At 39.4% G+C, this 57,671-nt stretch carries 54 protein-coding genes, 4 pseudogenes and 1 riboswitch (2 of these 59 running past the window's edge); of the genes and pseudogenes, 20 read left to right on the top strand and 38 right to left on the bottom strand.

Translation table 11 applies throughout. The annotated features are described in order from the left end of the window. Positions 1 to 75, bottom strand: the 5' end (the start) of a protein-coding gene (locus NP781_RS06825) for a TetR/AcrR family transcriptional regulator (protein WP_257521820.1). Its footprint begins 501 nt before the window's first position; 75 of the gene's 576 nt are visible here — the first part of the coding sequence; its start codon is at positions 73 to 75; its stop codon lies beyond the left edge, outside the window. A 155-nt stretch (positions 76 to 230) separates the two neighbouring features. Between NP781_RS06825 and NP781_RS06820 the strand changes: the two genes are divergently transcribed. Further along, complete coding sequence (locus tag NP781_RS06820; protein WP_048390161.1) at positions 231 to 989, top strand: SDR family oxidoreductase; 759 nt, start codon at positions 231 to 233, stop codon at positions 987 to 989. Positions 990 to 1,037: 48 nt separating this feature from the next. On the opposite strand, the gene brnQ is transcribed toward NP781_RS06820, so the two are convergent. Together brnQ and NP781_RS06810 are read right to left on the bottom strand one after the other, a co-directional pair. Further along, the gene (brnQ, locus tag NP781_RS06815) at positions 1,038 to 2,378 is read right to left on the bottom strand and encodes a branched-chain amino acid transport system II carrier protein (protein WP_257521819.1); all 1,341 of its coding nucleotides are present in this window, start codon (positions 2,376 to 2,378) and stop codon (positions 1,038 to 1,040) included. A 166-nt stretch (positions 2,379 to 2,544) separates the two neighbouring features. Continuing rightward, positions 2,545 to 3,297, bottom strand: coding sequence for an alpha/beta hydrolase (locus NP781_RS06810; RefSeq protein ID WP_221680773.1), 753 nt, complete (start codon positions 3,295 to 3,297; stop codon positions 2,545 to 2,547). 285 nt (positions 3,298 to 3,582) lie between these two features. Between NP781_RS06810 and NP781_RS06805 the strand changes: the two genes are divergently transcribed. Together NP781_RS06805 and NP781_RS06800 are read left to right on the top strand one after the other, a co-directional pair. Beyond that, positions 3,583 to 4,464, top strand: a complete 882-nt coding sequence (locus tag NP781_RS06805; protein ID WP_048390154.1) for a LysR family transcriptional regulator — start codon at positions 3,583 to 3,585, stop codon at positions 4,462 to 4,464. Between the two features lie 90 nt (positions 4,465 to 4,554). Beyond that, positions 4,555 to 5,121, top strand: a complete 567-nt coding sequence (locus NP781_RS06800) for a DUF5412 family protein (RefSeq protein WP_221680772.1) — start codon at positions 4,555 to 4,557, stop codon at positions 5,119 to 5,121. Positions 5,122 to 5,263: 142 nt separating this feature from the next. Here NP781_RS06800 and NP781_RS06795 read toward each other — a convergent pair whose 3' ends face one another. Both NP781_RS06795 and NP781_RS06790 read right to left on the bottom strand, forming a co-directional pair. Then, positions 5,264 to 6,052, bottom strand: coding sequence for a DUF1835 domain-containing protein (locus NP781_RS06795; RefSeq protein ID WP_257521818.1), 789 nt, complete (start codon positions 6,050 to 6,052; stop codon positions 5,264 to 5,266). Between the two features lie 12 nt (positions 6,053 to 6,064). Further along, a complete protein-coding gene (locus NP781_RS06790) occupies positions 6,065 to 6,688 on the bottom strand; it encodes a LysE family translocator (protein WP_221680770.1) in 624 nt (207 codons plus the stop codon). 215 nt (positions 6,689 to 6,903) lie between these two features. Between NP781_RS06790 and NP781_RS06785 the strand changes: the two genes are divergently transcribed. The 6 genes from NP781_RS06785 to NP781_RS06760 all read left to right on the top strand — a co-directional run bounded on the left by NP781_RS06785 (position 6,904) and on the right by NP781_RS06760 (position 12,375). Further along, positions 6,904 to 7,287 (top strand): hypothetical protein, encoded by a 384-nt coding sequence (locus NP781_RS06785; RefSeq protein ID WP_004229554.1) that lies wholly within the window; start codon positions 6,904 to 6,906, stop codon positions 7,285 to 7,287. 390 nt (positions 7,288 to 7,677) lie between these two features. Next, on the top strand, positions 7,678 to 8,772 hold the full coding sequence (gene proB, locus NP781_RS06780; protein WP_257521817.1) for a glutamate 5-kinase: 1,095 nt from the start codon (positions 7,678 to 7,680) through the stop codon (positions 8,770 to 8,772). Positions 8,773 to 8,785: 13 nt separating this feature from the next. Continuing rightward, positions 8,786 to 10,036 carry a glutamate-5-semialdehyde dehydrogenase gene (locus NP781_RS06775; RefSeq protein ID WP_221680768.1) on the top strand — a complete coding sequence of 417 codons (1,251 nt, stop codon included), beginning with the start codon at positions 8,786 to 8,788 and terminating at the stop codon, positions 10,034 to 10,036. A 39-nt stretch (positions 10,037 to 10,075) separates the two neighbouring features. Continuing rightward, positions 10,076 to 10,960 (top strand): DMT family transporter, encoded by an 885-nt coding sequence (locus NP781_RS06770; protein WP_004229564.1) that lies wholly within the window; start codon positions 10,076 to 10,078, stop codon positions 10,958 to 10,960. After that, on the top strand, positions 10,960 to 11,922 hold the full coding sequence (locus tag NP781_RS06765) for a carbohydrate kinase family protein (RefSeq protein ID WP_221680766.1): 963 nt from the start codon (positions 10,960 to 10,962) through the stop codon (positions 11,920 to 11,922). The genes NP781_RS06770 and NP781_RS06765 overlap by 1 nt, the downstream gene beginning before the upstream one ends. A 63-nt stretch (positions 11,923 to 11,985) precedes the next feature. Then, positions 11,986 to 12,375 carry an RDD family protein gene (locus NP781_RS06760; protein ID WP_257521816.1) on the top strand — a complete coding sequence of 130 codons (390 nt, stop codon included), beginning with the start codon at positions 11,986 to 11,988 and terminating at the stop codon, positions 12,373 to 12,375. Positions 12,376 to 12,513: 138 nt separating this feature from the next. Here NP781_RS06760 and NP781_RS06755 read toward each other — a convergent pair whose 3' ends face one another. Both NP781_RS06755 and NP781_RS06750 read right to left on the bottom strand, forming a co-directional pair. Beyond that, positions 12,514 to 13,194, bottom strand: coding sequence for a hypothetical protein (locus NP781_RS06755; RefSeq protein ID WP_257521815.1), 681 nt, complete (start codon positions 13,192 to 13,194; stop codon positions 12,514 to 12,516). A gap of 94 nt (positions 13,195 to 13,288) precedes the next feature. Beyond that, positions 13,289 to 13,720 carry a GNAT family N-acetyltransferase gene (locus NP781_RS06750; RefSeq protein ID WP_257521814.1) on the bottom strand — a complete coding sequence of 144 codons (432 nt, stop codon included), beginning with the start codon at positions 13,718 to 13,720 and terminating at the stop codon, positions 13,289 to 13,291. A gap of 125 nt (positions 13,721 to 13,845) precedes the next feature. On the opposite strand from NP781_RS06750, the gene NP781_RS06745 reads away from it, so the two are divergent. Then, the gene (locus NP781_RS06745) at positions 13,846 to 14,298 is read left to right on the top strand and encodes a MarR family winged helix-turn-helix transcriptional regulator (protein ID WP_257521813.1); all 453 of its coding nucleotides are present in this window, start codon (positions 13,846 to 13,848) and stop codon (positions 14,296 to 14,298) included. 43 nt (positions 14,299 to 14,341) lie between these two features. Here the strand turns inward: NP781_RS06745 and NP781_RS06740 are convergent, their stop codons facing one another. Then, on the bottom strand, positions 14,342 to 15,697 hold the full coding sequence (locus NP781_RS06740) for an aspartate aminotransferase family protein (protein WP_257521812.1): 1,356 nt from the start codon (positions 15,695 to 15,697) through the stop codon (positions 14,342 to 14,344). Positions 15,698 to 15,837: 140 nt separating this feature from the next. On the opposite strand from NP781_RS06740, the gene NP781_RS06735 reads away from it, so the two are divergent. Continuing rightward, entirely contained in the window at positions 15,838 to 17,475 is a 1,638-nt protein-coding gene (locus tag NP781_RS06735) for a PucR family transcriptional regulator (RefSeq protein ID WP_257521811.1), read from the top strand. On the opposite strand, the pseudogene NP781_RS06730 reads toward NP781_RS06735, so the two are convergent. The 13 genes and pseudogenes from NP781_RS06730 to NP781_RS06670 all read right to left on the bottom strand — a co-directional run bounded on the left by NP781_RS06730 (position 17,464) and on the right by NP781_RS06670 (position 32,457). After that, positions 17,464 to 18,290: pseudogene (locus NP781_RS06730) on the bottom strand (ABC transporter permease). The gene NP781_RS06735 and the pseudogene NP781_RS06730 sit on opposite strands and share 12 nt — an antisense overlap. Positions 18,291 to 18,302: 12 nt before the next feature. Beyond that, positions 18,303 to 19,244: an ABC transporter permease gene (locus tag NP781_RS06725; RefSeq protein WP_009374228.1), complete on the bottom strand. Its 942-nt coding sequence runs from the start codon at positions 19,242 to 19,244 to the stop codon at positions 18,303 to 18,305. A gap of 16 nt (positions 19,245 to 19,260) precedes the next feature. After that, positions 19,261 to 20,811: an ABC transporter substrate-binding protein gene (locus NP781_RS06720; RefSeq protein WP_257521810.1), complete on the bottom strand. Its 1,551-nt coding sequence runs from the start codon at positions 20,809 to 20,811 to the stop codon at positions 19,261 to 19,263. Between the two features lie 21 nt (positions 20,812 to 20,832). Next, positions 20,833 to 21,804, bottom strand: coding sequence for a P1 family peptidase (locus NP781_RS06715; RefSeq protein WP_221680758.1), 972 nt, complete (start codon positions 21,802 to 21,804; stop codon positions 20,833 to 20,835). 3 nt (positions 21,805 to 21,807) lie between these two features. Further along, positions 21,808 to 22,821, bottom strand: coding sequence for an ABC transporter ATP-binding protein (locus NP781_RS06710; RefSeq protein WP_257521809.1), 1,014 nt, complete (start codon positions 22,819 to 22,821; stop codon positions 21,808 to 21,810). Then, positions 22,790 to 23,824 (bottom strand): ABC transporter ATP-binding protein, encoded by a 1,035-nt coding sequence (locus NP781_RS06705; RefSeq protein ID WP_257521808.1) that lies wholly within the window; start codon positions 23,822 to 23,824, stop codon positions 22,790 to 22,792. Before NP781_RS06705 ends, NP781_RS06710 begins: the two co-directional genes overlap by 32 nt. 15 nt (positions 23,825 to 23,839) lie before the next feature. Next, a pseudogene (locus NP781_RS06700) lies at positions 23,840 to 25,293 on the bottom strand (aldehyde dehydrogenase family protein). 10 nt (positions 25,294 to 25,303) lie between these two features. Continuing rightward, complete coding sequence (locus NP781_RS06695; protein WP_257521807.1) at positions 25,304 to 26,050, bottom strand: SDR family NAD(P)-dependent oxidoreductase; 747 nt, start codon at positions 26,048 to 26,050, stop codon at positions 25,304 to 25,306. Position 26,051: 1 nt separating this feature from the next. Continuing rightward, entirely contained in the window at positions 26,052 to 27,140 is a 1,089-nt protein-coding gene (locus NP781_RS06690; protein WP_257521806.1) for a tartrate dehydrogenase, read from the bottom strand. Beyond that, entirely contained in the window at positions 27,137 to 28,369 is a 1,233-nt protein-coding gene (locus NP781_RS06685) for a M20 family metallopeptidase (RefSeq protein ID WP_257521805.1), read from the bottom strand. Before NP781_RS06685 ends, NP781_RS06690 begins: the two co-directional genes overlap by 4 nt. Positions 28,370 to 28,955: 586 nt before the next feature. Beyond that, positions 28,956 to 30,083 (bottom strand): conserved virulence factor C family protein, encoded by a 1,128-nt coding sequence (locus NP781_RS06680; protein ID WP_257521804.1) that lies wholly within the window; start codon positions 30,081 to 30,083, stop codon positions 28,956 to 28,958. A gap of 12 nt (positions 30,084 to 30,095) precedes the next feature. Next, positions 30,096 to 31,982, bottom strand: coding sequence for an ABC-F family ATP-binding cassette domain-containing protein (locus tag NP781_RS06675; RefSeq protein ID WP_257521803.1), 1,887 nt, complete (start codon positions 31,980 to 31,982; stop codon positions 30,096 to 30,098). A gap of 121 nt (positions 31,983 to 32,103) precedes the next feature. Next, positions 32,104 to 32,457, bottom strand: a complete 354-nt coding sequence (locus NP781_RS06670; protein WP_257521802.1) for an aminotransferase-like domain-containing protein — start codon at positions 32,455 to 32,457, stop codon at positions 32,104 to 32,106. 33 nt (positions 32,458 to 32,490) lie between these two features. On the opposite strand from NP781_RS06670, the gene gmtX reads away from it, so the two are divergent. Then, the gene (gene gmtX, locus NP781_RS06665; protein ID WP_257521801.1) at positions 32,491 to 32,769 is read left to right on the top strand and encodes a gamma-mobile-trio protein GmtX; all 279 of its coding nucleotides are present in this window, start codon (positions 32,491 to 32,493) and stop codon (positions 32,767 to 32,769) included. A 230-nt stretch (positions 32,770 to 32,999) separates the two neighbouring features. On the opposite strand, the gene NP781_RS06660 is transcribed toward gmtX, so the two are convergent. The 9 genes from NP781_RS06660 to NP781_RS06620 form a co-directional block, all read right to left on the bottom strand. After that, complete coding sequence (locus tag NP781_RS06660; protein ID WP_257521800.1) at positions 33,000 to 33,578, bottom strand: GNAT family N-acetyltransferase; 579 nt, start codon at positions 33,576 to 33,578, stop codon at positions 33,000 to 33,002. 278 nt (positions 33,579 to 33,856) lie between these two features. Next, the gene (locus tag NP781_RS06655) at positions 33,857 to 34,699 is read right to left on the bottom strand and encodes a DUF5700 domain-containing putative Zn-dependent protease (protein ID WP_257521799.1); all 843 of its coding nucleotides are present in this window, start codon (positions 34,697 to 34,699) and stop codon (positions 33,857 to 33,859) included. Between the two features lie 392 nt (positions 34,700 to 35,091). Next, positions 35,092 to 35,706 (bottom strand): HD domain-containing protein, encoded by a 615-nt coding sequence (locus tag NP781_RS06650; RefSeq protein ID WP_221680747.1) that lies wholly within the window; start codon positions 35,704 to 35,706, stop codon positions 35,092 to 35,094. 701 nt (positions 35,707 to 36,407) lie between these two features. Next, positions 36,408 to 37,451 (bottom strand): S-methyl thiohydantoin desulfurase domain-containing protein, encoded by a 1,044-nt coding sequence (locus tag NP781_RS06645; RefSeq protein WP_221680746.1) that lies wholly within the window; start codon positions 37,449 to 37,451, stop codon positions 36,408 to 36,410. 16 nt (positions 37,452 to 37,467) lie between these two features. After that, entirely contained in the window at positions 37,468 to 39,042 is a 1,575-nt protein-coding gene (locus tag NP781_RS06640) for an OPT/YSL family transporter (RefSeq protein ID WP_257521798.1), read from the bottom strand. A gap of 22 nt (positions 39,043 to 39,064) precedes the next feature. Then, positions 39,065 to 39,817, bottom strand: a complete 753-nt coding sequence (locus tag NP781_RS06635; RefSeq protein ID WP_257521797.1) for an IclR family transcriptional regulator — start codon at positions 39,815 to 39,817, stop codon at positions 39,065 to 39,067. Between the two features lie 12 nt (positions 39,818 to 39,829). Continuing rightward, on the bottom strand, positions 39,830 to 41,509 hold the full coding sequence (locus NP781_RS06630; protein ID WP_257521796.1) for a hydantoinase B/oxoprolinase family protein: 1,680 nt from the start codon (positions 41,507 to 41,509) through the stop codon (positions 39,830 to 39,832). 3 nt (positions 41,510 to 41,512) lie between these two features. Then, positions 41,513 to 43,549 (bottom strand): hydantoinase/oxoprolinase family protein, encoded by a 2,037-nt coding sequence (locus tag NP781_RS06625; RefSeq protein ID WP_257521795.1) that lies wholly within the window; start codon positions 43,547 to 43,549, stop codon positions 41,513 to 41,515. Positions 43,550 to 43,975: 426 nt separating this feature from the next. Beyond that, positions 43,976 to 45,655 carry a formate--tetrahydrofolate ligase gene (locus NP781_RS06620; protein ID WP_257521794.1) on the bottom strand — a complete coding sequence of 560 codons (1,680 nt, stop codon included), beginning with the start codon at positions 45,653 to 45,655 and terminating at the stop codon, positions 43,976 to 43,978. A gap of 213 nt (positions 45,656 to 45,868) precedes the next feature. On the opposite strand from NP781_RS06620, the gene NP781_RS06615 reads away from it, so the two are divergent. Both NP781_RS06615 and NP781_RS06610 read left to right on the top strand, forming a co-directional pair. Continuing rightward, entirely contained in the window at positions 45,869 to 46,069 is a 201-nt protein-coding gene (locus NP781_RS06615) for a cold-shock protein (protein ID WP_004269397.1), read from the top strand. Positions 46,070 to 46,217: 148 nt separating this feature from the next. After that, on the top strand, positions 46,218 to 46,475 hold the full coding sequence (locus tag NP781_RS06610) for an amphi-Trp domain-containing protein (protein ID WP_257521793.1): 258 nt from the start codon (positions 46,218 to 46,220) through the stop codon (positions 46,473 to 46,475). Between the two features lie 398 nt (positions 46,476 to 46,873). Here NP781_RS06610 and NP781_RS06605 read toward each other — a convergent pair whose 3' ends face one another. After that, a complete protein-coding gene (locus NP781_RS06605; RefSeq protein ID WP_221680739.1) occupies positions 46,874 to 47,659 on the bottom strand; it encodes a VOC family protein in 786 nt (261 codons plus the stop codon). 149 nt (positions 47,660 to 47,808) lie between these two features. Here NP781_RS06605 and NP781_RS06600 point away from each other — a divergent pair, with 149 nt between their 5' ends. Continuing rightward, positions 47,809 to 48,294, top strand: coding sequence for a flavin reductase family protein (locus NP781_RS06600; RefSeq protein ID WP_257521792.1), 486 nt, complete (start codon positions 47,809 to 47,811; stop codon positions 48,292 to 48,294). Positions 48,295 to 48,383: 89 nt separating this feature from the next. Here the strand turns inward: NP781_RS06600 and NP781_RS06595 are convergent, their stop codons facing one another. The 5 genes and pseudogenes from NP781_RS06595 to NP781_RS06575 form a co-directional block, all read right to left on the bottom strand. Further along, a complete protein-coding gene (locus NP781_RS06595) occupies positions 48,384 to 48,539 on the bottom strand; it encodes a YezD family protein (RefSeq protein WP_004269393.1) in 156 nt (51 codons plus the stop codon). A 70-nt stretch (positions 48,540 to 48,609) separates the two neighbouring features. Further along, positions 48,610 to 48,705: riboswitch (SAM riboswitch) on the bottom strand. A gap of 170 nt (positions 48,706 to 48,875) precedes the next feature. Next, positions 48,876 to 49,970 carry a DUF418 domain-containing protein gene (locus NP781_RS06590; RefSeq protein WP_131519770.1) on the bottom strand — a complete coding sequence of 365 codons (1,095 nt, stop codon included), beginning with the start codon at positions 49,968 to 49,970 and terminating at the stop codon, positions 48,876 to 48,878. Beyond that, the gene (locus NP781_RS06585) at positions 49,954 to 50,556 is read right to left on the bottom strand and encodes a TetR/AcrR family transcriptional regulator (RefSeq protein WP_131519769.1); all 603 of its coding nucleotides are present in this window, start codon (positions 50,554 to 50,556) and stop codon (positions 49,954 to 49,956) included. The genes NP781_RS06590 and NP781_RS06585 overlap by 17 nt, the downstream gene beginning before the upstream one ends. Before the next feature lie 102 nt (positions 50,557 to 50,658). Beyond that, positions 50,659 to 51,332 (bottom strand): annotated as a pseudogene (locus tag NP781_RS06580) (phosphopantothenoylcysteine decarboxylase). Between the two features lie 71 nt (positions 51,333 to 51,403). Then, a complete protein-coding gene (locus NP781_RS06575) occupies positions 51,404 to 52,285 on the bottom strand; it encodes a LysR family transcriptional regulator (protein WP_048390089.1) in 882 nt (293 codons plus the stop codon). 133 nt (positions 52,286 to 52,418) lie between these two features. Between NP781_RS06575 and NP781_RS06570 the strand changes: the two genes are divergently transcribed. From NP781_RS06570 to NP781_RS06560, 3 genes are all read left to right on the top strand, one after another. Continuing rightward, on the top strand, positions 52,419 to 52,805 hold the full coding sequence (locus NP781_RS06570) for an EamA family transporter (RefSeq protein WP_257521791.1): 387 nt from the start codon (positions 52,419 to 52,421) through the stop codon (positions 52,803 to 52,805). Beyond that, on the top strand, positions 52,802 to 53,317 hold the full coding sequence (locus NP781_RS06565; RefSeq protein WP_257521790.1) for a DMT family transporter: 516 nt from the start codon (positions 52,802 to 52,804) through the stop codon (positions 53,315 to 53,317). The genes NP781_RS06570 and NP781_RS06565 overlap by 4 nt, the downstream gene beginning before the upstream one ends. A 133-nt stretch (positions 53,318 to 53,450) precedes the next feature. Continuing rightward, entirely contained in the window at positions 53,451 to 53,807 is a 357-nt protein-coding gene (locus NP781_RS06560) for a hypothetical protein (protein WP_257521789.1), read from the top strand. Positions 53,808 to 53,922: 115 nt separating this feature from the next. Here NP781_RS06560 and NP781_RS06555 read toward each other — a convergent pair whose 3' ends face one another. Together NP781_RS06555 and NP781_RS06550 are read right to left on the bottom strand one after the other, a co-directional pair. After that, the gene (locus tag NP781_RS06555) at positions 53,923 to 54,360 is read right to left on the bottom strand and encodes a general stress protein (protein WP_048390084.1); all 438 of its coding nucleotides are present in this window, start codon (positions 54,358 to 54,360) and stop codon (positions 53,923 to 53,925) included. Positions 54,361 to 54,550: 190 nt separating this feature from the next. Beyond that, positions 54,551 to 54,991, bottom strand: a complete 441-nt coding sequence (locus NP781_RS06550; protein WP_054550810.1) for a Dps family protein — start codon at positions 54,989 to 54,991, stop codon at positions 54,551 to 54,553. 217 nt (positions 54,992 to 55,208) lie between these two features. On the opposite strand from NP781_RS06550, the pseudogene pepF reads away from it, so the two are divergent. Next, a pseudogene (gene pepF, locus NP781_RS06545) lies at positions 55,209 to 57,022 on the top strand (oligoendopeptidase F). A gap of 227 nt (positions 57,023 to 57,249) precedes the next feature. After that, on the top strand, positions 57,250 to 57,671 hold the 5' portion of the coding sequence (locus NP781_RS06540) for an SEC-C domain-containing protein (protein WP_221680734.1). Its footprint extends 562 nt past the window's final position; 422 of the gene's 984 nt are visible here — the first part of the coding sequence; it begins with the start codon at positions 57,250 to 57,252; the stop codon falls past the right edge of the window.

The raw sequence follows: 57,671 nt of genomic DNA, 5'->3' as shown, positions 1-57,671 counted from the left end.
TTGGCTAAGCAAGGTCAATAAAGCATCGTGGAGAGCTTGCTTGGTTTTAATAATCCGTAAATCCGTTGTACGCAATTTTTTCAGCTCCTTAATAAACAGTTTGTCCAAATGTGTTGATTACTCAACACATCCCGTTTTTTTGCATATTGAAATCGCTTTCATTTTTATTATATGATTTTAATGAACAGATGTTCAATAAGTAAAGAAATTACTATGAGGAGGTCTTTGAGATGAGATTAGAAGGTAAAGTAGCCATTGTGACAGGTGCAGCTTCAGGTATGGGGAAAGCCATTGCAGAAGGATATGCAAAAGAAGGCGCTAAGGTTGCCGTTTCAGACTTAAATTTAGAGGGTGCCCAAGCGGTTGTGGAAGGTATTCAAGCGGCTGGAGGAACAGCATTTGCCATTCAAACCAATGTCGCATCTACAGAAGACTTACAACGCTTATTTGATGAAACAAAAACGAACTATGGTCAATTAGATATATTAGTCAACAATGCAGGTATTATGGATGGTATGGAGCCAGTTGGAGAAATTTCTGATGAACGATGGGAAAAAGTATTTGCAGTGAACACAACAGCTGTTATGCGCTCTATGCGTATGGCTACCGAAATTTTCCTTGCACAAGGTCACGGTGTCTTTGTCAATAATATTTCTGCAGGTGGCTTATATGGTGCACGGGCTGGGGCTGCTTATACAGCTTCAAAACATGCAGTAGTTGGTTTAACAAAAAATACAGCTTTTATGTATGCTGATAAAAATATTCGCTGTAATGGTATTGCGCCAGGAGCAGTGATGACCAATATCGCCTCTTCTATGACAAATATGAGCCAAACAGGAGCTGCACGACAAGCACTAGGACTATCCATCAATCCGCGGGCTGGTCAGCCAGAAGAAATCGCTCAATTAGCGATCTTCCTAGGCTCGGATGAGGCTAGCTTTGTGAATGGACAAGTTATTGCAGTTGATGGTGGCTGGACAGCTTACTAATTCATAAAGAAACACGCACAGAGACATTTTCTGTGCGTGTTTCTTTCATTATATAACTTTTCGAGACGGAATCATGCTTCCAATTACTGCCCCTATTAACGCTGGCAGTATCCATCCTAAGCCAATATCATAAAAAGGTAGCATCGCAGAATAGTATTTCTCTACTCCATCCAATACACCTAACTTCGCATCTGGCACACTTTCTACCAGGGCTTTATAGCCATCAATCAGGCTAATGAAAAATGTAAAAATCATCGCAATGGCATACACTGTTTGCTTATTCTTAAAGAAGGATGAGCTTAGAGCAAGCAAGATTAAGACGATTGCTAATGGATATAAGAACATTAAAACTGGAATAGCATATTTGATAATATTGTTTAAACCAAAATTCGCAATCGTAAAGGATACAGCACACAACAGGAACACAAACCATTTGTAACTGATTTTTGGAAATACCTCATGGAAAAACTCACTACAAGATGTAATTAAGCCGATACTTGTTTTTAAGCAAGCGAGCACAATGATGACCGCCAATAAAATAGCTCCAAATGAGCCGAAATAATGATCGGCCACTGCCGCAAAGATTAAACCACCATTATCAAAAGTCCCGACAGCATTAATACTAGAAGCGCCCATATAGGTTATGAGACCATAAATCAGCGTCATTAAAGCCATTGCAAAAATACCTGATGTCCATGTAGCCTTGGCAATTTCCTTACGATCTGTAATCCCCGCACTTTTAATTGCATTAATGACAACAATCCCGAAGGCTAGTGAGGCAAGGGCGTCCATCGTATTATAGCCCTCTTTAAAGCCTGTCATAAAGGCAGCATCCATATATTCACCGATTGGCTGCTGGAAATGGCCCATTGGCTTTGTAATGCTTGTAATAATTAAAATAAATAAAACAACTAAAAATGCAGGTGTTAAATATTTACCGATATAATCCATTATTTTTGCTGGGTTTAAAGAAAAATAGTAGACAATGGCAAAAAATATAAAGCTAAATACAGCTAGTAGCAGTGTTGCATGTTGTGCTTGAATATATGGCTCAAACCCTACTACAAAAGGTACAGTTGCTGTACGTGGGATGGCAAAGAATGGGCCGATTGTTAAGTACAGTGCTAATGAAAAAATAATACCAAATATAGGATGAACACGATTGGCTAGATCACGTAAACCATTACTACCTGATAAGCCAATTGCCAAAATTCCGAGGAATGGTAAGCCGATAGCAGTCACTAAAAATCCGATTAATCCAAACCAAAAATTAGTCCCAGCAAATTGACCCATTTGAATAGGAAAAATTAGGTTCCCTGCTCCAAAATACAGTCCAAATAACATGGTTCCAATGACTGCGTAAGTTGAAAAAGGTATTTTTTGTTGCATAATTGATGTGCTCCTTAGAAGTTTTAGACTATAGCAAATTATTTTAATCGAATGATTTTTCACTACAATTTCATCATGTTATCAAGCATTTATTATAATTACAATAGTTTTTTCGTTTATCCAGTGAGATTCAACAAAAAAAGAGCTGTCTGCTGACAGCCCCTTCTTAGTTTGCAACTGACCATTCAATATGATCTAAAAATTTATAAACATCTTCATACACTTTATCGCGTTCTTTATCCAATGTAATAATGTGGCCAGAGTTTTCATACCAAATGATTTCTTTGTCGTCTGTTTCCACAGTATTTAAAATAAAAGGTGCGCTTTCTTGATATAGGTCATCATCTAGTGAGCCTTGTAACACAAGAGTTGGTGCTTTGATCGTTGATAATTCTTCACGCGTTTCTGTTGTTAAACGTGTTACGCCGTCCAATGAATCCTTCGGTGAAATACGTAATTCATGTAATTCTGAAATAATTTGATCTTTTGATTTATTTTCAAAGTGTTTATATAAACGAGCATAGTGGTACAAACGTGTAAATAAGCCTTTTGAATTATCACGTGTAATCGGTGCACACATAGCTACACATGCTTTCACTGGGAATGTCTCTGCCACTTTTAATGAAAAGACGCCTCCAAGTGAAATCCCAACAACAGCGATTTCTTCATAGCCTTTCTCTTGTAGGAAGTTATAACCTTCTACTACATCGTTCCACCAATCTTCTGGTTTTGTTTCTAATAATGCTTCTGGTTCTACACCATGCCCACTATAAATTGGTGCATGCACAGTATAACCTCGTTGAGATAAAAATTCTCCTAGCTTTTTTACATCTTTTGTGCTACCTGTGAATCCATGCAGTAATAGTACGGCTTTTTTGCCTCCCTCGATTGTTAGAGGTTGTGGCTTTGTTAACTTCATTTTATGATATCCCCTTCACGGAAATTAATAATTGTGTATTTTATGTGTCTATCTTACCACCCTTTATTCATAATGTACAATTTATAGTTTTTATCAAATCAATGTGTATTATGCATGAATGATGTCAACTTAATGGCTGTACTATCACACTTTCTGCTACTTAACTTTTCCATTCTGCTAAATAATTGCAACGTCCTTTTAAAAATTTTTTGCTACCTATACTTCCCGTCTGTTTCCCGTTATAATGCAGATAACTCAAAATTCACAAGAAAAGTGGTGAAAAAAATGGAGTGGCAACAATTAGAATATTTTGTAACCGTTGCAAAGTTAGAGCATATGACACGGGCTGCCGAAGCATTAGCGATTTCACAGCCAGCACTTAGTCGTTCAATTTCAAAGCTGGAGGAAGAATTAGGTGTACCGCTTTTCGACAGACAAGGGCGCTCGATTATGCTAAACCGATATGGAGAGCTATTTTTATATCGTGTCCAGCGCATGCGTAAGGAATATGAAAAGGCTGTTTTAGAATTACAGGAACTTAATAATCCAGAACTCGGAGATGTATCACTCGGTTTTTTACATACACTTGGAACGAGTATTGTACCCGACTTGATTCGTGCCTTCCGTCAAAAACATCCCCATATACGTTTTCATTTCACACAAAACTACTCCCATTCACAGTTAAAACAATTACTGGCAGGTGAGTTAGACCTGTGCCTACTAGCTGCGATCGATACAGAGCCGCCAGTTTGTTGGAAGGAATTATGGCGAGATGAGCTCTTTATAATGGTCCCAATTGACCATCCATTAGCCCATCGTAAAAGCATCAAAATGAAAGAATTGGAGCATGAAAGTTTTGTCTTAATGAAAAAGGGCTATGCATTACGTCGCTCAGCTGATCGCTTATTAAATGCTGCGGGCATTAAGCCTAAAATTTCTTATGAAGGTGATGAAGTATCGACAATCGCTGGATTTGTTGGTGCGGGGCTTGGCGTTTCCTTACTACCCGATGATGAGGATTTAAACCCAAAAAAAATCGTTAAAATCCATGTTGAGGATATGGTATGTGAACGAATTATCGGCATGGCTTGGATAGAAAATCGTTATTTATCGCCATCTGCACGTCAGTTTAAACAATTTGTTTTCGATTTTTATGACAATAAATAAAAAGAGCGAGTAACAACATCATCTAGATGTCCTTGTTACTCGCTTTATTTTCTAAAAGGCACTGTTTCACCATACTAGGGAGGTAATAATTTGAATTTATTACTTAATACATTAGGTTTCTTTGTATTTTTATTTACCTTGATCGTATTATTCATTTTTGTAATCAAATTAATAAATTTCTTTTTTAAACAGAAAAACTTCCCTAAAAAAACATTAACAGCACTATTGACAGGTTTAGTCCTGTTTTTGGGAATATTTATATATATTCAATATTTTTTTACGTTTAGTACTTTAGATAAAGAAAATACGCAAAAGGTGGCCGAATCTGTGTTATCTCCTACAGGAGAATATACAGCGCACGCTTATTATGAACCATATGGTGGTGCAGGTCCAAGTGGTGGTGTTCATGTATGGATAGAAATTTTAAATAATAAAGCTCACACAAACAAAATCGTCTATTATGCAGAGGCTAAAAGTCAATTCTCGATGAAATGGCTAGACGAGGAAAAATTATCCATCGTTAATAAAGAGCCTAATTATACCAATTCAAATAGAAGTCTAGTATTAAATATTGATAAAGAAATTTATCATGAAAATGGCTTGGCATGTCAAAGTTTGTTGATGAAAGATGAATATGAAAAGTGTTATCAAAATTAAAAAGGTTAAGTTACTGTGCTGAATCATTATGTTGAAACGACTGACTTTGAGCACTACTCATACAAGCAGCTTCAAGCATTTGGAACAATAAAAAATCAGGCTTTGCTCGCCTGATTTTTTACTGTTCATTCACTTAAATGAATTAAAGTAATTTAACCTGATAGGAAAAAATATCCGTTGTATCGCCTTTCATGGAAAATACGCCCTGTTCGACGAGGGTCAGTAAGCGATACTCTACAAAATCATTTCCTACATAATGGACAAATGTTTCAAATATCTGTGCCAAAATATGCGTAGGCATTAGCCACTCTTCATTTTGCTGTAAATGCAATTTTTTTGCACTGGCGATAATGTATGCATCCATTGCATCTTCCTCTACATGCAATAGTTCACTTTTCCATAACCGTAATGTACTTGGCTGTTCTTTGATGTTCTCCCATTCCTTAGCGAGTTGCTGACATTCTTGCACAGAGAATCGTTTCGCACTAGGGCGAAGCTTCATGAGCATTTCCGAGGAAAGCTCGCCTGTATGGCGAATGTCTAGATTGGGCTGGATACTCTTTAGATTCTCCGTTGCATCAATACCATACACCATACTGCATTTATGAATTAACTCACTCATCACATAGCGCAGTCCTATTTGTTCATGTGTGTTGTGACTATACCAAATCCACACATCCACATCACAAGGTAAATTAGCGATCTTTTTCCTCCAGTTTTCATACATCTCATCATACAATTGCTGGTCATCATCATCTAAAATATGCGTGGTTAACCAAGTTTTACGTTCTTCAAAGTTTTGAAGAGGTCCAATCGAGAGATCATCATGGACACTTAGAACTGATTCATTTCGCTGCAAACGATGTTGACGGATTGCAAGTTTCATAGAACCCTGCGTTGCTAAGCTAAAGGTAATATGTAAAATAGCCATGTCCATTCCTCCCTACTGTTTGCTGATGGCAATTTGTATCCCGATAAATGTGAAGAGAATACCTTGAACCATATTTAGTCGTTTAGCAATCGCAGGTTTACCAATAATGACTTGTCTAACTTTCCCTGCAAATATACTAAACAATGAAAATAATACAAGTGCTTGTATTAAAAATACAATACCCAAAATAAGCATTTGAAACGCCACATGTCCTTGCGATGGATTAACAAACTGTGGTAACAGCGCTAGGAAAAATAACGATACTTTAGGATTTAAAATATTCATTAATATTCCCTTTTTATATAATTTAATATAAGCTTGCGTATTTTGCTGTTGCAACGTAAAAGGGTCTCCTTTAGCACGAAATGATTGCCAAGCTAGATATAATAAATACGCTGCTCCTGCAAATTTGACGATGGAAAAAATAATGGTCGATTGATAAATTATCGCAGAAATACCCAGTACTGCTGCACTAATATGAACAAGTAGTCCTGTACACAATCCAAGTGATGTGGCAATACCCGCTTTTTTATCTTGTGTAATACTTTGGGCAAGCACAAATAAATTATCGGGCCCTGGCATAATGGTTAAAATAATCGCAGCCCCTAAAAACGCAAATAACGTTGAAATGTCCAAAACTTTCCCTTCCTTCAACTTCTTTTAAAAAACTATTTACATTATACTACATGACGTTGTTCTCACTAGATGTAAGTTTATGACTTTATCCAAAACTTTTTTTCAATTTGGGTTTCACAATTTATGCTCGCTCAAGCGATACTTTTCTTCCCTAATCCATTATAATAGTAGAAACTCATGATAAAATAGATAACTTCCATAAGAGGTGATTGATAATGGCAGTAAGTGATATTGTCACGCAATATGAAGATGAGCATGGACAGGTCTACTATAAAATGAAATCCCATGACATTGAGGTAAAGGCCACACAAAACGCAGGCTTAGCACCTGTCATCACGTATTGGATGGCTGACAAAGAGATTACGGATTCCATTCGAAATTTACGCTTCAGTCCACGTGCCCCATCTAGCTATATACAAGATTACGAAGAATTTCAAGCAATGCTTTATGCAAAAGAGCAACGAGCCATTAACCAGCTGTATGAACAAATGAGTATTAAACCCAAAAATATGTCTTCAGGGAAACAAGTCATTTGGAGTTTCTTTGTCATTGTGCTGGCTATGCTTCCCCTTTTCATAGCTATTTGGTGGTTTAAATAAATGAATAAGCAGCCTCTTTATCATTTTAACGCATTCCTTTCTTAATTTATCAAAACTTTCAACTAATTTATCCGTTCAGCTTGACAGACTTATAGAAGTAGTGCATCCTTTAGTCAATAGATAAGAAAACGAACGAAGACCAGTAGTTAGCCACTGCTTGAAAAGAGAGCGATGCCCATCGGCTGGAAGGCATTGTACAAGAAAGACTAATGAAACCTACTTCGTGAAACGTCCTAGCCAAACTAGGCGCAGTCTCGAGCGTTATGAGAAAAGTGGAATGTCGCATGATATTCAATGTAGGTGGTACCACGGAAGGCAAGTCTTTTCGTCCTAATTTTTAGGATGAAAAGGCTTTTTTTATCTTGATTTAGCAATGATGGAGGTCGTGAGATGGAGAGAAAAAGAATTGTTGTTAAGATTGGTAGTAGCTCTTTAACGAATGCAAAGGGTGAAATCGATAAAGTTCGCTTAATGGACCATGTGCAGGCAATCGCCGAGTTGAAGAAATTGGGACATGAAGTGTTACTTGTCTCGTCAGGTGCTGTAGCGGCGGGTTTTAAACAACTTGGCTACCCTGCTCGCCCTGTGACAGTGAAAGGAAAGCAGGCAGCTGCTGCTGTAGGACAGAGCCTACTTATTCAAACGTACAGTGCCTTATTTAGTATTTACAATATCGTGCCTGCACAGATATTATTGACACGAATAGACTTTTCTAAAAAAGAATGCTATAAAAATGCCTATGCGACTTTCGAGGAATTGTTAGAACGATCCATACTACCGATTATTAATGAAAACGATACAGTATCTATTAGTGAATTAACCTTTGGGGATAACGATATGCTTTCAGCACTCGTCAGTGGACTTGTCCACGCGGATCAGCTCATCATTCTAACAGATATCAATGGCCTTTATAATGCCAATCCCAATAAAAACCCACAGGCAGTGCGCATTGATCGATTAGCTGCTATTACAGATGACCTGCTAAGCTTTGCGGATGGTACAGGTTCAAAGGTTGGCACAGGAGGCATGGCCTCTAAGCTTCTGGCTGCACGAACAGCGCTACGTGCAGGGGTGAAGGTATTTATCGGTACAGGTCATGGCGCACAGAAGCTCGTCGATATTTTAGCAGGGCATGGTGATGGCACTTATGTGGAGCATGATGAGCTTGCTGTATTAACAAATCATAAACAGTGGATTGCACTCACGGAAATTTCTGGTAAAATTTTTATAGATAGTGGTGCTGAACAGGCTTTAATGAATAATGGTAAAAGTCTATTACCTGCTGGCGTCTATCGTGTAGAAGGTGATTTCGTAAATGGTGATGTTGTAGAAGTCTATAGTGAAAAGGACTTACTAGGACGTGGCGAAGTGCTGTACTCTTCTCAAGAGCTTATCTCTGCCATGGGAAAACGGACTGATACATTGCTGAAAAGCCCTATTGAGGTAATTCACAGAGATAAATGGCTGAAAATTCAAACGAATTAAGGAGGAATGACAAATGACAAGTGAAATTCAAGAAAAAGGACAACGCGCAAAAGCCGCAAGCTACATGTTAAATATTAAAACGACCTGCGAGAAAAATGAGGCACTGAAAAAAATTGCAGAACAGCTATTAATCGATCAACATGACATTATGGCTGAAAATGCAAAGGATTTGGCACAGGGTGAGCAGCAAGGTATACCTGCATCTACGTTAGATCGCATCATGCTCAATGAAGAACGGATTGCGGCAATGGCCGATGCCATTCATTTACTCGTCTCCTTAAACGATCCAGTAGGTACAATTGTTGAACGTATTGAAAAAGACAATGGGCTACGCATCGAAAAACGAATTGTCCCACTTGGTGTTATTGGTATGATCTATGAAGCTCGACCAAATGTCACAATCGATGCAGCAACACTCACTCTAAAAACAGGCAATGCCGTTATTTTGCGCGGAAGCTCTTCCGCCAAGTTTTCTAATATGGCTCTTGTCGCAAGTATTCATCGAGCGCTTGCTAAAACATCCATCCCTATCGATGCTGTTCAATTAATTGAGGATACAAGCCGCGAAACAGCCAAAGAACTATTCCATTTAAAAGAGTACTTAGATGTGCTCATTCCACGCGGTGGCAAAGCCCTGATTGATTTAGTTGTCAATGAAGCGACTGTTCCTGTACTGGAAACAGGTGCAGGCAACTGCCACATTTACGTGGATGAAATGGCGGATTACATAAAAGCAGAAAAAATCTGTCTGAATGCTAAAACACAGCGTCCTTCTGTTTGTAATGCAGCAGAAAGCTTACTCATTCATCCTACTTGGTTTAAAGAACATGGCGTCCAGCTTTTAACGTCTCTTCATCATGCAGGTGTAACCATCATAGGGGATGAGCAAGTATGTCAGCAGTTTGAAGCTGCCCTTCCAGCTACGGCGGATGATTATGCGACAGAGTACCTTGATTTAAAAATAAGCGTTAAATTAGTGGAAAATGTCTATGAAGCGATTGAGCATATTCAATACTTTGGCACAAATCATTCTGAGGCCATCATTACAGAAGATCAATTAACCGCCGAGACATTCTTAAATAATGTCGATGCAGCAGCAGTGTATCATAATGCCTCCACCCGCTTCACAGACGGCTTTGAATTTGGTTATGGTGCAGAAATTGGTATTAGTACACAAAAGCTACATGCCCGTGGACCAATGGGCTTGCCCGCATTAACATCAACAAAATATGTTATTCATGGCAACGGCCAAATTCGTGAATAGTTCTTATAGTTTAATAAAATAATAGAAGGAAGGTTTCGTATGAACATCTCAGCAATCATTAAACTAACAGTCTCCATGGCACTGTTTGGTTCCATCGGCTTTTTTACCGTTCACACTGGTGTTCCCGCTACAGAGCTTGTCTTTGTTAGATGCATTTGCGCAACCCTCTTTCTAGGTGGTATGTGGCTCATTACGGGTGGACATAAAACAGAGGTATGGGATAAGAAAGAAATTTTTCAAACGCTTATTTGCGGTGTCTTTATTGTGTTAAATTGGGTATTTTTATTTAAAGCCTTTGAGGAAATGTCCATTTCGATTGCCATTTCCATCTATAATTTAGCCCCTATATTTGTGTTAATTTTAGGCGCTATCTTTTTAAAGGAAAAGATGACCATTCAGGCACTTGTTGCAACAATCACTTGCTTTATCGGTAGTATTTTTATCATCGGTCTCAATAATTTTGTATCGTTCTCAGAATTTATGCAATCTGGCTTTATCTGGGCATTACTGTCAGCGGTATTTTATGCCCTTACGATGCTAACAAGTAAAACCATCACGAAGCTTAGCTCGTATGCGTTAACCTATATTCAAACAACAGTTGGAATCGTGATACTACTGCCTTTTATCGACTTCTCGCTGTTCGATGGATTAACGTCAACCAATTGGTTTTATATACTCGGCACAGGCTTTATTCATACAGGATTTGTGTACTATTTATTTTTTGATAGTATTCGTAGCCTGTCTACGATTCTTGTCTCCGTATTGGTTTTTGTCGACCCTGTTGTCGCCATTTTACTGGATATGCTATTGCTTGATTTTATGCCAAGCTTTACGCAAACGATGGGGATCCTTCTCATTTTCGCTGGTATTTTTTATACGATTTATGTTCCAAAGAAAAAGCGTCTACCACAGGAGGTCTCATAATGGGCAAGCTCTTCACAATTGGAGAATTATTAATTGACTTTACACCGACACAGCAGCATGGCTCCCTAGCCAACATTGAGCATTTTACTAAACATGCAGGAGGGGCACCTGCCAATGTAGCCGCAGTCTGTGCAAAGCTAGGACAGCAGGCGGCCCTTCTCACACAAGTAGGTCAGGATGCCTTTGGTGACTTCCTAATCAAAACGTTGCAGCAAGCAGGTGTAGATACCCAGTTTATTCGTCAAACAACGGATGGCGAAACAAGTCTTGCCTTTGTTTCATTAAATGAACATGGCGATCGAGATTTTCAGTTTTATCGCCGACATGCTGCAGATCTCTTATACAAACAGGAATACCTCCCCTCGCAGCTATTAACAGCGCACGATATCGTTCACTTTTGCTCTGTTAATCTTGTAGAGAGTCCTATGAAACAAGCACATCTTGCCCTTATTGAACAGGCACATCAAGCAGGGAGCCTTATATCCTTTGATCCGAATGTGCGCCTTCCTTTATGGCAGGATAAGACGGCGTGTTGTGAAACCATTTTAGCCTTTTTACCAAAAGCCCATATTGTCAAGCTTTCAGAGGAAGAACTGCTGTTTTTAACTACTCTAGAAGATGAACAGGAAGCTGTTCAAACGTTATTCAAGGGATCTGTAAAAGTTATCATCATTACACATGGTGCTGCTGGGGCTACCCTATATACGAAAAAACATCATGTGAAGGCTCCTGCTGACAAGGTAAAAACCGTTGATACAACGGGGGCTGGTGATGCTTTTATTGGCGCGATTTTAAGTCAATTTCTTCATCATCAACTAACAGTAGCTCAAATGGTAGCTCATTGTGAACAGTATGCGATCTCTCTGCTTTCTTTTGCAAACGGATATGCAGGCATTTCAACCACAAAGCATGGGGCGATTCCATCCTATCCTGTACTTTCATTAGATATGAATTTAGGATAAATCGAAACTTTTTGTCCTTATTGTTCGTATGTACTAGTGACAGGTCATTAAAGGAGGGCTTATATGCAATCGATGACAAAAAAACGCACAGCTGCATTTTTAATCGATACAGCTGTTTCAACAGCTGTCACGTTGGGGGTTGAATACTTCCTACGAAAAAAAGTAAAAAACGAGGCTGTTCATGCACTTGTTACGCCAACTGTGGTATTGTGGGCACTAGAATATGCACAACTCCGTAAAAATGGACAAACGATTGGCTACAAAGCAATGGGTTTAACACTCGAAAATGAAGATGGTCGTCCATTATCAGAAGGTCAAATTATTAAACGCATGGCTTATCGAGACACTATCAGTACGTTCGATTATCTAAAAGATCGCCACGCCTTCGAGCAGCAGCAGGGTCAACGTCTTCCTCATGATAGCTTTGCAGGTACGGTTGTAAAGGAAAAATAAATGAAAGCTGCCTTATCGTTTGGGCAGCTTCCTTTAATTGGAGCATTTTGCTAAAGTGTGAATCTTCCTTATCGCCTGAACCATTACAGAAAGTAGCATGGAAATATACTTCAATATAAGCCTCTCTAGAGAAGTACGCTAATCTTTGGAAATAAATTGCTGTATATCATTCGATAAAATCGCGTTTTCTGACGGAAACCAAAAATAAGTAGTACCATCAAATTGTATGCCATATTGAAAAGCAATGGCATCGTCTGTATAAAGGAGTACATCATAACGGTTCGTATCTCCATTCGGCTCAAAGGATGGGGCTAGTTTACTGTTGGTTAAAATCGCCTTTATAGCTTCCATGTCAGACTGGTCTGTATAGCTAGCCGTTTTCCGATTGCCTTCTTCCATAGATGAGTAAAATTCTATTTTCTTCACTTCTTCTAATGGAACCTGATCAAAATTCTGTCGCAGCGGAGCTTCATCTCTTACCATATAAATTCGATAGCCATTAATAACCGACTGATCCTCTACGGCAATAGCATCTTCAAGACCCTTTATCGCATAAAGCTTTGTTCCCTTCTCATGGAAGGCTGCATCGCCATCCTTAAAGCGATAGGAGGTTCTTTTTACATGATCAGCCACTTTAAAATCAACTTCCCCTATTTCCTTTTCAATGAATGAACGATCGGCTAACGCGACTTCATAAACAGCTTCATATTGCTTACCATCCCATTTGATTAAATCAACCCATTCGATTATGACTTGACTACCGCAAGCTGTCAGTAACAAACTCATGATACAAAGGCATATCCATTTCTTCAACAACATCCCCCCTTTAAGCAGTAGACCCAAGCAACGATTAAAAAGTTACAAAGTATGACGCTAAGTCTGGCATGTTCTATAATCGTGTGAATTTCGTCTGCTACCAGTATTTCTTCATTAAAATATGAGGGATGCCACAATCCATAAATTCTTCGCCTTCACGCTGATAGCCTAATTTTTCATAAAAGCCTTCTGCATAGGACTGAGCATTTAATTTTGCTTTTGTTAGCCCTTTATCTCGAGCAATCTGCTCTAGGCCCACAATAACTTCCTTACCAAGGCCATATTTGCGGTATTCTTCTAATATACAAATACGCTCCAATTTGCCATAGTCCTCTACAACTCGAAGTCTCCCTGTTCCAACAGGTTGCTCATTGTAATACACCAAAATATGAGCGCATGGAGCATCCAGTGCATCAAATTCATCATATTCTTCTTCCTCAGGGACTTGCTGCTCTTCAATAAAAACGCTTCGTCTAAAGTCAAACGCTGTTTGTAATTCTGCTTCAGATGTTACTTTTTTTATAGTCATTACTATTCCTCCTAGGTTCTCCTGCCTTATCATCTTCTCGAGGTGCAATTTCACTTTGAAGATGATAGTATTAGTATAGAATGATTTTTATTGCAATTACAACAAAAATATCAGGAGGATCGCACATGAAAGAAATCTTACGTGAAATAGGTGCCATTGCACGGGCATTAGACTCAATAAGCAATATTGAATTCAAGGAATTAGATTTAACAAAGGGGCAATATTTATATGTCATCCGTATTTGTGAAAATCCAGGTATTATTCAAGAGAAAGTCGCAGAGCTATTGAAGGTAGACCGTACAACGGCTTCACGAGCTATTCAAAAATTGGAGACCAAAGGCTTTATTGAAAAACGAATTGAACAAGGTAATAAGAAAAATAAATTACTTTTTCCTACAGCTAAAAGCATGGACATCTATCCTTTTTTAAAACGGGAGGGCGAATATTCCAATGCTCGTGCGCTTGAGGGGTTTTCTAATGATGAGATGAACTGCATTCACAGACTTCTAACACGTGTGTTGCATAACATCGAGATTGACTGGGAAGAGGTGAAGAAAGGGCATAAACGACAGTATTAAAGGCGATTCCTCGTGTTTTTTGCACATTTGGAATCGCCTCAGGCTAGACATTGGCTGCAAATACTCGTTTTAATACAGCAACCATAAACTCAAAGTCCTCATCTGTACAGCACAGCGGTGGACTTAACGTAATGATATTATTGAAGCCTTCAACTGTATCGCCATTTCTTCCAATAATTAAGCCATTTGCTTGACAATCAGCCATGATTTTCGCGATTAGCTCAGGCTTGGCAGGTGTTTGAGATTGTTTATCTTCGACCAGCTCGATGCCAATGAGTAACCCAAGCCCACGAATATCGCCAACGAAAGGCAGCTCTAATAGGTCTTGCAAATCATGTAGGAATTGAATACCCAAATCTCTTGCTCGCTGCACAAGTCCTTCCTCCTCCATGATTTTTATATTTTCTAAGGCTACTGCACAAGCTGCTGGATTGCCACCAAACGTATTGATATGGCGAAAATGACTATAGCCGTCCGTCTCTTTAAATTTTTCATAAATGTCTTTCCGTATAGCTGTAATGGATAGTGGTAGGTAGGCACTCGTTAATCCTTTCGCCATGGTAATGACATCTGGTCGAATATCAAAATGCTGATGACCAAATAGCTTACCTGTCCGTCCGAAGCCACATATGACTTCATCCATGATGAGTAATACCCCATGCTTTCTACAAATGCGCTCGACTTCTTTGACATATGTAGGATGTGGAATAAGCACTCCACCACCCGTGATGAGTGGCTCCATAATGACAGCCGCAATGGTTTCTTTTTGCTCCCAAATAATTTTTTCTTCCATTTCTCGGGCAAGTGCTAGGCTGTATGCCTCAATTGACTGCCCTTTTGGACGACGATAGTGATCAGGTGGAGCAACATGTAAGAAGCCTGGTGTCAGCGGCTCGTACTTAAATTTACGTAAAGCCTGACCTGTAGCTGCTAATGCCCCAAGTGAACTGCCATGATAGCCCCGATAACGAGCAATGATTTTGTAGCGGTTCCCTTCCCCATTTTGTTGATGGTATTGACGTATTAACTTAAACGCTACTTCATTCGCATCTGAGCCACTATTGGAATAAAACATCATATAGTCATCATCAAGTAAGCTGTTAATTTTTTCAGCGAGCCTGATGGCAGGTTCATGGCTTTGTGTTAAAGGAGCATAGCAAAGCTTTTTTAGCTGCTCATACGCAACTCTGGCAAGACGCTCACGCCCATACCCTACATTCACTGCCCATAAGCCTGACATACCATCTAAAAAGCGATTGCCTAAACTATCAGTAATCCATGCCCCTTCTCCCTGTTCAATAATGGGAGGTGCTTTGTCATTATAGATAGACATGTGATGCCAAATGTGTTCATGATCTTTTTGCTGTAAAGTATGTGTAATCTGATCGTTTCGCTCCATATCATGACCTCCAATCGTGTATCATCGGTGTCTTTTTGTCTATCACCATTTTCCCTATTAAGCTAGATAATATTGAAATTTTCTGATTTCTCTAACATAATGAAATAGACATTGTACATTCGAAGGGCAGGTGCTAATTGATGTCGAAACATCCTCTACTCGTACGTGATGTCCTCAAGCGCAAGCATTTTGAATCGGCGAAGCTTATTGCAGGGCAGCATGGTCTTGATCGCCAAGTATTGTGGACACATATATTAGAAATTAAAGATTTTGAAACATTAATCAATGGTGGTGAATTAATATTAACCACGGGTGTCGGTTTACAGCTAGAACGAGAAACACAAATCGCCTACTTACAAAACCTTATTCGTAATGAGGCAGCTGGTCTTTGTATAGAAATTGGCGATTATTTTGACCATGTTCCCGTAGAATTGATTGCCATGGCAAATGCCCATCATTTCCCTATCATCATCTTTGAAGAAATTGTACGATTTATCGATATTACGCAAGATTTGCACACGTACATAATTAATCAACACCAGCAGGCACTTACACAGCTAGATACACTATCCAAAACCTTTATGGAATTATCATTAATGCCAAATGGTATTTTGAAAATATTACAAGTGCTCCATCAAGATACAAATGCTCCCTTTCTATTTGTTTCAGAAGATACAAAAAGCTTTTATTATCCTATGGAGGCTAAAAAATACTTACGTGTCATGGAGGAGCATTGTCAGCAGTTAGAACTACAAGAGCCCTTGCACCTTCTATCCTTGGGAAAAGACCATTTTGTCATTATTCCTGTTAATGGGCTTGGACAAGTGTGGGGCTATTTATGTATGCATTCTGAACTGCCAAAGCAGAGTGATTACACCTTGTTAAATCTTGAACGAGCAACTATGTCGATTGCCCATATTTTAATGCGTAACCGCATGCTTCAGGAGCGACAACAAAGCCGTGAAGATGAATTCATACTAGCGTTAATTCAAGGTCAGCCAGTAGATATTCAATACTATCAAAGCTATTTACCAATCGAAAGTCGTAATTTATTTTACCGAGTCGTTGTGTTCAATCTCCATGATGAAGCCAATACTGTGCCTGAAGAAGAATGGCAGGAAATCCAGCTCCAAAATGCCATGTATGTTCGTTCGATCCTGAAAAAGCTTGGATTTTTCCCTACTGTTTCAGTAAGACAGCACGAGATAATTATTTTAGCCTTTTTCATTGCTGCAGATTATATGAAAGACAATCGCGACGCTTTTGATCAAGCCATTTCACAAATTATTGCAAGAAAAGCAGCACAATTTTTTGAGCAACTTACCCTTAGCTGTGGTATTAGCAATGTCTATCAATCGATCGAAAGTGTTCATCTGGGCTATAAGGAAGCCAAATCAGCCATCCAAATGCAGCATCATCAATTAACGAGCTCCATCTATTATAAAGATTTAGGTGTTTATCGATTGTTATTACAGCAAGATCAAACAGCCCTCCTACAATTTGTAAAAGATTATTTACAGGAAATTTTAGTATTAGATCAAAAAAGTAGCCATGATTTATTTCAAACCTTGGCTGTTTATCTGACCTGTAATGGGGCTAAAAATGATACAGCAGAACAGCTGTTTATTGTCCGTCAAACACTTTACAAACGAATAGAACGATTAGAAAGTATACTAGGTGCTGATTTTTTACAAGCTCCTCATCGCCTCAATATTGAGATGGCTGTTAAGGCATATGAACTGTTGCAAAAGACAGCACCTGATCTATTACGATTTTGAACGCGGATCCATAAAATCTCGTAAAGCATTACTGAGCATATATAAGCCTAGAACAAGAATCGTAATGGCTCCCCCAGGGGCATACGTATACCAAGGGGCACCGATTAAATAGGCTTGTGAATCTTTTAACATTCTACCCCAGCTAGGGTTTGGTGGCTGTACGCCAAGCCCTAAATAGCTCAGTGCTGCCTCGGCTAACATTGCTGTCGCAAAAGTCACGGTTGCTGCAACAATAATTTGCGACGAAATGTTTGGCAAAATATGACGGAACATGATGCTATAAGGCTTAACACCAATTAACTTCGCTGCTAGCACATATTCCGAGTCACGTTGTTGCACAAAGCCACTGCGGGCAATCCTCGCAATAGCAGGTATCGCGATAATTCCAAGTGCTATCGCTGTATTCGTTATTCCTGGGCCGAATACCGCTACAAGCATTAATGCTAAGATGATTCCTGGAAAGGCCATTAAAGCGTCCATCGTGCGCATAAATATTTCATCGACCCAGCCACCAACATAGCCTGCAATTCCGCCTATGAGAATACCAAATATCGTTCCAATCGCAACCGTTAATAGACCCACGGCAAAGGCTGTTTGTGTCCCCTTCATAATGCGACTAAAAATATCTCGCCCAAATTCATCTGTTCCAAACATATAGGCACCACCTGGACCACGCAATTTTTCAGGTATATTCATCGCGTTGACATCATGGGGTGTATAAAAAAGCTAACAATCATGACGAGCAGAAAGCCAACAATGACGAGGAGACCAATGACTAAATTGATTTTTTTAGTATAGCGCTGTAATTGTTTCATAGTAGTCACCTCTTAACGTAATCGAATTCTCGGGTCCAACACAGAATATAAAACATCGACGATAAAATTAATCATGACAACAGCTACTGTAATATACATAACGATCCCTTGTACGAGTGGAAAATCACGATTACTGATAGCCGTAATCAATAACTGACCGATCCCTGGCAATGAAAACACCTGCTCCACAATAATCGTCCCTGCTACAACTTCTGCCATAATCAACCCAAAAACCGTCAATATCGGAATCATGGAATTTTTCAATACATGCTTATACATTACATTTTGTTCAGACATCCCTTTACTGCGAATCGTGCGGACATAATCGAGCTGGACCTGCTCCAAAATGGCTGTACGAACATAACGAAAATTCACCGCAATTTGTGGAATCGCAATGGTTAAAGCTGGAAGTATTAGCGTACTAAGCGCCCCTGCTACACTTTGTGTCCAAGGTATATAGCCACTAATTTTAAAGAAGCTGAACTGTAAGCCAATGTAAAGAATAAGCATCATCCCTAGCCAAAAGGATGGCACTGCCATACCGATTTGGGTTACTGTCGATAATGACACATCACTTAATTTATTTTGTCTTCTTGCTGCAAACATCCCTAAAGGTAAAGAGATGATTAAGACAATGATAAGGGTGAGTCCTGCTAATGACATGGTGACAGGAAGTCGATCAAATAATAGTTCTTTTACTGGCATGGAAAATCGAATGGAATTCCCTAATTGCCCTGTCAATAAGCCCTTCATCCAATCCACATATTGTTCATAAAGAGGACGATCCAAGCCAAGCTCAGATCGTAAATTTTCAATTTGAGTGGGATCCGCCTCTGTCCCTAGCATTGTGCGAACTGGATCACCAGGTAAAATTTGAAAAACACCAAATGTAATAATGGATACTAGAAGGATGGTTGTTATTAACAGGATGATTCGACGTAGGATATACATCATAAGCACTCATCCCTTTCTAGTTTGAAAACTTGACCTCTGACATATCGTGGAACCAGAATGGATAGCTCTTGAGCCCCGTCACCTGTTTGTCAGATCCCCAAACAATTTGATAATCCGCAATGTATACTGCTGTCGCCTGCTCAGCTAATATTTCCTGTGCACGATGATAGTACTCTATTTGCTTGGCTTGGTCGGTTTCCTTTAAAACATCAGCCATAATTTTGTCGTATTCTTCATTTTTAAATAAGAAGAAGTTTTCACTATCATTTGTAGAAATGTAATCATTCAACACTTCAAAAGCAGATGCACGACCCGTTAAATCAATCGTTGTCATTGCATAGTCACGACCAAAGTAAACGCGATCTAGCCAAATTCCCCATTCCACTACTTCAATTTCTACATCAATTCCGATCTCTTGTAGATTAGCTACGACAATTTGTGCAATATTTGAGTAAATATCATTGTGTGAAGAGACGGTAATTTTAGTTTTAAAGCCATCAGGATAGCCCGCTTCCGCTAATAGCGCCTTCGCTTTTTCCACATCTCGCTCATACATGCTTTCTAAACCCTTCTTTTGGAAATCACCCATCGCTGGACTCATATTAGAGCCAAGTGGCACAGCATAGCCTGCAAACACGGAGTCAATAATATCGGCTTTACTAATGGCGTAATTGATTGCTTGACGAACCTTCACATTATCAAATGGTGCCTTTGTTTCGTTAAATGTAACAATAAGAGAAGAGTTATTATTTTGGTGTGATAAACTATAGCTTCCCTCTACCTCGCTCACACGGTGCCAAGGAACACTCGTTAAATCTACTTCGTTTGCCATCAAGCTCATAATGGCTGCCTGATCATCTGATTGGAAGGCAAAGGTTACTTTATTCAAATAAGGCAATCCTTCTTGCCAGTACTGTTCATTTTTCTTAAGTTCTAAATTTGTACCTGGTGCATATTTCACAAAGGCAAATGGACCTGTACCAATTGGATTTTCATTATGCTTCCCATCATTGCTCTTTGGAATAATAGCTGATTGTCTCCCTGTTAAGGAATACAAGAAATTTGAATTTGGCTCTTTTAGCTTGATCACAAATGTACTTGCATCAGGCGCCTCTGTAGATGCTACGTTATCAAAGCTATTGGACATTTTTTCCCCACCATTTTTCCCCATTAAACGGTCAAAGGAATATTGAATATCCTCCATCGTTAAATCATCACCATTATGAAACTTCACACCTTGGCGAATTTTAAACGTATAGGTTAAGCCATCCTCAGAGATTTCATAGCTTTCAGCAAGTCCCTCTTTTAAGGAGCCATCTGTTTCAGGAGCCATTAGCCCTTCAAAGATATTTAGAATCATTTGATACGAAATGGATGCTGTCGCCTTATGTGGATCTAAAAAATCTGGATCATCATTCACACGTACAACAATTTCCTGTGGAACATCTGTTGCCGTTTGACCATCTGTAGTACCTGAAGTAGTCGTAGTTTTCTCTCCATCACTTGAACACGCTGCCATAACGATTGCCACTAACAGTGTTAGTAGTATCAATCCGCTTTTTTCCATTGCATGGCTGTTCCCCCTTTTTTAAGTGCTTGTCTTTTGAATGCTTGTATAACTCTCAACATCCGCCAATCGTTCAGCGGCTTTAATGCCAGCCAGAATCGCTTCCTCCATCACCTTTGTCGCTAGTTGGCCTAAATAATCAAGTGCATAGGATTGATCCCCTGTACCAAGCACAAAAATCGTATCGCCATCCAGCATCGTATGAACAGGATAAATCGTGCGTGCTAAGGCATTTTGCGTAAGCTGTGCAATCTTTTTAGCCTCCGCCTTCGTTAGCTTGGCGTTCATTGCCACAACACCAATGGTGGTATTAGTACCCGCTAAAGCCTCTGATTGTGCATGTTGCTCTAAATAGGCACAGCAATCCACCCATTGACCAGAATGTGTATCTCTTGCTCCAGCTAAAATTTGCCTCGTTGTGGGGTCCTTGACATCTCCAACTGCATTGACAGCCACGATAGCACCTACTACAAGACCATCTTTCCCCGCATAGGAAGCACTACCAAGCCCACCCTTCATTGCAAATGCTGGACCAGCTAATTTGCCTACAGTTGCTCCGTAGCCTGCGCCTACATTGCCGTTTGGAAATGAACCGACTTGTGCCGCTTGTGCCGCTTCATAGCCCATAAGTGCAGTAGGTCGTGCATGTGGATCACCGATAAACAAGTCAAAGAGTACAGCACCTGGTACAATCGGTATTTTCGCTACTCCTGCATCTACCCCAATCCCTTGCTCCTCTAAAAATTGCATGACGCCTGTAGCAGCATCTAACCCAAAAGCACTACCCCCAGCTAAACAAATGGCATGGACTCGGTCAATTTCATTGATGGGATCTAACGCATCTGTTTCACGAGTACCTGGTGCAGAACCCCGAACATCCACTCCACACACCGCTCCGTTTTCCACTAATAGCGCCGTACAGCCTGTGATGCCCTCTTTATTCTCGCGATGTCCTACCTTAACACCTGGCACATCCGTTATATTGCCAAACATCCTTCACACCTCACTTGTTAAATAATTGTAATTTTCTGATTTTTTATCATATAAAAAACAGGCTACTCGTTGATGATCATTTTCATCGTGAAGCTTCGGTCTCTCCTGATGGCATCTTTCCATCACATACGGGCAACGTGTATGAAAGACACAGCCAACAGGTGGATTCATCGGACTTGGTAACTCACCCTGTAAAAGTATTTCTTGCTTAGGCTCATCAAAATTAACAACTGGTATTGCAGATAGTAATGCTTGTGTATAGGGATGCAACGGATTGGCATATAGCTCCTTCTTTGTCCCAATCTCCACTACTCTGCCTAAATACAGCACTGCCACACGGTCACTAATATGCTTCACAACGCTTAAATCATGTGAGATAAATAAATAAGTTAATTGAAATTCATCCTGTAAATCCATCATGAGATTGAGCACTTGTGATTGCACCGACACATCCAGTGCTGAAACGGGCTCATCGGCAATAATAAATTCTGGATGAATCGCTAATGCCCGTGCAATCCCAATACGCTGCCGCTGCCCACCAGAAAATTCATGTGGAAACTTATGCATGGCATCCTCAGGTAGCCCTACCTTTTGTAATAGCTCCTTCACACGCTCTTTGCGTTGCTCCTTCGTCAAGGTTAATTGCAGCTTCATCGGTTCTTCGATAATAGAGCCGATTCGCATCCGTGGGTTGAGGGAGGCAAAGGGATCCTGAAAAATCATTTGCATTTGATTACGATAACTTTGCAGCTTATTCCCCTTTAAATGCTGGATGGGCTGTCCTTTATACAACACTTCCCCTGCTGTTGGTTCAACGAGCTTCAAAATTGTTCGCCCAAAGGTGGATTTTCCTGAGCCTGATTCGCCAACAATACCAAGCGTTTCCCCTCTATAAATCTCAATCGAAATATCATCCACCGCTTTAATGACCTTTGTCTCTTCCTTCATCGACTTACGTTTCACAGGAAAGTAGGCTTTTAAATGATTAATTTCCAGCAAAACTTCTTTCTCCGTCATGAGCCAGCTCTCCTTTCTCCGTGAATAAATGACAGCGTACCTTATGTGCCTCTTGAATGTGATGAACAGCAGGTTGCTCCTGATGACAATGTGCCAGCGCATGGGGACAACGTGGCGCAAAGCGACAGCCGTCAGGTAATGCATACGCAGGTGGCACTGTACCAGGAATCGATGGTAGCCTTTTGACATCTGTTTCAAGGCTTGGCATCGTCTTTAAAAGCGCTGTTGTATAAGGATGCTGTGGATTTAAAAAGAGCTCTCTTACTGGGGCTTCCTCGACAATCTGTCCCGCATACATCACCATAACGCGGTCAGCTGTCTCTGCAACAACGCTCATATCATGGGTAATGAATAAAATGGCTGATCGATGCTCTTCCTTCATTTTTAGCATCAGCTTTAAAATCTGTGCCTGAACCGTGACATCAAGTGCCGTAGTTGGCTCATCCGCAATCAATAGCTGCGGATTATTCGACATCGCAATGGCAATCATGACTCGTTGTCGCATCCCACCTGAGAGTTGGTGAGGATATTCGGCGATGACCTTTTCTGCATTCGCAATCCCGACTTCTTTTAAAAGCTGTAGCGCTTTATTCCATGCCTCTTTTTTCGATACCTTTTGGTGTCTTCGTATGCCTTCAATCATTTGATTGCCAATCGTAAAAACGGGATCTAAAGAGGTCATGGGCTCTTGAAAAATCATACTAATTTCATTGCCTCGAATACGGCTCATTTCTTTATTTTTTAAGGTAAGTAGATTTTTACCATTTAAAGTGATAGAACCTGACGTAATTTCTCCTGGAGGTATAGGCAGCAACCGCATAATGGCTAAGGATGTAATACTTTTGCCACTTCCCGATTCACCAACCAGTGCAACGGTTTCTCCTTTATGAATAGTAAAATTCACATCTTCCACAACTTTTGCCTCTTTGCCATTTTTTAAATGGAATTTAATTGATAAGTGATTGACCTCTAAAAGTACATCTTTTTCTTTTGGCTGTTCCATATGCGTCCCTCCATCTCAGTGTTGATTAGGTGGTGCATAGCGTATAGCGATATTTTTCATTTGCGTATAGTTTCGCAGTGCAACAAAGCCCTTCTCTCGACCAATTCCACTTTTTTTATAGCCGCCAAATGGCATTTGAATGCCTCCAGCAGCCCCATAATTATTGACAAATACTTGGCCAGCCTGCACACGACTTGCCACATAATGAGCCGTATCGATATTTTGTGACCAAATGCCCGCCACTAGGCCATAGTCCGTACTATTGGCTAATGCGATGGCCTCCTCTACAGTGGAAAATGTCAAGACGGTTAACACTGGACCAAAAATTTCCTCCTGAGCTAATGGATCATTTGGATCAACACCATCAAGTATAGTTGGCTGAACATAAAAACCATTCTCATAGCCTGCCAATGTCAATGGTTCCCCACCTGTCACAACATAGCCATCTACCTTTGCTTGCTGTAATAATGCAGTGATTTTCGTATATTGTTGTTCATTCAGTAACGGTCCCATCTCCATATCTGCCTCACCTGGTCCTACTTGGATCGCTTGGAACCTTTGTGCTAATCGGGAAATGAAGGACTCTTTTATTCGTTCCTCAATGAGTAAACGTGCCCCTGCTGAACAAGTTTGTCCAGCATTTTGGATAATCGCACGTACGACTCCTCTAATGCCTGCTCCATGTTAGCATCCGCAAAAACAATATTAGGAGATTTACCACCAAGCTCTAATGTCACAGGCACAACATTTTCTGCAGCCGCCTTCATCACCGCAATTCCTGTGGGAACAGAACCTGTAAACGTAATATGATTAATATCGGGATGTGAAGTTAAATAAGGACCAACTTCTCGTCCCAAGCCCGTAATATGCTGAAAAATCCCTTTCGGCAACTTATCGGCGAACCATTGTGCAATGGCATGTGTTGTTAGTGGTGTATCCTCCGCACTTTTCACAATGACTGCATTACCAGTTGCTATAGCGGCTGCTACACTTCTTGCCGTAATTTGAATCGGATAATTCCATGGCACAATATGTACCGTAATGCCCACTGGCTCTAGCACTACTGCATTTAATAGCCCATCCTCGATTGGAATGGTATCCCCCATCACCTTATCCGCTGCACCGCCATAAAATTCAAAATAGCGAGCCGCTGCTTCAATATCTGCTCTTGCCTGTGATAAGGGCTTGCCTACATCCCGACATTCGAGTAAACTCCATTCCTCAGCATGCTTACGAATATAATGAGCAAATTCGATCAATAACTGCCCACGTTCATAGGCTTTCCATTGACGCCAGTCCTCTCGTTCAAAGGCTACTCGTGCTGCACGCACTGCCTCTTCTACATGTTCTTTACTTGCGTTGCCAATTTGTGCAATCACTTCACCTGTTGAGGGATTCTTAACATCGAGGTATGTCTGTGCATCACCGTGAACCCACTCACCATCTATCAACATAGGAATTTTTTTCATTATACCCCTCCTATAATCCACGGCCACCATCTACATGTAATGTCGTCCCTGTGACCATGCTTGCTGCATCTGAGAGTAAATAACTAACAGCTCCTGCTATATCTGCTGGCTTCACTAATCGTCCTAATGGCACAGATTGCACAAAGACACTTTGTTTCGTCTGCTCTACATCTGCACCCTGTGCGGCGAATTGACCAAGCATTTGTGTGTCGGCTGGTCCTGGATGAATCGTATTAACCCGAATTTGACTAGATGCTAGTTCAATTGCCAGTCCTCTCGTAAAGCTCTCTGCTGCACCCTTGGATGCAATATAAGCCTGTAAGCCCGGTCTTGGTCGCACTGCTGAAATCGAGGCAATTGTAATAATAGAGCCCATTTGCTGTTTTTTCATAAAAGGGGCAACTGCCTTTGTCGTGATAAATAAACTTTTCACATTAACATCCATTAATCGATTCCATTCATCCATTGTGACCTCTTCAATCGGTGTAGCTGACTGGGCAATTCCCAGTGCATTAACAAGACCATCTATTCTGCCATACTTATCAAAAACCTGTTGGCAGATGTCTTGCACACGTTCCTCCTGTAACACATTGACTTCAAAGCATTGAAGGGCATCCTGTGCAATATCTGATAAGGCGTCTATTGATAGATCAAGTCCAACAACTCGATTGCCCTGCTTTAATTGCTCTTGAATAATGGCCTTTCCCATACCGCCTCCTGCACCAGTAACCACAATCACCTTTTGCTCAACTGCCATGCTAAACACCTCCTGCTGTTAAAGTTCTATTAATAATTTCCTGACAAATCGCATCGCCCATTTGTGCTGTTGTCGCTTGTCCACCAATATCTGCTGTTTTCACAACGCCTTCTTGCAGCACAGCTGTAATGGCTTTAACAATGAGCTGTTCTAAATCTGGTCTGCCTTGATGGCCAAGCAGTAAGGCAAGCGACCAAATTTGAGCGATTGGATTGGCAATACCCTTGCCTGCAATATCTGGTGCTGAGCCATGAACAGGCTCAAACATCGATGGAAAATCCTTTTCGGGGTTCAGGTTGGCTGATGGAGATAGACCAAGTCCTCCGACAATAGCAGAGCCTAAATCGGATAAAATATCGCCAAACAAATTGGACGCCACCACCACCTCAAAATTCTGTGGTCGTTCTACGAAATAAGCAACGAGTGCATCGATATAAATGGATTCGAGCTGTAGTGCTGGTGAACTTTGAGCCACCGTTTTGCTTGTATGCTCGTCCCAGAATTTCATTGAATGAATAATGGCATTTGATTTTGTCGCACTTGTTATTTTGGTTTTACCGTGTTGCTTCGCATAATCACAGGCAGCATGGACAATTTTTTCAATCCCCATTCGTGTCATGATGGTATTTTGAATCGTCATTTCCTGCGGCTGCAGTTGGTACAGTCGACCACCACTGTCCGAATATTCACCCTCTGCATTTTCACGGAAGATCACAAAGTCAATTTCTTTGCCGTTAGCCAACGGAGACGCGATCCCTGGCAGTGATTTAATAGGACGGAAATTCACATATTGCTGGAACTGTTTCCGAATCGGCATAATCAATTCCCAAACGGTCACATCATCGGGCACACGAGCATCGCCAATAGCTCCAAATAAAATCGCATCATATGTTTGAAGTGTTGTCAGTGCATCATTAGGCATCATACAGCCATGCTGCACGTAGTAATCGGAGCTCCAAGGAAAGATGGTTGTTTCAATTTGTAAGGAGCTATGTTGTTCTTGCAAACAATTTAAAACTTTTAACGCTTCCTGCATAACCTCTTTTCCTATGCCATCTCCTGGTATTACTGCAATTTTGATAGCCGTCATTGTGCATCACCCGCCAAAAATTTTAATGCTGCTAAACGGTAAATGGCCGTTGTTTCTGCCAATTCTTCAATATCCACATACTCATTGATTTGATGAGGGATTTCTCGATCTCCTGCCCCAACTGTTACAATTGGAATACCATGCACATGAAGAAACGTACCATCTGTCGCGCCTGGAACACCGTTATATTTTGGCTCCTTCTCTGTTACCTCTCCCACAGCCTCATATATAGCCTGTACAACAGGGTCTTCCTTCGCTGTTGCAGTTGCAGGTCGGTTATCAAGAACCGTCAGTTCAACTTTGAAATCAGGATCATCCGCTTGTAATCGTTTAATAATCGCTTCAATCTTACCCAGCAGTTCATCATGGTCCTGCGCAGGCACCGTACGAATATCGAGTGTTGTCATACAGTGATCCGGAATGACATTGATTTGAGCATCTCCCTTTACAGGCGCACGTAAAATCGTTGGTGTAATAGACGGCCAATTCAGCATTGGATCACGCCCTAATCGTGCTTGCTCCTCTTTTTCCAGCTTTTCAAGCTCTACGATGAAACGTGCCATACGCCAGTTAGGATTGATGCCACTCCACGAAATCGCACCATGCGCCATTTTACCGAAAATATCTACCTGTAAACGAATAGCCCCGCGTTGTGCAATACACACATTATTTTCCTGTGGCTCACAGATAATCGCACCATCCACACCATCAGCCCAGCCATTTTTAATAAAATGTTTTATGCCTAGCATAAGCCCTTCTTCATCACAAGGAATACATAAAATAATTTTGCCCGTAAACGCCTCTTGATCTAGTAGTAATGACTGACAAGCTGTAATCATACAAGCAAGATTCCCTTTTGTATCATTCGTTCCCCTGCCATACATACGCCCATCAATGATTTCTGCACCAAATGGATCGTAGGCCCAAGCCTCTCGATTGCCCTCTGTCACCACATCCGTATGTCCTTCGAAAAGTAATGTTTTCCCAGGCTTGCCCGAATCAATAATACCAATGACATTTGGTCGCCCTGGCACAACCTCCTCGATATGCGTCTCGATGCCAATATCTCGTAAATACGCCGCTACAAAAGTTGCCACCTCTTGCTCATTGCCCTTCGGATCATTCTCACGGTAAACGCTTTCAATGCGCACGAGCTTCTGTGTTAGGGCGATGACCGTCTCACGATCTCGCACATACGATTTTGTTGTCTTTAAACTAGTTACTGTCATGCAAAGGACCTCCTATTTTTAAAGAATATTCTGAATTTATGTTATTTTAACATTGTCCTTTCTCTATGAAACTAGACAATATGTTAATGATTCAAAGAACGCCTTTAACTTTTTGTTTAGCAATAAATCACTAGAAAACAACATTTTTTTCTGTTTTACACGTTTTTTCGATCAATTCATCGAATGATAGAGAGTATTGTTTTTGATTTTGAGGTGGTTAGAGAATTATAGTTTGGAAGAGGCAACACTTTTTTTGAGCGGGATTTCTTTAATTTGGAGAAAAAGTTTTGGTACTTTGGAGCGGCTTTCTCTCCTTTGAGAGCGGGTTCTCACTTCTTTGGAGCGGTTTCATCTCTTTTTAGAGCGGGTTCTCACTTCTTTTGAGCGGCTTCATCTCTTTTTAGAGCGGGTATCTGCTTCTTTGGAGCGGTTCACCCTTTTTAAGAGCGGGTTCCCACTTCATTGGAGTGGTTCGCTCACTTCTTGGAGGACCTATCACTATTCAGAAGCAACCTCACCCATTTATTAGAGCAAACGCCAACCATTACAAAATAGAAAAAAACCAGCATTTGCTGGTTTTTCCTGATTATTGTTGACGGGATTCGGTCATTTGCTTCCAAACCGAGCCTTTTGCTTCCTCGCCTTGTTCGATACGGGCAATGGCCATTTTCACTTGTAGCTTCACTTCGAATTCTTTGTCATCTTCAGCAGCCTTCAATGCAGGTAAGGACTGTTCTGTGCCGACCTCATATAAATACATTGCTGCGCGCCAGCGAACCAATTTGTTTTTGTCCTGTAAGGCTTGCAGCATGGCTTCTTCAAATTCTACAAAGCCAAGGTCACTCATGCAGTCACCTGCTGTTCGACGTACAGCTGCACTTTTATCTTGTAGGGCTCTTTCTAAATAAGGGACAACTGCCACATCCTCAATCATGCCTAAGTACACCGTCGCTAGTCGACGGATAGACATTTGTTCATCCTGTAAGGCTAAATCTAATAGCGGTAGATCGTCTAGCTCAGGATCAGCCATTTGATCGAGCAGTTGGAAGCGTTTCTCCCATTCAGGTTGCTTGAACTGTTCTACCGTCACTTTGAGTTTGTCCGTTTTCACAGCGGCTTTTTCACCATCATTATTGATAGCTGTGACAATTTCTGCTAAACGGTCTGCAGAATAAGTGACATCAATCTCCTGTTTGACTGTTTCAGCAATTTCCTCCAGCTCACCGTAGCGAACACCATAATCAATCCACTTACGTTGGAAAATATAGTTTTCATCTACTGCTGACTCAATAATTTGATTAAAAGCATCGACAAAACGGTCTCCGCAGCTAATACGATATTCACGTTGGTTATCAAAAACTTTTACTTGTAAAGGCACCTGCTTGTAAAATTGTACATGGACATAAACCTCTCCATAAAATTCATTGGCCACAATCGCTTCTTCTTGTGCTTGGACATCTTCCCCTAGCACTTGACGAATACTTGCTAGAATGCCTTCCCATGCATATTTGGCATTACGCTCAACAGCAAAGAAATCGGCTACATGGTAAACGCCCTTTACTCCTTCAATTGCTAAAATAGCAGCCGCCTCGCCTGTTGCTTCGTCTTTATTATCTTTTGTAAAATTATAGCTCTTCCCGAATGGTAGCTCTGTATCAACAACAATCTTCATAGAATTGGGACTTGGCGTCGGTTCAATGGTAATAATCTTCATGTCTATCGCTCCTTATCCGTTCACTATTTCATCTAAATACGACCATCTTTCAATAAGATGCTCATATTGTGCATTTAGCTCATCCAACTTAGCTGTTAATTCCTGTAGCTTGGTAAAATCTGAGCCTGCATTGGCGATTCCTTCTTCGGTCTCCATAATAGCCGTTTCTGTTTTCTCTATCTCATCTGCAATCGTTTCCCATTCTTTTTGCTCTTTAAACGATAGCTTTTTTTTGTCTGATTTTGGCTTTTCTGATTTGGCCTTTTCCACTTTTGGCGTTTCTACTTTGACAGTCGCTGCCTGCTCACGTTTCTCCAGATACTCACTGTATAGATCCAGTGTTTCCTCAACTTGTCCCTGACCATCTAGTATCCATAGCTTTTTCGCAATACGGTCGAGGAAGAAACGATCATGGGAAATTGTGATAACCACGCCTGGGAAATGCTCGATGAAATCCTCTAGCACACCTAATGTTTCAATATCTAAATCATTCGTTGGCTCATCAAGTAATAACACGTTTGGTTGCTCCATCAATAAACGTAATAAATGAAGACGCTTGCGCTCACCGCCCGATAATTTTCCAATTGGTGTACCATGAGCATGCAGCGGGAATAAAAAGCGCTCCAGCATTTGAGCTGCTGAGTAACGGACGCCCTCTGCATCTGTAATATCATTTGAAGCCTCACGTATATATTCAATCATGCGCTCATTTTCATTCATTTTCGGCAATGTTTGCTTAAAATGTGCCAACTTCACTGTTGACCCAACAAGAATTTCACCTTGATCGGGTGTCAGCTCTCCTGCTAGCATGTTCAATAAAGTTGATTTTCCTACACCGTTCGCGCCGATAATACCAATTCGATCACCTTGCTGTAGTAAAAATGAGAAATTTTCAAGGATTTTTTGCTGCCCAAAGGCTTTCGAAATTTTCTCAGCCTCCAGCACTCTACGTCCAAGACGTGTTGTCGCAAGTCGCATATCCAAGGAAACATCTTCTGATTTGCGCTCTAGGTTTTCTTCTAGCTTTTCAAAGCGTTGAATACGAGCTTTTTGCTTGGTTGAACGCGCCTTCGCACCACGACGAATCCATTTTAATTCTGAACGATAACGATTGCGATCCTTCTGTGCAGAAGCAGCTTGCATCTCCTCACGAATAGCTCGAGCCTCTAAATAATCACCGTAATTCCCTGTATGACGATACAAGGTTTGATTCGCTAACTCGTAAATATGTGTTGATAATTCATCTAAGAAATAACGATCATGGGTGATGAAAATCACTGCACCCTTTAATCGTAAGACCATCTCTTGAAGCCATTCGGTAGACTGTACATCTAAATGGTTTGTGGGCTCATCTAATAAGTAAAGATCCGCTGGTTCAATTAACACCTTCGCTAATGCAACACGTTTTTGCTGACCGCCAGATAGCGTTAGTACCTCTTTTTCAAAAGTTTCAATCCCAAGCTTTGTTAAAGCCGTCTTCGCAAGGGCATTGACATCCCATGCCTGCTCTTCATCCATGCGCTGTTGCAGACTAAATAACGTCTTTTGTAAACTCTCGGAAGTTGGGTTACTTGCTAGAGCAGCAACCGTTTCCTCATATTGACGATTCAGCTGTAAAATGGGCGAATCGCCTGAAAAGACAGCTTGTAAAACCGTTTCGCCTGCCTGAAATGTAGGCTCCTGAGGTAAATAAGCGACACGGTATTTATTCGGGCGATCTACTGTCATCGAATCCGCTTCCATGTCCCCAGCTAAAATGGATAACAGGGTTGATTTTCCCGTTCCATTTATACCGATTAAGCCTGCCCGCTCTCCCTCATAAATGGTAAATTCAATATTTTGAAAAAGCGTTTTATCGCCCACTGTTTTGGTTAAATTTTGTACAATTAAATGACTCATTCCACTATTCCATCTCTTTCATGTTAGGTATTGTTCATGCCCACACGATTTTTATGTAGACGATTATTGATATCCACTATTCATCATAACATCAAAACGCAGGTAAACAAAGAATTACAAACTAGCAACGAACTGGTGGCATGTCCTGTAAATAGGATTCCATAAGCTGACAAAGCTTGATGATTCCTTGTGTTAAGTCGTGCGGTTCAGGATAAGAATAACTAATTCTCAGATGGTGATATTGTGGCTCTCCTGGATAACAAGCTGAGCTTGGTAAAAAGGTAATTTGGGCTTGTTGGGCCTTCCATAACAGCTCATCCGTATTGCCATTACTAGGTAAAGACACCCAAATATTAAGCCCACCTTTTGGTTCGATCCACCTAACGCCCTTTGGTGCATACTTATTCAACAATGCAATCGTCTGATCCCTTCTTATCTCAAGCGCAATGCGCAGTTTTTCTAAATGGGCATGCATTCGGTCTGAACGTAAAAATGGAATCAGTGCCTTTTGCCTGCAAACGATGATATCTTAGCAAGTATCTCCGAACCAACAACAAAGGCATTGGTTGGAATGCTTATGGCAGAGAATAAAAAGCTCAAAAGAGAAAACTCTCTGCTTAAAGAACAAACAACCTTTACGATTGATATGCGTCCTATAAACGATCTAAGCAAAAATAAGGATGTCGTTATAGTCGAGCCTTCTTATAATCTGACAGATACCGAAATAGATGCACTGAGAAATGCCATATATGTAACTGCCATACAAAAAATTCTTAATGAGATATAAATGTAGCTTTAAAATAAAGTTTGTACAAAAACACCTCGTAAATCCTTAAATTAAGATTAATAAGAAGCAACCATTTTGAAAAAAGATTAATCAAAATGGTTGCTTCTTTAGCATTTTTTAGTTTGCTTATTATAAAAAAATTTGATCATTTTCTACAGCGTTACTTCATAAACGCGCCCGATTGTTGAATAGTATTATTGATAAATATGTCATTCATAACTTAGAAATGATTAAAATGATTTTTCAAAACAAACACATTGGTGAATACGTTTATTATTTGTAAATTGGTCAATATCTTTCCCAACGTAATGAGTAAAAGCATTAACTAAGTATAGATTGGGCATATTACTTTGAATTCGATGATTCATTTCATTTTCTTCAAAATAAACGTGATAATAGGAATCAACGATATTAAAATTCATTTTTTCATACCATTTCTGAACCCATAAATCATCTCTTGTCCAAGCCTCAAAACGATTTAAATTCGCTCTTCTAGCTTTATTTTCAGCAGCATAGAGTAATTGTTGTCCTATTCCACGCCGGGAGAAATCCGGATGAACAGCGATATGCCAAATCATCCCTCCTAACCCTTCTCCCCTGGAGCAAACTGTTCGTTCTTCTATTTCATATTCTACATCAATAAGCCCAACGATTTGACCGTCCAACTCTGCGACTAGCTCGATTGCTGGATTTTCATAACGTTCTTTCTTATTTAGTACATTATCAAAATAAGCAGTCTGTAAAAACGCAAGTGTTCGGCATCTTACCCAACCAGTCTCATCATTAACTCTATAGTCTCTAATAATCACTTTTTTCCCTCCGGATTTTAGGGACCACGTAGTTTATAGGGGATTTATACGCTCATCCCTTAAAATAGATTCACCCCATTAAATATGTTCGCGATTTTCATAATATACCGCCTCCTTCTAATTATAATTATTTTAAATTTTATCAGATTTTTCCAAAATATACACTGATAAATGACAGATTCCATACACTATAATATCCCCCCAAAAAAAGAAAAAGCACAATTCTTGCTACAGAATTGCGCCCGATTGTCGAATAACTTAACTGTAAATTAAACATTTTAAGTAAGTTCTAAAAGCACAGTCTCTATTTCTTTATTGAAGGTAGATTCTTTCCAAAGTGTAACGGCCTCTTTCTCTTGATACTTTTCAATTAAGATTTGAATCACATTGTATCCAATAAAATACCCTAAACGTGTGAAACCAAAGTAGGAACCTCCATTAATTGAAAACCATTCATGGATAACTTCAGGTTGTGTACGTTTATTTATATCTTCCAAAAAAGTAATGATAATATCATTTTTGTTATCTTTTGCAAATTTTAACCATTCTTCTCCATTATCTTCGTATAAAAAATAGACCGATTTGTCAGCATCAGCAACTTGTTCTGAAAAATACGTTGCACATCCTTCCTGAAACAACATTGTAAAGGGATGAAACCACTGAACTTTAGACCAATCCACCCCCTCCTGATCTGATAAAATATTATGAAGAGTATGACCAAATTCATGAGCAATAATTACTTTTAAATGTTTATCATCAGAAGAGAGCTTTTCTAAACAAAATGTCACTTCAGGAATAATTTGACGATGTGTAAATGCATTTGACCCATATGCTCCAACAATAATATGTACATCTTTAGTGAACTCGACATTATATTTTTGTCTGTAAGTTAACACCATTTCTTGAATTAGGCTTTCGATTTTTCCACTCGATTCCTTTATCTCACTCATTTTGGAAGGGTATCTTTGAATTGCGTTTTTAATCTTCTCATCTGGATTTTTACAATGATACAGAAAGTATTCCTTGAAGTGTTGTGAGAACTTTTCATGGTAGTGTTTTAAGAACCGCTCCGAGGGCATGTAGTTTAATAAAAAATATGGAACTGTATTATAAATTTTCATAATTACCGTCCTCCATTTCATAACAATCCTCTTCGTTAATTTGAACTATACTTTTATATTTCTCCTAATAATTATTAGTTCCTGCTTATTCCACAATCTGGCCCGATTGTGGAATAAGAAAACTGCATTCCATACAGTTTTTTTATCAAACTTTATTATAAATGATCGAACTTAATTATAAATCATCAATCTTTATTTAAAAAACCACAATAAAAAATACATCCATTATCTCAATAAAGATTTAATGGATGTATTTTTATATACGAAAAGTTTGATTATAAAGTTTGATTATATATAATCAAACTTAAATCCTCTAAACATAAGGTCTGGTTTTGTTTTGTTATACTATTTACCCTATATTATTTTAAAAAAGGCGGTTTTTGTATTATGTGCTACTGACCGATTTCGTGCTTCAGTTGCTTTAAAAAACTTTCCATAAATTGATGACGTTCAAGTGCCATTTGCTTGCCCTTTTCCGTCACCATTAAATCTTTTAGCAGTAATAATTTCTCATAAAAATGAGTAACAGACGCGGTATTTTTTTGACGATATTCGGACTCTGACATATTTGTGCGTACTTCTTCTTCCTTATCATAAAGCTTGCGACCTTTTGCTCCACCATAAGCAAATGTTCTGGCAATGCCAATAGCACCAATCGCATCTAAACGATCTGCATCTCGGACGATTTTTGCTTCCAATGATGTTGCTTCTAGCTCATTCCCACCATTAAATGACACTTGAGCGATGCAATCTCGAATATGTTGCTTTTTTCCCTCGCTAACAGGTAATTCCGCAATAAGCTGTTCTTCCTTTTCCTTGCTATCGGTATACTTTTTGTCACTGACATCATGTAAAAGTACAGCTATTTTCACAACTTCTTCATCTGCTGTTGGCTCGCTATGTAGGATAGCTAATGCATTTTGATAGACACGCTCAATATGTTGAAAATCATGACTAGCATCAAATTGCTCATATATTTCACGTACTTTATTCATTAAATGATTCATAGTCTACACTCATCCTTTCCTACAAATTATACTGTATTTTATTACATAAGAGGTAATCTAGAAAAATTAAAAATCAAATCTATTTCAATTGACTATTTTTTCAGAATATTGTATGATAAACGTACAGAACAGCTATCTGTTCTGTACCTCATATTTTTCAGCAATGTACAACAGCTGTGTGTTTAACAGATTTAACATTAACTTCAGCGGGCTTACAATTGAATAACCTGTTTAAAAGATGACGTGCGTATTGAAAACCTATCATCTAAACAAATAAAAGTGAACACTTTCCCTTAGAAATTCTTTGTTTAACCCGCATAGCCAAATGTACATGCCGAAAATGTGAACAACAAGTTAGTTTGTTGCATGACCAAAAGGATTTCGCCAGTTGTAGCAGAAGTGCATTGTTTTTTCATTACTGGTTGTTACCTTCTTCTAGTCAATTCCTTGATTATGTATGAACGTAGCTCCTCCCTTTATTGAAAATCGTACACGATAATTGCTTGCAGCTTGTGAATACCACGTTCGATGAGTTGTGCAAATCAGTAAGAAATTCATTTAAGCCATCAATGTATGAAGTGAAAAAGGAAGTAGGAACGATTGTGATAAAATGTATTACCATCCCGCTGAAGGACAAATAAAAGCTGCCCATCTTACATTCAAGTAGATGATGGCAGCTTTTACTGTTTTGTTTTCTTATTTCATAGAACGCCTTTGATCACTTCATCAATTTCCCGCAATAGAGCCTCGTTTTGCATGGTTGTACTTAATTTTAAGTTAGATTGGTCTACATGTATCACTGCGACATGCATTCCCTCTTTAATACTTGCACTTGGAACTGGCATCATTTTCTCTGTATCGAACGTCATGATGAGGTCTGGGAATTTGGATTGTACCTGCCCTTCCTTCGATAATGTCATATATTCATTCCAGAACGTCAGATGGTAATCACCCACTGATAATTCCCCTACATCGAAGCCATTTTCCTTTGTTAATGAATAATTTGTGACGGCACCTGATACGATGTGCACGCCATTCAAATATTGCAACACATGGGCTAACTTTTCTTCAAAGGTTTGCCCATTTAAGAAGCGATAGCCAAGTTCTATGGCCATAGTGATCGCATTTGGTGCGCCATGTTTTTGTAAATAGTCAATCGTCACAGGATTTCGAGTGACCCCTACTAGTCCGCCTGCTAATATAGAAGCTTGGCGTGCTGTCTTTGCGGTGCTGTGTAAATTTCCTTCCACAAAGCCATGGACAGCGAAGTCATCTTTTCCTCCTGCATAAAATTGTACGGATTGATATTTTTCTTGTTCATGAAGATTTAAAGAACCCATGATTCCCGTTGGATGTGCTCGTCCATTACAGGGAGCATCCACAACAGGTACATTTAATAAAACTGACTGCAACCAGCCATTGATCGTCGTGATGGCACCATTTTCATTGGTAATGATGCCCTTTAGACGTTGATTGATATGGTTGTTCATACTACGATAGCTCCAACAAAGCTGTTCATTTGAAATATATTGATCGACCGCTGATGGCGCACCTACCATTGCCACACAGGCAACTAGATCTTCTTGATCTAATTCGGTAATATCCACCATTTGAGGTTCACCTGCTGCAAAGATTTCCTCAACTAGCTTGAGTCCTTCCTCTAGGAGACCACCGCCGCCTCCGCCAAGGATTGCTCCTCCATAAACGGCCGCAATCCCATCCTCATAGGACAATACTTTAGTCATTCTTTATTCCCCCTTTCTATTTCCCTATTTTGATAATAGAAGTGAAGAAGCTATATAAAGCATCTCCGGCAATAACACCTGCTGCAAATACTGTCATTTCAGATTCTCTCTTACCTTTCGTCACATATGTGAAAATTACACGTAGTAAGATACCAACTAGGACAGCCCAACCAGCAATTGGATTGACAAGTAATAGACCTGTTGCAAATAAGATACCCATTTGACGTTTTGAACCACCGATGAGCTGAATTACTGCACCTGGAATCGCCCATATCATTAATTGTTTTGCTACATCGCCTGTAACGCCCGATTGAATTGTTGCTGCATACACATGGTTAACAGGTGCTACTAAATCCTGTGCAAAATAAGATTTATAGGATAGTAGTACTACAACTGCCGAAATTGCAAAAGCTAGCATACCAGCAATCAATTGTTGCTTGCGACCTTCTTTTTCTAATGCAACATCACTACCATTACCACGTAAAATGAAACCAGTTTTTAAGTCATAGCCCATATCCGCAAACGCTACCCCTGTAGCAGCACTATACCCTGCTAGTAATGCAAGTGCTGGCGCTGGGAAACCAATTAAAATACCAACAATCAATGTAATAAATGCCACTGCAAATGCTGGGAACCAACCCGCATGCATCGCTGCGATACCCACAATTAGCTCATGGACAAATGCAGCAATCGTTGCAAAGATGATGAATCCTATTAACATACCGAAAGACATGTGTGAAATAATACCGCCTAAAATAGCGATTAATAGAGCAATGGCTAAATAAGCTATAAAACCAACACCAAATGCTTGGCGAATTTCTTTTGCATCTTTTGAATAGCTTAACTCTTCTGACTTTTTAGCCGACTTTTTATTCAATAAGGCAAAAGCTACTTGGAAAAGTGCTACAATCCCAGCACCAATCATAACGCCATGTGGAATATAGTAAGCATTTAAGTCAACATTAAATAATTGAACAGAATAGCCTCTTAATAAAAGCCCAACACCAAACATCGTCAGTGCCCAAATATTACCGATGAACGCTACCCCAAAAGCTGACATTGGAATTTTCAAAACAGATCCCACGATACCAATTAACACACCACCAATTAATACTTTTGCATTCTTACCACCTTTATCGCCCGCCTTAATGGCTTCAGCTGTTGCAATTCCCGGTGGCCAAGTACCTGCTGCTGGGAAAATCTTTGTATCGAAAAATTTATATAATAATAAAGCATCAACAAACATCGCTAAAATGACACCGATAAACAATGGTAATACTAAATTTTCATAGCCTAATACATATGGAATACCAATTGGCAACATTAAACTACTTGCTGCACTGAACGTTGCTGCCGAAATGGCTGTTTGAATAATATTTTGTCTGTGTACAGATTTAAAGGCAATTAGCTTGCCAATCGGTATTCTTCCAAGAATCATCGCAAATATTGCCCCAACGATTGATGTATTGGCAGAAATCCCTAAAGTCGTAATCAGCTGTATCCCAATAATTGCCCCCACAACAGATGTTAAGACGATCATTAGTAGAGTTACAGGCTCTAAAGCCCTTGGATGTAATACTTTATTATTCATAGTGTCAGCTCCCCTATTGTTGTTATAATTTTGAAATGTGTGATTGAATTTGCTGAGCTACTTTCACTAACTGTTCAAGCATATTTTTCTCCCTTTGATCATCTAAATCATATACTAACCCAGAAATTGTAAGAGATGCAGTGATTTCCTTTTTATAGTTAAATAACGGTACACTGATGCCAAATGCATGTTCATTATACTCCCCGACGGTAACACACCAGTTGTTTTGGCGAATTTGTTGCAGCTCTTCCTTTAATGACGCTAGGAAAGAAACCTGCTCTTCCTTCGATTGTTCCTCATGAAAGAAGGCCATTAACTCCAGCTGTCTGTCCTCCTCTAAATAAGCAAACATGACCTTACAGGAAGCACCGATGTAAAGGGGTGTCTTTGTTCCTAAAGACACCGCATACTTTACATTTTTATTACTTTCGGCTATTTTCGTTGTGACACCGTATTCATTGTCCATATAAGTAAGAAATACTGATTCATTGATTTCACTGGCAAGATTTTGCATCAATTCATAAATGGTCGAGTGAGGGTCTTTTGAATTCGATAACACATCATAAAAAAGGTACATTTTATAACCTAATTTATATTTTTTCGTGTGTTCATCCTGTATTAAATAACCCGCTTCTGTAAATGTATTAATGGTTCTTTGCACGACACTTGTCGGCAGTTTCATCATGCGTGAAATTTCACGAACACCTAATGCATTTTCTTTCGTTGCAAAGCATTCTAGTATATCCAATGAGTTTTTTAATGTCTTGACAGTCATCTATTTCTCCCTTTAAACGTTTTGATAACCGTATCGCTCTTTCGCTACATCTACAGAAATATATTCATTTAATAAATCACGTATAATGGCCTCTGAGCTTCTTTCATGTGGAGGACCATAACCACCGCCCGTTGCTGTCACAAGCTCAATACGGTCGCCTTTTTGCAATTCATAATTGGCAAGTACGCCCACTGGTCCAATTTTCGTTCCATCCTTTTTATGAATGATTAAATAGTTGTGAGAGCCTTCTCCACCACCATTTAAGCCGAATGGCGCGAATTGATGTCTACCTAAGTTCACAGAAACCTTTTGACCATCATGATTGACTGTATAAACGCGACGAACACCTAAGCCACCTCTAAATTGACCAGCACCAGCACCGTCACAATTTAAGCTATATTCATCAATTTGAATACCGTATTTTGTTTCTGCAATTTCAACTGGAAGATTATATGTTTCACCATCTCCCATACAGTATTGCCCGCTTTGCCCATCCTCATCATTCGCTGCTCCCCAGCCACCAACAGATGGCTCTACAATTAGGAATGACTCATCATTATCAGGATTTTTTCCAGTGAGAATAAACGTACAAACAGATTGTAAATGCCCTGCCGATAAGCGTTCTGGTAAATGCGGCGCAAGAGCTTTCCAAATGAGATCAGCTGCCCCAATACGTGCCTCAAAGTTCATAGACACAGGATGTGGACGTTTAGCGGAAACAATCGAATTGTCATCTGTGATAATCGTTAAGCGTTTAAAAACACCTTCGTTAATTACGTCAATATCGCCAAGTAATGCTAGGAACATAACGCGCACACTTGCCATTAAACCAAACTGAGAACAGTTCATTGGCACATTGACTGCAGGATGTGAGCCTCTGAAGTCACAAATAAACGCCTCATCACTAATTGTGACTTTCACTTTTATTGGATAAGGTCCACCCTTTAATGGGTCCCCTTCAATAAAGTCCTCCGCATAAAATTCACCTTTAGGTAGGTGTTGAAGCTCATACTCTACAATTTTCTCACCCTTGTCCAATAATTTTTGAATGGACAATTTCACCGATTCCGCACCAAACTTCTGACAAAGCTCTGCGATTCGTTTTTCACCTGTTTTTAAGGCGGCTACTTGTGCAAACATATCACCGATTGAAAGCTCTGGTAAACGAACATTCGTAGAAATAATTTCATAGACTGCATCGTTCAACTCACCTTGATGATAAAGTTTGACACCTGGTAGCTGTAAACCTTCCTGATAGATTTCATTAGAATTACTTGTAAACGAACCCGGGTCCATGCCCCCTACCTCTGTCCAGTGTGCTTTATTGGCAGAGTACGCAATAATTTCACCGTTGTAGAAAATAGGGAGAACTAAGCCCACATCCGATAAATGTGAGCCGCCTCCAACATAAGGGTCATTGATAATAATGACATCACCTTCGTGTAGTTTTTTCCCATTATCAAACTTTTCAATTACACGCTGTACCATTGGACTTAACATCCCAATAAAACTCGTTACACCGTTTCCTTGACTAATTAAATTACCCTTGGCATCTGTTAAACCACAAGCATAGTCTAATACCTCATAGATAACTGGGCTCATAGAAGAGCGTGCTAGGGCAACAAACATCTCATCGCCTATAGCTAGCAATGAATCTTGAATAATTTCTACTGCAAAAACATCTTTTTTCATGTTTTATTTCCCCTCCATCTCTACAATCAAGTTGCCGTATTGATCAATTTCAATCGATTGCTTGTTATTGATTACGACCGTAGATGTTGGATTTTCCACAATTGCAGGACCTGTAATGACATAGCCAGGTACTAATTTTTGTTGGTCAAAGACATTGACCTCTACCCATCCTGTTCCCTTCACATATAAATTGCGTTGTGCCTTTATACATGTGGAATTGTCGATATGAGAGAAGTCTAGCTCTTTAAATTGAACCGCCTCATCTTTCCCGTAGATTGTAAGATGTAAGTTGACTAACTCAATTGGTGTAGCTGGTAAATCAAAAGAAAACTCTTGTTTATGTTTGATATGGAAGGCTTCAGCTAATGCAAGTAGCCCCTCTTCATCAAGCGTAATAGTTGATGCATTTAATTTAACGGCATGCTCTTGACCTTTGTAGCGTAAATCATAATTAATTTCAAAATAATAATGATCCTTTGATAATGGTGCATCTGCATAGGCAGTGGCAATCACTTGATCAATATTTTCTTGGATAGCCGCAAGATGGTCTTTGTCAAAGTTCATTAAACTTGTTTGAATGTAATCTTGTCGATATTCGGTCATCATCATTCCTAATGCTGAGAAGACGGATGAGCCATAAGGAATAATGACTTTTTTCATACCAAGTTCTTCTGCTAAATTAATCGCATGTAGAGGACCACCACCGCCAAATGCTACCATTGTAAAGTCTTCAGGGTCATAGCCTTTACGAATAGAGATCAGCTTCAGTGCATTTAACATATTGGAGTTTGCAATATCTAAAATACCTTGTGCTGCTTCTTCTGCTGACACATTAAATGGTTTCGCAATTGCTTCAACAAGAGCCTCCTCCACTTTGTCAATGGATACTGGGTTATCAAAGTTTTCTAAGGATAATCTTCCTAAATAAACATTGGCATCTGTAATTGTTGGCTGTGTATTCCCTAAGCCATATGCTACAGGCCCTGGATTTGCCCCAGCAGAATCTGGTCCAACCTTTAATGAGCCAAACTGATCTACACGTGCGATGGAGCCACCACCATTTCCGATTTCCACAATATCTACTACTGGTGTTTTAATTGGATAGCCCGCAAATTTTTCATTTCTTTCAATATAGTAATCTGTTGTGACATTGACTTTGCCATCTGTAATAAGCGAACATTTTGCTGTCGTCCCACCAACATCAAAAGCGATAATATTGGATTCTTTGAGAAGTTGACCTAATTTTGCAGCTCCAAACATACCTGCTACAGGACCAGATTCTACAAGATTAATCGGCAGCTCCATTGCTTTATCAAAGCTTGTAGTCCCGCCATTCGATTGCATAATTTTTAAATGGTCTGTAATGCCAATTGTGCTTAATTTCTCTTTTAGGCTTTTTAAGTAGGCATGTGCAATTGGCTTCACATAAGAATTGAGGACTGTTGTGTTTGTTCTTTCATACTCACGGTATTCTTTAATCGTTTCACTTGAAAGTGTGATATATACTTCCGGCCAAATTTTTAAAATGGCTTCTTTTAACTGTTGTTCATGAATTGGATTTTTATAGCCGTGTATGAGGGAAATGGCAATTGCCTCAACACCCAATTCCTTAAATTGATGAACGATCTCGTCAACTTCCTCGGTATTAAGCGCTTTCATAATATTTCCTTTAAAGTCGATTCGCTCATCAATTTCTTGACGTAAATAACGCTCTACAAATGGTTCTGGCTTTTTATATTTAAAGTTATATAAGTCTGGTCGATTTCCACGAGCAATTTCTATAACATCACGGAAACCCTTTGTTGTAATTAACCCAACTACGCCCCCCTTTCTTTCCGTTAATGTATTGATGATAACCGTCGATCCATGAATAAATGATTCAATTAAAGAATCTTCCGTTACATGTCGCCCTAATACATTTAATATGCCATCCTCAAAGTGACCAGGTGTCGTATGTCCCTTATCAAAATGAAGATTTCCTTTTTCATCTGTAAAAACTAGGTCAGTAAAAGTACCGCCAATATCTGTTGCGATTTTCAAGACTTCATCCCTCCGTGTTCCTATTATCGGTACAGTGTTCCGAATTAGAATTAAATAAATTATATTTAAAATAAAAAGAAAATTCAATGTATTTTTTAAATAAAAATTCATTTGACAATTATCCTTCGTTGTAAAAATCCGCTCTATCTTTCCAATATCAGATAAATATTGATAAAAAATACCAAACACATTTATATAAGGAAAGTTCTCATGATTTTTTTGCAACACAAAAAAGATCCTAGTTTTCACTAGAATCTTAAAAAAATTAATATTTTCGAATTTTTACTCAAGGGGTAGATAAAGTAATCATCCTAAATTTTACTTTTATACCATATTTGAGTTGTAGACAGTTGATGATTTTGCGAACGATGTTTACCAAAATTATCAAAAAAAGCTGCCCATTTAGTTAGGCAGCTTTAATATCGTTTAGAACAATCCTACCGCATGTCCTTCATTATCGACATTCATGCGTAGAGCAGCTGGTGCTTTTGGAAGTCCTGGCATTGTCATAATATCGCCAGTTAGACAAACTAAGAAGCCTGCACCAAGCTTTGGAATAACTTCGCGAATTGTGATGGTAAAGTCTTCTGGACGACCAAGTAAACTTGGTTGGTCTGATAAAGAATACTGGGTTTTCGCCATACAAATTGGAAGAGAGTCCCAGCCGAATTTTTCGATTTGGGCAATTTGTTTTTTGGCTTGGTCTGTAAATTGTACATCTTTCCCGCCATATACCTTTTGCACAATCGTACGCACCTTTTCTTCAATCGACTCTGTTACATCATATAAAGGAGAGAAGTTGTTTTCTTCCTCTAGCACAGCTAGTACTTGCTCAGCTAAGGCTAGACCACCTTTACCGCCCTCTTCCCAGACATTTGTACGGGCAATGCGAACATGATTTTCTTGACACCAGTGCAGAACGGCTTCTAGCTCAGCCTCTGTGTCCGTGATAAAACGATTCAAGGCAATAATTGGTTCAACGCCAAATGTACGAACTGTATCTACATGTTTAGCTAAGTTCTCAATCCCTTGTAGAAGTGCTTCCACATTTTCACCGACAAGTGATGTTTTTGGAACACCACCATGCATTTTTAGGGCACGAATTGTCGCTACAATGACAACTGCGCTTGGTTTAAAGCCTCCCTTACGAGCTTTAATGTTCATGAATTTTTCAGCACCTAAATCAGAGCCGAAGCCCGCTTCTGTCACCACAATATCAGCTAGCTTACGAGCGGTTTGAGTCGCCATAATGGAATTACAGCCGTGGGCAATATTCGCAAATGGACCACCATGAATAATAGCAGGTGTTCCCTCTAATGTTTGAACTAAGTTTGGCTTGAAGGCATCTTTTAATAAAAGTGTTAAGGCACCCTCTACCTGTAAATCACGCACAAAGACAGGCTCACGCTCGAAAGTATAGCCAATCACGATACTAGCGATGCGCTCACGTAAATCCTCAATGCTTGTTGCTAAACAGAATACCGCCATAATTTCAGAGGCAACCGTAATATCAAAGCCATCCTCACGCGGCATGCCTTGAACAGGACCACCTAATCCCACCACTACCTTACGAAGGGCACGATCATTTAAGTCCATGACACGCTTCCAAATAATGCGTCGTGGATCAATGTTGAGTGTATTTCCTTGGTGGATATGATTATCAATAAATGCGGATAAAGCATTGTTAGCTGTTGTAATCGCATGAAGGTCGCCAGTGAAATGTAAATTAATATCCTCCATTGGTATAACTTGTGCGTAACCTCCGCCAGTTGCGCCACCTTTTACGCCCATGACTGGACCTAATGATGGTTCACGTAATGCGACCATCACCTTCTTATCTAATTGATGAAGGGCATCTGCCAGTCCAACAGTCACAGTCGACTTTCCTTCACCAGCAGGGGTTGGACTAATAGCTGATACTAATACTACCTTTGCATCCTCGCCCTGAGCAGTAATTTTTAATGGGTCAATCTTTGCTTTGTAGCGTCCATACTGCTCAAGAGCATCCTCTGGAATACCCGCAGCATTGGCAATTTCCGTAATAGGTTTGATCACTGCTTGACTAGCGATTTCTAAATCTGATAATGGTTGATTTTTCGTTGTCATTTGGCATCCTACTTTCTATGTTGTTCATTTCCATTATAGTCTTAATTGTGAAAAAAAAGAAAGCCAGATATACAAGCATTTCGTCAATCAATTGACATCTTTGCTCAATTCCTGTATGTTCTAAGAGAAAATGCAATTTTTTCACATTTTCACAATGAGAGCACCATTTATTTAACTTTATTTTACATTCAAGCGCATTGGAGGCGAATGCTTATGCAACAGGGGATCGTAAAGTGGTTCAATAATGAAAAAGGTTATGGCTTTATTGAATGTGATGATGGCGAAGATGTATTTGTTCATTTTACGGGCATCCAGGAGGAAGGCTTCCGTACACTTGAAGAAGGTCAAAAGGTTTCATTTGATGTTGTGGAAGGCAATCGTGGACCCCAAGCATCAAATGTTGTAAAACTATAAGCATAATGGGGCTATCCGTGTAGTTCCAGATTAGCAGCGGATTAGGAAGTGCATCGTTTTCTTCATCCGCTTTTTGTGTTGTTTTAAGCTGAATGCCCCCTCCATGCTATAATAGAAGTAACAATACGTAAGGAGGGATTTCGATGCAATGACTGAAGTTATTTTGAAGCATAAAGAACGACAAAGTGTAGCAGAATTTGCAACAACACTGGAAACGATTGCAAAAAAGCTTAAAGAAAATGGTGAATTCACTTTTGTTCAAGGCACAGAGCCAACAGTTGTCAGCCCAAGTGAACAGCTCAAAATCGACTACTCCTATACAAAAAAGGGCGACAAGCATTCATTTGAAATTGAATTTGATTGGTATACAGGTACAGAAACGCCGAAAAAAATGACAATTGAATAATTATTGGCAACGAAAATCCACTTCTCTGATGAAGTGGATTTTTCCATTGTTGAATAAAGATCATGTCACTAGAAAAAGACCTTTTAGAAAAGTGATGGGTGACAGCACCTCTCGATAAAATGAGTAGTGAACACCTTTGCTAAAAAGTGAGTGGATTGTAGCGATAGCGGAGGAAGCGGCTCGCCCACAGGAAAGCAAGTAGCCTGCATTAGAAATTCTATGGATATTTTTGTTTTCAACACTATGTAAAGTGGCTGGGTCAAAAGTGTTTCAGCCAACAAAAATACCGAACTATCCACTGAAATGCTCACGAAGTGTTTTGGAATAGTTCGGTTTTTCTAGTTGTCATGTTTTGTTAATTTAGAGATTATTTAGCTTATGTTCCAGCCTTTTTCTCATTATCGATTTATCCAATAAAAAGCACCAGGACAAACTAATGTTTCCTTTGTTCGTTTAGGATCCTTTAATGTCACACCAAATGGTCCCTCTTTGACATGGCCAAGTGTCATTGCCATCGCACTCTCTTCCTCATAGAAATCTAAACGCATATTCGGTAGCTGTAGTGACATATACTGCTCATACTGCGTAGGCACTGGTAGCTGTAACACCTCTTGCCACAGTTTTACTGTTGCCTGCATGTCCTTGACGTAGAATTGGACGGATTCCATCGTGATAGCCTGTTTTACATCAATGGCACCACTTGCCTTTAATTGAACCAAACGCTCTTCATTTTCCTCCGCCCATTCAATTAAAAATGGAAAATCAATTGGCAGATCTGGCTTACCAAAATGCAGTAGCTTCCATTCTACCACCGTGCCATCTGGTCTTGTTCTGCTACATGCATCTGGTCCATATACTTCATAGCCCAATGCTCGCAAGCGTCGACCCTCTTCGTCAATATTTTTTGTGCGCAGAGCAATTCGAGAAAATCCCTGGCGCTCTTGATCACGTTTAAACGTATAATGTAGGGAATATGGGTATTGTGCCGCTTGCTCAAATAAATCACGATCATAGATAGCAATTTGTTCAATGTAGCTTAAGCCAAAGTAGCTTAACGTATTATAAGTCCCCCACATCGTGTGCTGCCCACCATTCACTGTATGGACATTTCGTTTATTGAAGAAAACCTTTATATTTTCTGGTGACTCCACTTGATGAACCAGATGATCAAAATATAAAGTCATGGCCATTCCCCTTTCTTTCCCCATTACCTTTACCTGTATGTTTGATTAGTTTAAAATTTACTCAAGAAAAGGAGTTACTAGTAGGATATGAAAAAAAGTTTCGTTTACCTACAAACTCCGTTCACTAATTTCATAAAGAGGTGATTTGAATGACAGATTTAGTAGCTGCTTTTAAATTGGCATTAGGTAATTATCCTACAGGCGTAACAGTTGTCACGACATGTCATGACACAAAACCGATTGGCTTAACCGTCAATTCCTTTGCATCTGTTTCAATCGACCCGCTCCTTATTTTGTGGTCACTCGATAAAAAATCTCAGCTCCATCCCTATTTCACGACTGCGCCAAATTTTGCGGTCAATATTTTAGCGAGTGATCAAGAGCATTTATGTACACTATTTGCTAGTAAAATCCCTGATCGCTTTGCACAAGCATCATGGTCAACTTCCTCTTTAGGACTACCGATTTTACATGATACCGCAGCTAATTTACAATGTAAAACATTTCAGCAAATCGATGCTGGCGACCATACCATTTTTATTGGGCAGGTCGTAGACACTACAAATGCTCAAAAAGAGCCTTTGCTGTATCATCGCCGCCATATCGGTCCCATACCAAAAAGCTTTTATAGCTAGCCTTTACACAAAAAAAGGCCACTTGTAAGCACAGGAAATCCTTCATGCTTATAGGTGGCCGTTTGACATAAGTTCTACTGAAATCATTGTTATTTTTTCTGCGGAAATCTCTGCTTTTCAAGCCTATTAATTTGCACAATCACACCATCTTGAATCGTAATATGCACTTCACCAAATTCAAGATTTTGAATCGCCTTCGCAATTGCCTCTAGTTTCTTATCATCTACTTTTACTGACTGAGCCATACGATACACCCCTTCTTTTTTATCCTTATTGTTCATAAAGAGGCCAACGCATCAAACTGATTGATAGCCCCTCCTATCTCTCAGACACCATCTGTTGGATTTGGCACCTGTTGTCCGGTTGCCGAGGCTTCATTGGGCCAAGTCCCTCCACCTCTCTTGATAAGAGTACTGCGTTTCTTGAAAATAATTCTATAATTCTGCTATAGGAATGTCAATACAAAATATTAGAAAACCTAGTTGAATACTATGCAATATGTCGTTTAGATTAAAAGACTCCCTATACCTAAAGTATTTTATGCCTAGTCAGTGAGAAATAGATGGCAATCCATTAATTTATTACAAGCTCCATTTCCTCATCATGAATTCAAGTGGGCCTCGATGATGTTTAGTCCTCCACCATACAGAAACCACGACACATCCTAAAAAATAACAGCAGGCATACAGCATGGAAAAAGCAAGTGTTTGGTTCTCCAGCTTTTGGCAAATAATTAGTATTCCAATGCCTATAACAACATGGCCAACATAATGCGTTAAAGACATTTGTCCAGTTAATATGAAAGATTGTATAACTTTATTTTTACATGTCTCTACAAGATAGATGGAGCCAACAATGATAACAATAGCCGAAGCCGAATTAGAGAGGACATACATCATATTCGGTGGAATCGGTCCTGTATCAAATAAATACAATGCACTCTCTACATCTAATAAATGAATGGTTGTCATCTTAATGAATAACGTTGAACAAGTCTCAGTCACGATGACTAGCAATAAGCCTATCACCAGTAAGTTTTTTCTTAATGTATGATTTGTTAAATCTAATGTGCCCATTACCATCCCTATCAGAAAGAAGCAAATCCAGGGGAATAGTGGATGATAGCCATTAAACATCAAATTTCTTATAAATCCAGCTGGTGTCCAAAAATCAAGATACTCTAGTAGCACATATGTTGGATGCCAACCAGCAAGGTAACTAAATTGAATTTGAAGCCATTGTGAAAGGATAAGGATGGCACCAATTATGAAGATCATCATTTTCTTGGATTGGGCAATCAAACAAGCAGCAACAAACATATACACGCCATAATAATGTAAGATATCTCCTGTCCAGCCGATTGCATATAATATAATCCCTATCGTAAATAACAAAAGCGCCCTCTTCCACAAAGTAAGTCGATTTTGACGAAGAAGGATTGGGTCCTTACTCTCTCTAGCCTGACGAGTCATTAAGGCTGTCCCTATTCCTGCTAGCATGACAAATACGGCCGAAGCACGTCCCTCGAAAAGATGTTGGAAGGCCATTAACCATGTTGAACCATTCGTTGTAGAACCTGTTATGACGCCAAAATTGACAATGAACATGCCAAGCATGGCGAGAGCTCTTGCAAAATCAAGACCTTCAATGCGCCGATCATCATTTCTTTTTGTCATCTTTGCCCCCTTGGATAACGCTATTCACTGCCTCCTTCCAAATAGCCCTATAGTTCAATTGGTTGCCTGTTAACATGAAATTACCGATATTATCATAGACGAGGGCTAGCATCTGTGCCTTCGCTTCTATATGGGGAGTATCCTCTAGCACGCCTAGCTGTACGCCATATCGTAGGATAGCAACAAAGCTCGTTAAAAAGCTTGTTTCTAGCTCTACTAATTGTCTTTTATAGTTTTCATCGCGGGCCGCTAATAGTACATATTGATTAAATATTTTATTAAAATAAGGGTCCTTGTCCTGTGCCTCAATAGATTTATAGCCTAGCTTAAGTAATTCCTCCTTAAAATTAGCAGAAGAAAGCTCTTTATACTCCACAGCGACATCATGTTGAATTTCTTTATACAATTCATCAAATATGAAAGCGATTAATTGATCTTTTGATTGAAAATAATAGTAAATGGCTGGTTTTGAAATACCGACCTCTGTAGCAATCATTGCTAAGCTTGTTTTTTCAAATCCATTTTCCGCAAACATCCCATAAGCAATTTCTATAATCTTTTGAAAAGTTTGTTCTTTATTTCCCATTATTACCCTCCTTTTTTACCGACCGTTAAGTAAATATTATAGGATGCTAACCTTTTAGACAAGAAAAAACTGCGTAGAAATATTTCTCTACACAGTTCATATTTATTGATTTTGTAAATACATCATTAAAGCTTCTGCTGTTTTTTGCTTGCCCATTACTTTAAGAGGCTGTCCATCAGCAGGTACAATCCAATGAGGTTCATCCCCCCATATAAAGACTGAGAGCTATTTGCTACCATAAATTGTGCATTGGCTGTTTCCATACGCAGTCTGGCACGAGCTAACAAGAATTCCTCATCATTCGTTGCTTCGAGCTTAAAGCCTACTAACGTTACATTCGGTTGCCATCCCTTAATTTGACCTAATACTTTTGGTGCTTTTTTAAAATGAATAATAGGTGGTTCGTCAGAAGGCATTTTCCCCGTTTCCTCCATTAAATTACCTGATTGATCATATACTTTGTCAATGACCCAATCAGAGCCCGCAGCCGCCATAATGACGATATCGACATGTTGTTGTTGAACTGCATGACGCACCTTTTGTCCTAAATCCTCTATGCCTTCAAATTGAATCAATGTCATATCATTTTGGTTTTCTGGGAGCTGTGCAAAGTAACCATGCATGTATACTACGTTAGCGCCAGCAGCCAGCGCCGCCTCTGCTAAATAACACCCCATTGTGCCTTTTGATAAATTCGTATGACCTCGTACACGATCCCATTTTTCAAGTGTTCCCCCACTTGTAATGAGTACGGTTTTGCCCTGTAATGTCAACATACACTCACCTATTTTCTGAAATATATACAAATACTATTTTAACGTAATGTAAGGATAGGCTTCAATAGCCACTATTTTAGGGAGCTGTTTTGTTCTTTTAGCCAAGCACTTAATATCTCTGCAAATTTCTTTGTGACGGGCGAAGCATGGTGTTTCATGGCAATACCAATTGTTCGGTAGCCACCTTGCTTTAATGGAATCGCTCTCAATGTTGGCGGTAAATTTTGAATAACCAACTGAGGTAAAATACTGATCCCTAAATGATGGGAAATCATGGAAAGAATCCCTACCTCCTCGGAAAGCTCAAAGCGGATATTCGGCTTAACATGATATTGCTCTAATAGCACCTTGACATCATTTGTCCCTTTATAGGAAGTCATAATAAATGGCATATCCTCTAAATCTACGATATCAATTTCTGTCTTATCAAACAATGGACTTTTATCCGAAACAATACATAATAATGGGTCTTGTTGGAGCTCAGTGAACTGATATTGCTCTGACTTTTGACCATTCAAAAATCCTGCTTCTACTTCACCACTTAAAAGCCATTGTTCAATTTCATAGTAATCTCCCTCTCGTAACTCCACCTGTATCCCTGGAAATTGATTATCCATAATTCGAACAATCTCTGGCATCCAATTGGAAGAAATACTCGATATCACACCAATTCGAACCTTACCTCGTGTCACGCCATGAATGTGAGCTGCTTCCTGTTGCAATAATTCTTGAGCATCCAAAACCTGACGCATTGCCCTTAGCATTGTTTGTCCCTCACTCGTTAATGTCACACCCACACGACTTCGATGAATGAGCGCAAAGCCAAACTCTTTTTCTAAACTCGACACGGCATGACTCACAGCAGATTGTGTTAACCCTAGCGCATCAGCTGCTTTTGTAAAGCTTGCCACCTCTGCCACCTTTGTTAAAATCTCATATTTCACTAAGCTCATCCGCAATCCCTCTATATACATGAATTTTTTTAATCCTATTCATTATAAACATTCGTTTTACTAATCACAACACAAGATATATAGTAATTTTTAGTATAAAACTGTTTTAGTACACAGATGGTAGGTGAACATAATGAGTATCCAAGGAAAAGCAAATGTATTGATGGTTATTGTCACAATGTTTTGGGGGCTCTCTTATACCTTTATGGTCATGGGGCTAGAAACGTTGGCAGTTTATAATGTGGTGGCATTACGTTGTATCATCGCATTTTTCGTAGCAGGACTTATTTTTTACAAACGGATGATCAAAGTAAATGGTAAAACATTAAAATATGCGGCTATTCAAGGATTTTTATTATTCATTGTGTTCGCGTTAAGTTTATTTGGTTTACAATCTACTTCTGTTTCAAATGCTGGCTTCATCTTGAGCCTAACGGTCGTGTTAGTGCCGATTTTTAGCAGCTTTATTGAAAAAAATTACCTTCTCGAGCAGTTAGCTTTGCGATCATTTGTACCATGATTGGTATTACCGTTTTAACAGCACACGGCTCATTCACATTCCATAAAGGTGATTTATTAGTAGCAATTGCTGCGTTATGTTATTCAATTTATTTACTTTTAAATAGCTCATTCACACGAAATGTAGAGTCCATTTCATACGGAATTTATCAGCTTGGCTTTGCTGGTATTTATGCACTTGTGTTAACCTTTCTATTCGAAACACCGACAATGCCAAATTCAGCAATATCCTGGATTGCAATTTTAGGGCTTGGCATCATCTGTAGTGCGTTTTGCTTTGTGGGTCAAACTGTTGCACAACAGTATACTTCTGCTACACATACAGGTCTTATATTCTCCTTAGAACCAATTTTTGCCGCTATGTTTGCCATGATGTTTATCGGAGAAGGCATAACAATGAAATTAATGATTGGTGGCAGCTTCATTCTTATAGGGAATTTAGTAGCACAATTAGAGCATTTCCATGTATTACGTTTTATGAAAAAGGATGCACAGGAAAAAGTCATACAATAAGATAGTGTATTTGAATAAAAAAGGAAGCTGAGAGTTATTTCTCAAGCTTCCTTTTACTATGTATTGAATTTATAGCACGATTACTTGTAAAATAGTATAATTTTTACAGAACGAAAATAAAGGAGATTCATACATGCAAATTCAAACCTTACATACAACACATTATTTACCAACCAAGGACAATCAACCGATTCAAACACAAAACTTACTGGATTTAATGAGACATGTGGATGACCGTGAAGTGGAAGACGAAAAAAAGAGCAAATCGAAAATTGAGGTCAGACACGAAAATGGCTATGTACGTCAATACCTTGTCAAACCAACAGGACAAAGGGTTCTCCTCATGGAAACTAAACAAAGTCCTGACATTGGGGAATCTACTAAATTACAAGACCTGTTTTCGCAACCTTTTAAAAAGAAAACAAGTGATCCTATTCTTTCAATACTAAATGCGAAGAATAACATTTCTAAATATAAAGATGGCATTTAAAAAACTGCCCTTCTTTTCAAGAAACGCTAGAAAAAATAATAGACAAAGTCGAAAGAATCGACTTTGTCTATATTCAAACGATTGAGAAATAGTCATATCTCGCTAGTTTGACTCATTATAAAAATCTTCTATATTGCTCTGCCTCTGCCATACGCTGTTGATTTCTTAAACGCTCCTCTTGCTCTTCAGCAGTCTCTGGATATGTTTGGAGTGTATCAACATCATCCTCATGTTCTGCGTATAAGACAATACTTCCTTGTTCTACAAGATGCGCATAGTAAGCGATTTGTCCCTCTGACAGATTAAATCGTTTTAAACCCTCTGTAACGGCTGAGTCGCCTGTAAACCAAGATTTAAATTGGTCTACCCAATTTCCAGCCTCATGCGTTTGCACATCGGCATCCCATTTTACATCCTCAAACTGTTGGGGATCTCTCGCAATAATATGAATATCGTCTTGGTGATAACCTTCCATTCGCATATTCTCTAAAATGTGAAGCATTTCATCCCTTGTATGGGCCACCTCAATTTTTGGATTTTGTTCATTCATCATGTTCAATTCCTCCTATGTTGTATGGCTTACTAGGTAATTACCCGCTCTACACACAAACAAACCCTTTTTACTAAACTGTAATAATTGTTAAATTGCCTTAAACTATGTTGCTGATTTGACATAATAAGTTTAGGGCAGAAAAAAAGCATGCTGGAGAGAATTTCTTCTTCAGCATGCAAATTGTCAATTTTTACTTGTCAAGAAAGGCCTTTAACATCCATGTATGCTTTTCAAGAGACTGATACATGGCATTGAGTAAATCCTCTGTACGGTCGTCTCCTTCTTCTGCAGCTAGCTCCATTGTAGAATTTAAAGCTTTCATCAGCTTTTGGAAATCTGAGATTGTCGTTGCAACCATGTCCTCTGTCGTTTCTTCACCTGTTGCTTCATCTACATAGGATAGCTCTAGATGCTCTTTTAATGTTGCCACTGGCTTGCCATCCTTTGATAAAATACGCTCTGCTATTTCATCTAAATTCAATGTTGTTTCATTATATAGCTCTTCAAATTTTGCATGCAGTGTAAAGAAGGCTGGACCTGTGACATACCAATGATAATTGTGTAGCTTTGTATAAAGCACAGACCACGTCGCCACTAGCTTATTTAATTGTTTGTTTAAGTTTTGTGTCATAATCAATTTCTCCTCCAATATGTCTTGTTCTAGCCATTAGTATGAGTCATAAAAGATGTTGGCTATACACTCATTGTTCCCGACCGACAATATTTCAAACATCCTTCATGAGAAACGATTTAGAGTAAGAATATTTCAACTATTCTATGAAATTATTTCACTTTCCGAAATAGTTTCGTTATAATGAAATCACTTATATGTAAAGGGGTGTCCATAAATGAAAGTTTTACCATTACGAAAAGATGTTGCAGTAGAGGAAACTTGGGATTTAACAGATTTATTGAGCAATGAGGCTGATTTTGAACCTACCTTAGCACAATTAGTGGAAGATGCACTTAGCTTCGAGCAACAATACAAAGGTACGATTACAAATGCACAAAAAGTAATCGACGTGTTAACAGCCTTTGAAGAGCTACAAAAAAGTTTGTTCCGATTGGCACATATGCAAGCTTAAATCTTGAGACAGATCGCACAAATGATGTAGCACAAATGCGTGCGGCAAAGTTTGGTACAGCTATCGGAAAAGTCAGCAGTGCACTATCCTTCGTGCGCAGCGAGTTACTGGCATTGGATGAAGCTGTTTTACAAGAAGCAGCGACATTAAGCCCTCTTTACAAACGATATCTAGAGGAATTATTAAAACGAAAACCACACCAGCTCCATCATGAAGTGGAAAAAGCGCTGGCAGCCTTCAGTGCCACATTTGATGCGCCATATAAAACGTACAATACGACAAAATTAGTGGACATGGATTTTGGCGAATTTGAAGCCAATGGCGAAAAGCATCCTCTTAGCTTTGTGCTGTACGAAAATGACTGGGAGTTTGAAGCAAATACAGATGTACGCCGTGCTGCCTTTCAAGCCTTTTCAAGCAAGCTACGCGATTACCAGCATACAACGGCACAAGTATATAACACACATATTCAACAAGAAAAAACAATGGCTGACCTAAGAGGCTTTCATTCTGTCATTGACTATTTACTATTTGATCAGGATGTCGATCGTTCACTCTATAATCGTCAAATTGATTTAATCACTAAAGAGCTTGCCCCACATATGCGTCGCTATGCAACGTTAATTCAAAAAGCCAACGGAATCGACCAAATGACATTTGCAGATTTAAAAATTGCACTTGACCCTGATTATGATCCAAGATTATCGATGGCTGAGGCAAAAGAATATGTTGAAAAGGCTTTAGCCGTTATGGGGAATGACTATAATCAATTAATGGAGAGAGCCTTTAATGAACGTTGGATAGACTATGCGCCAAACAAAGGAAAATCTACAGGGGCATTTTGTTCAAGCCCGTATGGTAGCCATCCTTATATTTTAATGTCCTGGAATGAACAAATGAATGAAGTCTTTACACTTATTCATGAGCTTGGTCATGCTGGGCATTTTGCAAATACGTATGAACATCAATCGTATCTTAATAGTCGTCCATCCCTATACTTTATTGAAGCGCCATCGACAATGAATGAAATGCTGTTAGCAAATTATTTACTAACACATAATGAAGATCTACGCTTTAAACGTTGGGTAATTTCCAATATTGTAGCGAAAACATATTATCATAACTTTGTGACACATTTACTAGAAGCTGCCTATCAACGCAAAGTATATGAATTAATTGATGCTGGAGAAGCAGTTAATGCAACCATCCTCAATCAATTAAAACGTTCCGTGTTGGAAGATTTCTGGGGAGATACAGTCGTTATTTCTGAAGGCGCTGAACTCACATGGATGCGTCAGCCGCACTATTATATGGGCCTTTATCCATACACATATAGTGCAGGGTTAACCATCTCCACACAAGTGTCTCAACGTATTTTAAAAGAGGGCGCTCCAGCTGTTGAAGATTGGCTAGCCGTTCTTCAGGCTGGCGGTACAAAATCACCAGTGGAGTTAGCGCAAATGGCTGGTGTTGATATTACGACCGACCAACCACTTCGTGATACAATTGCCTACATTGGCCATTTAATTGATGAGCTTGAACGCCTGACAGTTGAAATCGAAGCGGTTCAACAATAATTTAACTAGAAAACGGTCCTGCCTATTCAAGGTATAGATCGTTTTCTTTTTTTAGTTCTAAGTAGAAAAATACGTACATATACTAGAATCAGGGCGTCCCTCTATATTTTTTAGATATTTCAAAATAGACAATCATTTTTCTTCATACAAAAGTACCGTTATTATTAAGAGTACGCAAATTATTTAGCAATATACGATTAACAATGATTAAAGGAAGTGTTCTAATTATGGTAAAACGTAATGATCCATGCCCATGCGGTAGCGGCAAAAAATATAAAAAATGTTGTGAAGGCAAACAACAAGTAACAGTGGAAACAGTACAAATCGAAGAATTAGAGCGTGTGCTACAAACATTTTACTTAGAATATCCAGAACGTAAAGATGTTCGTGCCTATATTGAGCATGTGGGCACATGGCAGCCTAAATTAGAGAGCGTTTTACAGCGAGAGCTAATTGAAGCCATCGCTTTAGACGACTTTTTCTTCCACCAAGAGCCATCTATTTGGAAAAATTATTTGAAGAAAACGAAGAAAAAGGCGGTAAGACCTTCTACAGTCAAAGTACTTGAAGATTGGTCTCAGCCTACTTTATTTATTGGTACGGTGTCTGTTGTTGAGGAAAAATATTTCAAGGCTAATCATATACTTAC

It is taken from the genome of Lysinibacillus sp. FN11 (assembly GCF_024628845.1).
GTDB classification, from domain to species: Bacteria; Bacillota; Bacilli; order Bacillales_A; family Planococcaceae; genus Lysinibacillus; species Lysinibacillus capsici.
The sequence above is the reverse complement of the archived record's forward strand: the minus strand, read 5'-3'. Positions and strand labels throughout refer to the sequence as shown.

What these genes read in the sequence shown, in the direction of transcription:
- NP781_RS06820 (WP_048390161.1), top strand. Translation starts at nt 231, where the DNA reads ATGAGATTAGAAGGTAAAGTAGCCATTGTGACAGGTGCAGCTTCAGGT.
- brnQ (WP_257521819.1), bottom strand. Translation starts at nt 2,378, where the DNA reads ATGCAACAAAAAATACCTTTTTCAACTTACGCAGTCATTGGAACCATG.
- NP781_RS06810 (WP_221680773.1), bottom strand. Translation starts at nt 3,297, where the DNA reads ATGAAGTTAACAAAGCCACAACCTCTAACAATCGAGGGAGGCAAAAAA.
- NP781_RS06805 (WP_048390154.1), top strand. Translation starts at nt 3,583, where the DNA reads ATGGAGTGGCAACAATTAGAATATTTTGTAACCGTTGCAAAGTTAGAG.
- NP781_RS06795 (WP_257521818.1), bottom strand. Translation starts at nt 6,052, where the DNA reads ATGGCTATTTTACATATTACCTTTAGCTTAGCAACGCAGGGTTCTATG.
- NP781_RS06785 (WP_004229554.1), top strand. Translation starts at nt 6,904, where the DNA reads ATGGCAGTAAGTGATATTGTCACGCAATATGAAGATGAGCATGGACAG.
- proB (WP_257521817.1), top strand. Translation starts at nt 7,678, where the DNA reads ATGGAGAGAAAAAGAATTGTTGTTAAGATTGGTAGTAGCTCTTTAACG.
- NP781_RS06775 (WP_221680768.1), top strand. Translation starts at nt 8,786, where the DNA reads ATGACAAGTGAAATTCAAGAAAAAGGACAACGCGCAAAAGCCGCAAGC.
- NP781_RS06770 (WP_004229564.1), top strand. Translation starts at nt 10,076, where the DNA reads ATGAACATCTCAGCAATCATTAAACTAACAGTCTCCATGGCACTGTTT.
- NP781_RS06765 (WP_221680766.1), top strand. Translation starts at nt 10,960, where the DNA reads ATGGGCAAGCTCTTCACAATTGGAGAATTATTAATTGACTTTACACCG.
- NP781_RS06760 (WP_257521816.1), top strand. Translation starts at nt 11,986, where the DNA reads ATGCAATCGATGACAAAAAAACGCACAGCTGCATTTTTAATCGATACA.
- NP781_RS06755 (WP_257521815.1), bottom strand. Translation starts at nt 13,194, where the DNA reads ATGTTGTTGAAGAAATGGATATGCCTTTGTATCATGAGTTTGTTACTG.
- NP781_RS06750 (WP_257521814.1), bottom strand. Translation starts at nt 13,720, where the DNA reads ATGACTATAAAAAAAGTAACATCTGAAGCAGAATTACAAACAGCGTTT.
- NP781_RS06745 (WP_257521813.1), top strand. Translation starts at nt 13,846, where the DNA reads ATGAAAGAAATCTTACGTGAAATAGGTGCCATTGCACGGGCATTAGAC.
- NP781_RS06740 (WP_257521812.1), bottom strand. Translation starts at nt 15,697, where the DNA reads ATGGAGCGAAACGATCAGATTACACATACTTTACAGCAAAAAGATCAT.
- NP781_RS06735 (WP_257521811.1), top strand. Translation starts at nt 15,838, where the DNA reads ATGTCGAAACATCCTCTACTCGTACGTGATGTCCTCAAGCGCAAGCAT.
- NP781_RS06725 (WP_009374228.1), bottom strand. Translation starts at nt 19,244, where the DNA reads ATGATGTATATCCTACGTCGAATCATCCTGTTAATAACAACCATCCTT.
- NP781_RS06720 (WP_257521810.1), bottom strand. Translation starts at nt 20,811, where the DNA reads ATGGAAAAAAGCGGATTGATACTACTAACACTGTTAGTGGCAATCGTT.
- NP781_RS06715 (WP_221680758.1), bottom strand. Translation starts at nt 21,804, where the DNA reads ATGTTTGGCAATATAACGGATGTGCCAGGTGTTAAGGTAGGACATCGC.
- NP781_RS06710 (WP_257521809.1), bottom strand. Translation starts at nt 22,821, where the DNA reads ATGACGGAGAAAGAAGTTTTGCTGGAAATTAATCATTTAAAAGCCTAC.
- NP781_RS06705 (WP_257521808.1), bottom strand. Translation starts at nt 23,824, where the DNA reads ATGGAACAGCCAAAAGAAAAAGATGTACTTTTAGAGGTCAATCACTTA.
- NP781_RS06695 (WP_257521807.1), bottom strand. Translation starts at nt 26,050, where the DNA reads ATGGCAGTTGAGCAAAAGGTGATTGTGGTTACTGGTGCAGGAGGCGGT.
- NP781_RS06690 (WP_257521806.1), bottom strand. Translation starts at nt 27,140, where the DNA reads ATGACGGCTATCAAAATTGCAGTAATACCAGGAGATGGCATAGGAAAA.
- NP781_RS06685 (WP_257521805.1), bottom strand. Translation starts at nt 28,369, where the DNA reads ATGACAGTAACTAGTTTAAAGACAACAAAATCGTATGTGCGAGATCGT.
- NP781_RS06680 (WP_257521804.1), bottom strand. Translation starts at nt 30,083, where the DNA reads ATGAAGATTATTACCATTGAACCGACGCCAAGTCCCAATTCTATGAAG.
- NP781_RS06675 (WP_257521803.1), bottom strand. Translation starts at nt 31,982, where the DNA reads ATGAGTCATTTAATTGTACAAAATTTAACCAAAACAGTGGGCGATAAA.
- NP781_RS06670 (WP_257521802.1), bottom strand. Translation starts at nt 32,457, where the DNA reads ATGCATGCCCATTTAGAAAAACTGCGCATTGCGCTTGAGATAAGAAGG.
- NP781_RS06655 (WP_257521799.1), bottom strand. Translation starts at nt 34,699, where the DNA reads ATGAAAATTTATAATACAGTTCCATATTTTTTATTAAACTACATGCCC.
- NP781_RS06650 (WP_221680747.1), bottom strand. Translation starts at nt 35,706, where the DNA reads ATGAATCATTTAATGAATAAAGTACGTGAAATATATGAGCAATTTGAT.
- NP781_RS06645 (WP_221680746.1), bottom strand. Translation starts at nt 37,451, where the DNA reads ATGACTAAAGTATTGTCCTATGAGGATGGGATTGCGGCCGTTTATGGA.
- NP781_RS06640 (WP_257521798.1), bottom strand. Translation starts at nt 39,042, where the DNA reads ATGAATAATAAAGTATTACATCCAAGGGCTTTAGAGCCTGTAACTCTA.
- NP781_RS06635 (WP_257521797.1), bottom strand. Translation starts at nt 39,817, where the DNA reads ATGACTGTCAAGACATTAAAAAACTCATTGGATATACTAGAATGCTTT.
- NP781_RS06630 (WP_257521796.1), bottom strand. Translation starts at nt 41,509, where the DNA reads ATGAAAAAAGATGTTTTTGCAGTAGAAATTATTCAAGATTCATTGCTA.
- NP781_RS06620 (WP_257521794.1), bottom strand. Translation starts at nt 45,655, where the DNA reads ATGACAACGAAAAATCAACCATTATCAGATTTAGAAATCGCTAGTCAA.
- NP781_RS06615 (WP_004269397.1), top strand. Translation starts at nt 45,869, where the DNA reads ATGCAACAGGGGATCGTAAAGTGGTTCAATAATGAAAAAGGTTATGGC.
- NP781_RS06610 (WP_257521793.1), top strand. Translation starts at nt 46,218, where the DNA reads ATGACTGAAGTTATTTTGAAGCATAAAGAACGACAAAGTGTAGCAGAA.
- NP781_RS06605 (WP_221680739.1), bottom strand. Translation starts at nt 47,659, where the DNA reads ATGACTTTATATTTTGATCATCTGGTTCATCAAGTGGAGTCACCAGAA.
- NP781_RS06600 (WP_257521792.1), top strand. Translation starts at nt 47,809, where the DNA reads ATGACAGATTTAGTAGCTGCTTTTAAATTGGCATTAGGTAATTATCCT.
- NP781_RS06595 (WP_004269393.1), bottom strand. Translation starts at nt 48,539, where the DNA reads ATGGCTCAGTCAGTAAAAGTAGATGATAAGAAACTAGAGGCAATTGCG.
- NP781_RS06590 (WP_131519770.1), bottom strand. Translation starts at nt 49,970, where the DNA reads ATGACAAAAAGAAATGATGATCGGCGCATTGAAGGTCTTGATTTTGCA.
- NP781_RS06585 (WP_131519769.1), bottom strand. Translation starts at nt 50,556, where the DNA reads ATGGGAAATAAAGAACAAACTTTTCAAAAGATTATAGAAATTGCTTAT.
- NP781_RS06575 (WP_048390089.1), bottom strand. Translation starts at nt 52,285, where the DNA reads ATGAGCTTAGTGAAATATGAGATTTTAACAAAGGTGGCAGAGGTGGCA.
- NP781_RS06570 (WP_257521791.1), top strand. Translation starts at nt 52,419, where the DNA reads ATGAGTATCCAAGGAAAAGCAAATGTATTGATGGTTATTGTCACAATG.
- NP781_RS06565 (WP_257521790.1), top strand. Translation starts at nt 52,802, where the DNA reads ATGATTGGTATTACCGTTTTAACAGCACACGGCTCATTCACATTCCAT.
- NP781_RS06560 (WP_257521789.1), top strand. Translation starts at nt 53,451, where the DNA reads ATGCAAATTCAAACCTTACATACAACACATTATTTACCAACCAAGGAC.
- NP781_RS06555 (WP_048390084.1), bottom strand. Translation starts at nt 54,360, where the DNA reads ATGATGAATGAACAAAATCCAAAAATTGAGGTGGCCCATACAAGGGAT.
- NP781_RS06550 (WP_054550810.1), bottom strand. Translation starts at nt 54,991, where the DNA reads ATGACACAAAACTTAAACAAACAATTAAATAAGCTAGTGGCGACGTGG.